This window comes from Paenibacillus sp. J31R122 (genome assembly GCF_056269185.1).
This window is the reverse complement of record NZ_JBWDNM010000016.1, coordinates 115343-169435: the sequence shown is the minus strand read 5'-3', so window position 1 is coordinate 169435 and position 54093 is coordinate 115343. Positions and strand designations below refer to the sequence as shown.

Sequence of the window (54093 nt, the reverse complement as noted above, 5' to 3'; positions counted from 1 at the left end):
AAAAGAATAAAAAGAAAGGCGATATTCCGTTCCAATGTGAACGAAATATCGCCTTTTTGATTTAAAACAAATCTTTAACAAATTAAAAACGTAAGTTTTTCAGTGGCCTCATACTTCATCGGTGTCAGCTTTTTCCATTTAATCTGAATCCGGCAAGCATCCAACAGCTTCTTCCAATTCGCAACTTTTTCTTTCTCACAACAGTCTAATCATTAAAATAGCTAAAAAGGCGGTTGGGGATGAATAAACCATATTTGCTTATGTTGTCTCTAATTATTACGTTTGGCATTGTCGGGTGCAGCAATTCAGGGGCGGATGCTAACGCAAACCAGCCTTCCAGCACGAATAAACCGAAGGAGCTGCAAGCTATACCTTATCAAGAGAAGTCAGGAAAGGCTGTTCGACAAATAACACTTTTGGATTTGGATGCCGAGCAGGGCTCATCAAAATCTTCTGCAACAGCGGAATATGAAGATGCGGATATCATCAAGCAATTTGTGGAGGCTATTGAGACTGCGGAAAAAATGCCAGGTATTTTAAACGTGGCTGCTCCCCGCTACATAATGGAACTAAATTTGGGTCCCAACAAAAACTCCTTCTCCTTATTTATTGATGAAGTAAGTGAGCAAGGAATGATCATCGATATGACAAACACACATACAGGCTACAAACTGACGAAGGAAGCAACAAATATTTTGAAAAAAATATTGTTTACTAATAAAGAAGTTTTTTATGGGCTGGAGTTTACAACAGAGCGAAATGCGGAAGGCAACCTCGTTGCTACGCCAAAAGGATTATCTAAAGACAACTATATGCTAAACGGCGGCCCCGTCGTGGAGCTGCAAGGGAAGCAATACCACAATATTCACCTCTACTATAATGACAACCAAACTGTGAATGAATTGTTAGCTTATAATCCACTTAATGATGAGGTCGTTGTGAAATGGAGTGATGTGCTAAGTAGTAGAGACAACCCTTGGCACAACGCTTTTCAAAGTAGCTATGAGATGCTGTATAAGCTGGATGAGGAGCGTCTTCTATTTCTGGAATCGGATCTAACAGGAGATGAGGGGCAATATCATTTGTCCACTTATAATGTCGTTACGGATAAAATTGAACGGCTTCGTGAAAATTTCTGGCCGCTGGCAGATGACTACGACTATATTTACAAATATGAGTGGAATGCTGAGCTGGGCAAATTGTTCATGCAAAGCTTTTTAGGAAATGTGTGGATATTTGACTTGCGTACAGGTGAGGACAATGTCCACCTGCTGAAGTTTCGTGTTATCCCGCATTCGACGACGGGTGCGCCGTCTCTATTTCTCTCGCCTACTTTTGACAGATTTGTTCATGACGACGAGAGCGGTCAAATTACATTTTATAACGCCAAGGGGGAGCCGCTACGCTCCATCATGCTGTCAGATAGTGAATATGTCCCTTCGGAGAAAATAAAATGGAATGCTGCTGGTACTATTGCGTGGCTGGATACAGCACCAGCAAATAATAGCCGGATTCAGGGCATAGATATCGACTATTTGAGAATCGCTCCACAGCAAGTTACTTTCTACAATCCCGATGGTCTTCCCCTAGGCTCAGTTCAGGCGGAGGGGGGCAGTAAAGGGGCAGTGGAGGTAGTGGGTTGGATCGACTCCGATGTGGCCGTGATGAAAGCTTACACAGTAAAACTAAAGGATACCGAAGGATCGGGCCTGCAGGAAAATAACATTTCTTATTTTAACTATAATGTAATAGAGAAAAAGAAAAGCGAGAAATCAAAGACCATGCCTCCCATCCCTATCCCGTTAGCCTCGGATCGCTATGATATTGTCGATCCTATTATTAATGTAAGCTTTAATGAGATAACTTATAAGAAGGGGAAATGAAGTCGAATTTTGACACTTTATTTGAGAGAAATTAGATTAAAAAATTGTTAAACTATTAATAAGGCTCTGGAACAAATTGAAAAAATAGATTATATTAGGACAGTCTTATTAACAAAAAAAGGGGATTGCAGTCCTATTATGAATGATACACCGATAATACCTTCACAAAGTCAGAGGCTCAGAAAGTATACATACTCTAAAATTAAAAAGAAGAGAAAAAGCTTACTCGGTCTATGTTTTGCCTTGGTTTTCTTCATCTTGTTCCAAGCTGCAATTAGCATCTATGTAAACCTAAACACCGTTTATAACTATAGGATCAACTATAATATGTTCTTAAAGGACCAACAAACGATTGAAGTTGTCATTGATGAAATGGCGAAAACGATCAAGAAGAAAAAACTATCGAATTATGTCATTCTAATAGGAAACTCAGTTGCATGGGGCACCAACGAAAGCTCGGATCATTCAATGGGCCGTTACATGAGTGACCTCGCGATATTCAAGGATAAAGATGGTGTTCAGGCTATATTCAACCTATCTGCACCTTCTATGCAAGCTGGCGATGCGTATACCTTGTTGCTAATGCTAGATAAGAAAGGCATTAAGACGGATAATGTAATGATCGGACTGACTTACACAGCCTTCAACAATCGAGAAGCGGGACCGAGGGCGGTTTTCTGGTTGGGAGATTACTTGCGCAAGGAAGATCCTAAAGCCTTCTCAGAAGTATTGCCTCACCTGCGTAAAAATGGTTACAAGTACAAGACGGGCTGGAAGAATGCCGAAGAAAGCCTATTGGAAACGTTGTTTCATGAAATCCCCATTATTAAATATAAGGATGTTATTCCTGAGTACACTAAGCAAAAAGCAAAAGGCACTGATTTACTAGGCAATCCAAAGCCATGGTATGAGAAGACACAATCGGCGAAAAAGCTGACTAGTCCTCAATATTTGAATTTCTTCAATCCTACTCCGTTTGATATGACGGAAGCGAACTGGGGCATCTACTTCATGAACAAAATATTTGAGCATCAGGAAGGAAAGCGTACGTTAGTGTTTGTGGCCGGCGCAAATGGAGAGCTTTCGAAGAATGAAATTAATAATCCAGGCTATCAGGATAATTTGAAAAAGTTAGACAGTTATCTCGCGAGCAAACCAATCGACTATATTATGCTTGAGGGTCTTATAGACCAGAAGATGTACACGGATCATGTACATTTAACAATGGAAGGCTATCAACAGCTTGCCCGCTTGGTTTGGGATTGCTGGACGGGTAAGGAGGCGTAATTATGTTATTTAATTCACCGACATTTTTACTTTATTTGGTCATTGTCGTTGCATTTTATTATTTCTTCCCTAGGGCAAGGATGCTCGTGCTGGGGATAGCCAATGCTGTATTTTACGCATACGCTGGTGTCGGGTATTTCTTGTTATTCGCGGCTGTCGTAGCGGTAGTCTATCTTATATCCAGATTTCTGAACGGGGCTAAGGGGAAGTGGGCCTTGGCGGGCGGTCTTACCGTTGTGCTTGGCAATTTGTTGTTTTTCAAATATTCCATGTTCCTGCTTGAAAATATTGAGCGGGCGTTGGATATCCAATTATCACTGCCGGGCACGAGTTTGGATGATCGGATGATCGCATTGCCAATCGGTATTTCCTTTTACTCCTTCCAGTTGATAGCTTATTTAATCGATGTTTATCGTCGGAAACTAGAGCCGAGTCGCTCGTTATTCGAATTTTGGGTGTTTATTTCTCTATTTGCGCACTCAGCCGCGGGGCCTATTTTGCGAGGCAACGACTTCTTGCCTCAGCTCCGAGGTATTCGCAATATCACGTTCCGCAACCCGCAAATTAAGCTGGGATTAGCCTTTATACTGCTTGGACTAGTTAAGAAGCTCGTTATTGTGGAGCAGATTGCGCCATACGTTAACGATTATTTTAATAAGGCACAAACCTTGAATGGAGCAGAGGCATGGATGGCCTCCTATCTGTTCGCCTTCCAAATTTATTTCGACTTCTCCGCTTACAGTGAGATGGCGGTAGGAATCGGATATTTGCTGGGGTTAAGGCTGGACTTGAACTTTAAAACGCCGTATCTCAGCTCTAATTCGTCTGAGTTTTGGAAAAGATGGCATATCACGTTGTCGCAATGGATTCGGGATTACATTTTCATTCCGCTCGGCGGCTCTCGCGTAGCGAATTGGCGAATATATGTGAATATCGTTGCGGCAATGGCGATTTCCGGACTATGGCATGGCGCGGCTTGGACATTTATTATTTGGGGCGTGTATCATGGATTGCTTTCGGCGGGACATCGCTTTTATGTGAAGCTTTTAACGCGATTTGGATTGAAAAAGGCAACAAAATCGTGGCTCTATAAGGTTGCAGCTATTGCGATCTTCTTCCATCTGACAGTCATTGGCTGGGTGTTCTTCCGGGCAAACAGCTGGGGAGATTCGGTATTTTTAATCAAGCAGATGATCACTCTGAATGGACTGCAGCTATCTTCGGAGGAGCTGTTGCTGCTGGCTGTTGCCGCGGGGCTTTACTTGCTGCATATCATAGAGTTTTTCACCGTATCAAACTTCCGCAAGCTGTCGCTGGGCTGGCAGGTTAACGTTCCGGCATTCATACGCGGTTTCATTTATGCGGTAATTGCTTTAGCGCTGTTCATGCAGTTGATGAAAGGTGAATCCAGCAGCTTTATTTACTTCCAATTCTAAAATAGTTCTAAGTAAAAAAAGGCTCGAAGGGGTAAGCTCCTTCGAGCCTTTTTTCGATTATTTGATTGTTGCAGCATGCTGCTACCTACCACCGCAACTATCACAACCACCACCACCACCACCACAACCACCACAACCACCACCACCACCACAACCACAACCACCACCACCACAACCACCACCACCACCACCACCACCACCATCACCACCATCACCACCATCACCACCACCACCACTACTATTACTGCTCGTACTCGAACGGTTTTACAGTGGTTTTGGTTTTGCATGTATTTTGTCCAACCAAAATGAGCAATTGGAGTTGATATATGAGTTTGATTGGATTTTGTACAGGCAAATAGGCTAAGGGAGGAGGGTTCGAGCGCAAAACGGGGATTTGAGTGTATAAAATACAGTCTGAGCCTGCTCAAAGGCAAGGGAGTTGGTTTAGACTGTATGAAATCCATGCAAATGGAGTGCTCCAACTGTTGTGATTTCAATTGGAGAACAGTTTAATCACAGTAGTAATTCCAGTAGTAATTTCAATAGTAGCAAATAGTAGCGTCCAAACTAGTTGCCCGTTATTTTAAAAAGAATATTTAATAGATTACTAGGTTTATCTAATAGCTATAGCGGACATACTAACGGATAGATACGTTCCGGAACGCAAGCAGACGCACCGACGGGGGCGACGAGAGGGGCTTGTGTGTATGTCCAGCAATTATTCGAAACATTCTTATTCTAATGTAGATCGGTCAGTTTCAGCTCATACGGTTAGTCCTTATAAATTTCCTTACCGCAAATCCTACGGTTTTATTGTTTTTGCTATTATTCTATTAATTATGAGCTGGGAAGCACAGCAGATGGATACAGCGGTCGCAAGCGGCCAAATTCCGCAAGAAGCGATTCGTCTACGTATATTAGCCAATTCCGACAGTCCTACAGACCAGCTTGTTAAGCGTGTCGTAAGGGACGAGATCGTTAAAGCGATGAATGGCTGGGTCAGCGGCCCTCAATCGATTGAGGAAGCGCGTCAGACGATAATCGCAAATATGCCAAAAATTGAGCGGATTACTGCAGAAGTGCTGCAAAGCCGCGGCTTTAGTTACGATTTTTCCGCTGAGCTTAGCATCGTTCCATTCCCTACCAAAATGTACGGCGATGAAGTTTATCCAGCTGGTGATTATGAAGCGTTAAGAATAACGCTGGGTGAAGGTGCTGGTCAAAATTGGTGGTGTGTCTTATTTCCTCCTTTATGTTTTATTGACGCCGCATCGGGCGAGGCATCGGCAGCAACTGACGCCGCAGCAACGGAGAAGCAAACAAAGGTTGACAGCGACACTAAGAAAGTAACTGCTGCAAAAACGGTGACAGCTGCAGATGAAACCTCTTCTGAAGGGGAAGCGCCAAAAGCAAAGTTTTTTATTTTGGAACTCATTGAATCGTTTATCGATTGGATTAAATCTATATTTTCATAAAGTGCAGGCTTATAAATTTTAGTCTATTAAAATAATTGACTTTAATGAAACGACATTCCCGTCTTTAAATATAAAGACGAGGCTGTCGTTTCTGCTCGTTTTCGGACACCTATGCTATAATATTGGTTGATTGGACAATTTAACTAAGAAGCAAGGATTGAATAATAAATATGACAATAACAAAAGTATGGCGTGTCGATCATACAGCTGAACGGCCTCGTTCCCAGCTGGAGGAAGCGGCAAAGCTGCTGCGCGAGGGCGGGTTGGTCGCTTTTCCGACAGAGACGGTATACGGTCTTGGAGCCGATGCTCGAAATACAGAGGCTGTTAAACGAATTTTTGCCGCAAAAGGGCGACCTTCTGATAATCCGTTAATTGTACATATCGCGCACCAAAGACAATTAGATGAGCTGGTGCTGCCTTATCCGGAGCTGGCTAAGACACTAATGGATAAGTTTTGGCCAGGGCCGCTCACCATTGTATTGCCTGTGCGCCCTAATGTGCTCTCGCAGTTAGTTACGGCTGGTCTTAAAACAGTTGGAATGAGGATGCCGGATCATCGAGATGCACTGGAATTGATCGCGCAGGCGGGCTGCCCTATTGCAGCGCCAAGCGCCAATCGTTCGGGAAGACCAAGCCCTACTCTGGCGGGGCATGTGCTGGAGGATTTGAATGGACAGATTGACGGTGTAGTAGACGGCGGTGCGACAGGTGTTGGGTTGGAATCGACCGTTATTGAGCTGGAGGACGATCATACGATTCGGATTTTGCGTCCTGGCGGTGTAACGCTGGAGGAACTGCGCCAGGCAGCTCCAGCAGCAATTATTGAAAGTGCTCAATTGATGGAGACCGGAATGGCGCCTCGATCACCTGGCATGAAGTATACGCATTACGCGCCTCAAGGCGAGCTTCAGCTTGTGAAGGGTAAGCCTGATGATGTCATAGCGTATATTAGCGCACAGGTTGAGGCTGCGCAGCTGCGCGGTGAATTGACTGGGGTACTTGCTTTCGAAGAACGAATCGCCGCTTATTCTGCTGATATCGTCGTCGCATGCGGCAGTGAAGCGCAGCTAGGAGAGGCCGCTCATCGTTTGTACGCGGCATTGCGTGAATTTGACGCTGCGGGGGCGCAGCGTATTTGGGCGGAGAGCTGCGGCGAGCAGGGTATTGGCGCCGCTCTGATGAATCGAATGGAGAAAGCGGCCGGTAATCGAATTATTCACGTATAAGAGTTCGTCTTTATAGGTACTCAACAGAGCTTGTATCAGCTTATAGTATGTTTGTCCTCATGTCCGCATATGTTTGGTATAGAATACCTGCGGACATGGAGGAGATAGGCTTTGATTGATGCTCATTTACAAGTCGGACAGTTATTGACGCTGCTCATCATTGCGATTGCGCTTGGATTGGATGCTTTTTCGTTGGGACTGGGAATTGGTCTAAAGGGCATTCGTCGGCTGGATATTTTAAAGCTTGGCGTCGTCATCGCCTTGTTCCATGTTATTATGCCGTTGGCTGGAATGATAGCCGGACATTATGTTAGTGGCTTGCTCGGTGATGTGGCAACGACGGTGGCGGGAGTTCTGCTTTTATTGCTTGGAGGCCATATGATTTATAGCTCATTGCGGGGAGATATGGTTCAATCCTTCGATCACCGTTCTTCACTGGGGATTCTAGTGCTTGCTCTCAGTGTGAGTATTGATTCTTTCTCTGTCGGAATTACGCTAGGTATGTTCGCGGCCAGCATTTGGCTAACGATATTGCTTTTTGGTCTTTTTGGAGGTTTAATGTCGGTAATGGGCTTAATGCTGGGACGTAGGGTGAGCGGTAATTTTGGAGAATACGGTGAGGCATGCGGAGGGGCGATCTTGTTCATATTTGGCATCTTATTTATTTTTTGATAATAGTTACAGGTTACGCTGAATGACGGTAAAAGGAGATGACAGTGTGAAACGTATATTGTTCGTTTGTACAGGTAATACATGTCGTTCGCCGATGGCGGAGGCAATGCTGCGCCGAATGGCTGCTGAGAAAGGAATTACGATTGCCATTCGCTCGGCGGGCGTTTCTACTGTAGATGGCCTGCCTGTCTCTGCCGGAGCGCTTGAAGCATTGCGTCTGCGCAATATTGATCACAAAGCATCCTCGAGAGCATTGACAAGCGAGTCGGTTACATGGGCTGATATTGTGCTGACGATGACGTCGGGTCACAAGCGCGGTCTGCTGCAACGGTTTCCGGAAGCGGTGGACAAGACGTATACCCTTATGGAGTTCACCCATCAAGATGAGCAGGTGCTCGCGGATATTGCCGAGCTGGAACAGCTTTACACGGAGCTGCATATGAAGCAAGCGCTTGGACAGCAGCTGACGGCGGCGGAGAGGAATCGTCTGCTGGAGCTGGAAAGACGAATACCTAGCTTTGATATAGCGGATCCTTTCGGAGGATCGCAATATATTTACAATAACAGTGCGGATGAAATCGAGGATGCACTTGTGCGCCTGCTGGACAAGCTGAAGACTAGGCAGACAGGGCAATAAGTGATTGCACCTCCTTTGCGAATACCGATTGATTTTTTCGTATGATTCAGCTATTATAAAAAGACAAATACGGTTTCTGATGTAACTGGCGACGGAAGTGGGTAACCACGATGGAGCATCAGAATATACGGCCGGTCGCCTGGGCAAAGAGCAGCATGCTGATAAGCATGTTCTGCTCTTTTTTCGTCTTTTTCTGAGAAAATAGGTATAATAACGTTGTGAGGTGTTCATCTTCAGTGGTGGGCATCAGTCGATACGCCTAAATGAGGAGGTCTTTTACATTGAAAATTGCTATTGGTGCTGACCACGCAGGATATCGGTTAAAGGATGAGCTAGTTCCGTTTATTCAATCTCTTGGCCATGAGCTAGTGGATGTTGGATGCAATTGCGAACAGTCGGTTGATTATCCTGACTATGCGCTTCCGGTATGCGACCTAGTAAAGACGGGACAAGCAGAACGAGGAATTCTCATTTGCGGTACGGGAATTGGTATGTCTATTGCAGCGAACAAGGTTAAGGGCATCCGTTGTGCTCTTGTTCATGATATGTTCTCCGCCAAAGCGACACGTGAGCATAACGACACGAACGTCTTGGCTATGGGAGAGCGAGTAATTGGTCCTGGCGTTGCACAAGAAATTGTTCGCATTTGGCTGGAAACACCGTTCTCAAACGGGGAGCGTCATATTGGACGTGTGAATAAAGTGATGAAAATCGAAGAATAGCTTACTATACAACCGTAGGTGAATATAATTGCAGCCAAGCGGAGGAGCTGAAACAGTTTGAGCAACAACGACGAATTGCATTTGGACAGCATCGCCTCCGAGGTAGAGACCATCGTTCGTGAGTTAGTTAAAGCTGGCGAGCTTACAATGGGTCAATTGCTTGTAATTGGTGTAAGTACTAGTGAGGTGCTTGGCCATCGGATTGGAACGGCGGGTGCTGTGGAGACGGCGTCGCAAATTTATGCCGGCGTTAAAGCCGTCCAAATTGAGATTGGATTTATTCCTGTATTTCAATGCTGTGAGCACTTGAATCGCGCGCTCGTTATGGAACGGACCGCCGCTGAACGGTATGGGCTCGAAATTGTAGGCGCAGTTCCTGTTCCAAAGGCTGGCGGGTCAATGGCTGCCTTCGCTTATCGACAAATGGAGCAGCCCTGCTTAACAGAAACGGTTCAAGCGCATGCGGGTATCGATATTGGAGATACAATTGTAGGCATGCATCTAAAACGAGTTGCCGTCCCGGTTCGACCGTCAATTCGTCAAATTGGCAAAGCCCACGTTACGATGGCTGTTACGAGGCCGAAGTTGATCGGCGGTACGCGCGCGGTGTACGAGCTGGAGTCCAGCATTACACCCGAGCAATCCATCGGCGCTTGTGAATAAGGAACTAAGTTTATACGCCGTGTATTGACAGTAACATGTATCACAACTAATTGATGTAATGAACATTCAAATAGAATCACACCCACAACGAGGAGGAATTTAATAATGGAAAACCTACGTAAACAAGATCCAGAAGTGCTAAAGGCGATGGGGCTAGAGCTTACACGCCAACGCGACAATATTGAACTAATCGCATCAGAGAACATCGTTAGCGAAGCGGTATTGGAAGCTATGGGAAGTGCTTTGACAAACAAATATGCAGAAGGCTACCCGGGAAAACGTTTCTATGGTGGCTGTGAGCATGTTGATGTCGTTGAGGATATCGCGCGTAACCGTGCAAAGGAATTGTTCGGTGCTGAGCATGCGAACGTTCAACCGCATTCAGGCGCGCAAGCGAACATGGCTGTTTACCTTGCAGCTTTGCAGCCTGGTGACACAGTTCTTGGTATGAATCTAGCTCATGGCGGTCACTTAACTCATGGTAGCCCAGTTAACGCTTCCGGCTTGCTATACAACTTTGTTGCTTATGGCGTGCAAGAGGATTCTTTTACAATTGATTATGAAGAAGTTCGGAAGCTTGCGTTCAAGCACCGTCCGCGTTTGATCGTGGCAGGCGCTAGTGCTTACCCGCGTACAATCGATTTCGAGAAGCTTGGCCAAATTGCTACTGATGTAGGCGCGTTGTTCATGGTTGATATGGCGCATATTGCTGGTCTTGTAGCTGCTGGCTTGCACCCGAACCCAGTGCCACACGCGCATTTCGTAACAACAACAACTCACAAAACGCTTCGCGGTCCTCGCGGCGGGATGATTCTTTGCCGTCAGCCATGGGCAGCAGCTATCGATAAAGCTGTATTCCCAGGCTCACAAGGTGGTCCGTTGATGCATATTATCGCAGCAAAAGCAGTTGCTTTAGGCGAAGCGCTTCAACCTGAATTCAAGCAATATGCAACTCAAGTTGTGAAAAATGCTAAGGTTCTTTCCGAAGAGCTGCTAGCTAAAGGCTTTAACATCGTGTCCGGCGGCACGGATAATCACTTGATGCTGATCGATACTCGCAGCCTGAACATTACTGGTAAAGCTGCTGAGCATGTACTTGACGAAGTGGGCATTACTGTTAATAAAAACGCAATTCCATTCGATCCTACAAGCCCGTTCGTAACATCTGGTATCCGTCTTGGTACACCGGCTGCAACGGCTCGCGGTATGAATGAGGATGCGATGAAGGTCATTGCTGAAGTGATTGCGCTTGTTCTAAATAGTCCGCAGGATCAAGAAGTGCTTGCTAAGGCGCGCGGCATGGTTCGTGATCTGACTGCTCAATACCCGCTTTACCCAACTATGACTTACTAAGAATTATCAAATTCATTTTGATAAGACCCATTTGGCCTAAGTGCCAAATGGGTCTTTTTTGCGCTTATCGTATAAATTCACAGCTTTTCATGCACTTTAATTAAAGGTAGCCAGCAGTTTTGCCGCTGCTAAGAACATGAAAAATAATATGCAATCAAACTAATAAGCAATAATTAACACAACTATATTTGAACAATATAGTAGCGATAACGTGATCTATTTTACAATATTATACATTAAATAAAAATATTAAATGATATAAAAATGATGATAACTGGTCGCTTTTTCAATTGCAAATTCGCATATTGAATATGAAAATCAAACTAAAAAATAAAATTTTAGCCAATTCAGAATTATATAAAAATTAATTCCGATAAAAATACTGTAAATAAATGCTGTGAAGCGTTACTGCAACAAATTGTTATAACGAATAAACGCTTAAAAGCACTAAAGCAATGAGGATATAACCTGTTTATACATAAATTTACAGCTTACATTATATTGATAAAAAATTAACATGGATGTATAGTAAAAAAACATTATTAAAATTATTACGGTAAGACCAGAACCAAACAAATTAGGAGGATCTAAATGAAAACAAGAAAGACAGCTTTTTCATTTATTGCTGCAATACTAATTTTCTCTCTAGTTGCAGCAGGTTGTACGCCGAAGACAGAGACAGGCAACAACGGTAACAATGGTGGTTCTAACGGTGCAGGATCTGAAGCGAAAGTATTCAGAATGAACATCCATTCAGAGCCCTCAACGCTTGACCCGGCTTTGATGGAGGACAATGTGTCCGGTACATTAGCAACTGGTATCTACGAAGGTCTTACTCGTAAAGACCAGAACGGTGAGATCATTCCTGCTACGGCTGAGAAGTTTGAAAAGTCGGAAGATGGATTAACTTACACGTTTAAAATCCGTAAGGATGCAAAATGGAGCAACGGAGACGCAGTTACTGCTAATGACTTCGAATACTCTTGGAAACGTGCTCTAGATCCTAATGTAGGTTCTACTTACGCTTATCAATTCTATTACATTGTTGGAGCAAAAGAATACAACGAGGGAACAGCTAAAAACGCTGATGCCGTAGGGATTAAAGCGCTTGACGCTCAAACGCTTGAAGTCAAGTTGAACTCCCCAACTCCATATTTCTTGAGCCTAACTTCTTTTTATACGTATAACCCAGTACATCAATCTGTGAAGGACAACGAAGCTTGGGCTGCAGATGCGGCAACAATCATCGGTAATGGTCCTTTCAAAATGGCTGAATGGAAGCACAATACATCCATTAAGCTGATTCCTAATGAGAACTACTATGCGAAGGATGAAATTAAGTTCTCAGGTGTTGAGTTCTCTATGCTTGCAGATTCTGCTACGGAATTGGCTAACTATGAGGCGGGCGATCTTGATTACACAGGTAAGCCTACAGGTGAGATTCCATCCGAACAAATTCCAGTGCTTAAGGAATCAAAGAAGGATGAATTCTTCTCAAAAGGTATTGCTAGCTCTTACTATTACGAATTTAATACAGCAGAAGTCCCTTTCAACAACGTAAAAGTTCGTAAAGCGCTTGCGATGGCATTTGATCGTCAAGCCATTGTTGAAAGTGTAACGATGGCTGGTGAGGTACCATCGTTCGGCTTTGTGCCACCAGGTATTATAGGGTTGAATGCAGACTACCGTACTGAAGTGAAGGATGATTACTTCAAGGAAGATGTTGCAGAAGCGAAGAAGCTGCTTGCTGAAGGCTTAGCTGAGCTGAAGCTAACTGAGTTCCCTAAAGTGACGCTCACATTTAATACAAGCGACGGTCACAAGAAGATTGCTGAAGCAATCGTTGAAATGTGGCGTCAAAACCTAGGTATCGAGGTTGGTATCGAGAACCAAGAATTTGCGGTTTTGCTTAAAAACCGTACTTCGAAGAACTTCCAAATCTCACGCGCAGGCTGGGGAGCTGACTATAACGATCCAATGACGTACTTGGATATGTTCGTTTCGAATGGCGGACAGAACAACACTAGCTTCTCGTCACCTGAATACGATGAGTTGATTAAGAAAGCAAATGCAAGCGGAGATCAGAAAGAGCGTATGGAGGCTATGACACAGGCAGAGAAAATTCTGATGGATTACATGCCGATCATACCAATTTATTACTACAGCAATGTATACATGCTGAAACCGGGCTTCAAGAATATATTCTTGGATTACAAAGGTGATATCGACTATACAAGAGGCTATTACGAAGCGAAATAGTTGTCCTATGAGCACCTGAAGCTAGGGATATATGCGGGGGCCGCATATATCCCTTTCTTTTTAAAACAGAGGAAATTGCTCTGAAGTTGATCTTGTTTAAAATATAGGAAGGTATAAGTTTCACATTATACTCTATCCTATATTTCACCGCGAAACGAGCTTGTGCAGCTAGAGGAAGGCGCCAGCCGTTTACGCTTGAAATATAGGAAGGTATAAGTTTCACACTATACTCTGCCCTATATTTCACCGCGAAACGAGCTTGTGCAGCTAGAGGAAGGCGCCAGCCGTTTACGCTCATATTTTACTAGGAGGTGTCCATTGCGTTGCTAAAATATGTTTCCAAGAAGCTTCTTTCCATGCTCGCTTCATTGTTTATACTTGCGTCGGCCACCTTCTTTCTTATGAAACTCATTCCTGGTGACCCCTTTATGAGGGAAAAAGCGATCCCTGAGAAGATCAGAGAAAAGCTCTTTGAAATGTATGGCCTAGATCTACCGGTGTGGAAACAATATTTGATGTATTTGAACAACCTGCTTCACGGTGATTTGGGAATGTCTATGAAGCAGCAGTATATGTCGGTCACGCGAATTATTCAAGAAAGCTTTGTTTATTCTGTGCAAATCGGTCTTTTTGCTATTATTTTGTCGCTGGCGGCAGGCCTTATTCTAGGAATAATCGCGGCGCTTAATCATCGTAAATGGTTGGATAGCGCTACCATTATTATTGCCGTGCTAGGGGTTTCCATTCCCAACTTTCTCGCGGCATCGATACTGCAGTATGTGTTTGCTAGTAAGTTGCGTTGGTTCAGTGTATCTGGTCTCAATGACCCTACTGACTTTATTTTGCCAGTGCTCGCTCTATCCTTCTTGCCAGCAGCATTCATTGCGCGTTTGACGCGTTCTACTATGTTAGAGGTGCTGTCTGCTGACTACATTAAGACGGCTCGCGCCAAAGGGCTCAGCGGCCGTGTTATTTTGATTAGACATGCTTTACGCAACTCGATTTTGCCGGTCGTTACTTATATCGGTCCAATGACAGCAAATATTATTACAGGCTCTGTTGTAGTTGAGCAAATCTTCGGTATTGGCGGAATTGGGAAATATTTTGTCCAAAGTATTACTAATCGTGACTATACGCTCATAATGGGGCTTACTTTATTTTATGGAATTCTGTTAATGTTTGCGCGGTTTTTAACCGACATTGCCTATGGCTTCGTCGATCCGAGAATCAGGCTTGCCAGAGGGAAGGGGGGTAAAGGGTGAAGGATAAGACATTAACGCCTGATCAATTTGCCAAGCTTGGCAACGATGAGAAGCAGTCTGAAGTAATCGTTCGCGAGAGTATATCCGCTTGGAAGGATGCATGGCTGAGACTTCGTTCCAACAAAATAGCGATGGCCAGCTTAATCATTCTTTTAATCGTTTCCCTCATGGCGATTTTTGGCCCAATTATTTCCGAGCAGGACTATAGAACGAATCACCTGACGGAAAAAAACCTGAGTCCAAACGCTACCTATTGGTTCGGTACGGACGATCTTGGACGAGATTTATTTACAAGAACCTGGATGGGTGCGGGCATATCTTTGCAGGTGGGCTTATATGCTGCACTTGCCGATTTGGTGCTCGGCGTAATTATAGGTGGGATTATGGGTTACTTCGGCGGTCGCGTCGATGAGATTTTGAATCGGATTTGTGAAATATTGTATTCCATTCCAAGTATGCTGATCGTTATCTTGTTAATTGTTGTTATGAATCCGAGTATGTTCACTATCGTACTTGCCCTCAGTATAACGGGGTGGATTAGTATGGCATGGATTGTACGCGGTCAAATTATGCAGCTAAAAAATCAAGAGTACGTGATGGCTGCCCAGGCGCTTGGCGCGAGTACTAGCCGTATTCTGTTCAGACATTTAATTCCCAATGCCATGGGGCCGATTATCGTTACGCTGACGCTGACAGTGCCGAGCGCGATTTTTGCGGAAGCTTTCCTGAGCTTCTTGGGTCTAGGAGTACAATCTCCTGCGGCATCCCTAGGTACAATGATAAACGACGCGATCAAAGCGTGGACATTATATCCGTGGAGAATGATTTTCCCTGCGGCAGTTATAAGTATTACAATGCTATGCTTTAATATTTTTGGCGATGGTCTGAGAGATGCGCTTGATCCGAAAATGAAGAAGTAGGAGGTGGACAATGATGGAAAAGCTAATTGAAGTGAAAGACCTTCGTGTCAATTTCAAAGTTCGCGGAGGCGTCGTTAAGGCGGTTCGCGGTGTTAATTTTCATGTCAATAAAGGCGAGACTGTTGCAATTGTCGGGGAGTCAGGCTGTGGCAAAAGTGTTACGGCTCAGTCGCTAATGCGCCTCATTCCATCGCCTCCGGCTGAGACGAGCGGATCGATTCTCTTTCAGGGCAAAGAAATTTTGAAAATGTCTAAAGGAGAAATGGAAAACATCCGCGGCAAGGAAATGGGGATGATTTTTCAGGATCCAATGACCTCACTTAATCCGACGCTCACAATCGGTAGACAAATTACAGAAGGCTTGATCAAGCATCAAGGGATGAACGGCGCGAAGGCGCGTGAACGAGCGGTTGAAATGCTTGAGCTTGTAGGCATCCCGAACGCTTCGTCGCGGTTTGATCAATACCCGCATCAGTTCTCAGGCGGAATGCGTCAGAGAGCAATGATTGCTATTGCGCTTGCATGTAACCCATCGCTGCTAATAGCAGATGAACCTACGACGGCGCTTGATGTTACGATTCAAGCTCAAATTATGAGAGTCATGAAAGACCTGCAGCAAAAGCTCGGCACTTCTATCATTCTTATTACGCATGACTTAGGCGTTGTGGCGGATATGTGTGACCGCGTCATTGTAATGTACGCAGGCAAGGTTGTTGAGACGGGAACGAAATGGGAAATATTCAAAAATCCGAAGCATCCATATACGAGAGGGTTACTGCGTTCAGTACCGCGGTTAGACCAACCGAAGGACGAGCCGCTTGTGCCGATTTACGGTATGCCGCCAGATTTGATTAAACCTCCAGTTGGCTGCAGTTTCTGCGCTCGCTGCGATGAAGCGATGCGGGTTTGTGTCGATAATGATCCTGAATTGCTGCCAGTGGATGGCAATGAGGCGCATGCTTCTGCTTGCTGGTTAGCGCATCCTTATGCAAAACAGGGGGTGTCAGTGTGAGTAAATCACTAATTGAAGTGAATAACCTAACCAAGTTTTTCGACCTGGGCGGAGGAAAAACGCTCAAGGCGGTTAATGATATAAGCTTTGCCATTCAAAAGGGTGAAACCGTTGGTGTGGTTGGTGAATCCGGCTGCGGGAAGTCTACTGCCGGCCGCACAATCATGCGGCTTTATGAGCCGACTAGCGGAGGAGTCTCCTTTGAAGGCCAGGACATCTACAAGCTTAAGGGCTCTAAGCTCAAAGCACTGCGCCGCGATATGCAAATGATATTCCAGGATCCCTACGCGTCACTTAACCCGCGTATGACGGTAATGGATATCATCGGAGAAGCACTTGATATTCATAATCTAGCGGCTAGCCGCAAGGAACGTAAGCATAAGGTTGAAAATCTGCTTGATCTGGTTGGTCTTAATCCTGATCATGCTACTCGTTATCCGCATGAGTTCTCCGGCGGTCAGCGGCAGCGGATCGGGATTGCCAGAGCACTAGCGGTCGATCCGAAATTTATTATTGCGGATGAGCCGATTTCGGCGCTCGACGTTTCTATTCAAGCGCAGGTCGTTAATTTACTGCAGGAATTGCAGCGCAAAATGGGTTTGACTTATTTGTTCATCGCGCATGATTTATCAATGGTTAAGCATATCAGCGACCGTGTAGCGGTTATGTATCTGGGCAAAATCGTAGAACTTGCTGAAAGCAGTGAGCTTTACGCAAATCCTGCTCATCCATATACGCGAGCACTGCTGTCGGCTATTCCGATTCCTGATCCGGAGATCGAGGAGTCGCGTGATCGTATCGTGCTTGCCGGCGATTTGCCGAGCCCAATCAAGCCTCCTTCTGGCTGTCAATTTCACACTCGCTGTCCGATTGCTACGAACAAGTGCAAGGTGGATGAGCCTAAGCTGCTGGAAGTGAAGAAGGGTCATTTTGCTTCTTGTCATTATGCATCAGTTTAAATTGAATTAATGGGGATGCCCCTAATTGGACAGTTCTATTTGAGTACAACCCGTGTTCTAGGAAAAAGGACATTTATCGAAAAAATGGTCCTACTTGCTGGATGCTGTGGTTACAGTTGCTCAGCACTTGCTCAGTACTTGCTCAGTACTTGCTTCTTAAGCACCGTTTTTGTGCTTACAGCTATTTTTCTTGCTAATTTCAGAGCTGTAAGCTTGATTTTCGAGCTTACAGCTTGAATATCACTAGGTTTTTGACGGGAAAGGAGACTTTAAGCATGTTTTTGACGCTTAAAGTCTCTTTTTTTAGTTAGTCTGAGCGCTGTAAGCTCGATTCTCGAGCTTACAGCTGTGTTTTCTATTGGGACAACCTTTTTTGCGAACTTGCCCTGAAAAGGGACTAACAGCAGCTTTTTATGTGCTCTATACTACTAAGCTGTTACGTTAGTCTGTTAAGTTTGTCTGTTAAGTTTGTCTGTTAAGTTTGTCTGTTAAGCTTGTCTGTTAAGCTTGTCTGTTTAGTTATTCTGTTTAGTTATTCTGCTAAGTTATCCTGTTAAGTTATGTTAAGTTAAGCTGCTAACGTTAAGAGAGTGATGTTACAATTAGCAGCTATTGTGATTCTCCTATTCTCTCATTTTGTGCCGAATTCTTAAGCAACTGTTAATATTTAGTACGATTGCTTTCTGCAATCGTGGTAATATGTGACTATGACAGTGATTTTAAGGAGGATTTTATGATCCAATATTTACCGGTATTGTTGATTGCTTTTTTTGTTGTCATAGTCGTAACTGCTGCTGTTAATTCGAGAAAATCTAACCGAAGCGCTAACCGTAAGGGCAGTCGTGGTAGGAGCTCCATTGGAAAAACGAGCGCGTTCGCTCCGTGGCCGAAAGCTGAGCCTCCCGCTGCGTTAGGTGTTCCTTACGATCATCCCGCTCGCGCAGCGGCTGAGAGGCTGGAAGCCGCGCTTGGGCTAGACTTTGAGAGTCGAGTAAAAGATCGTGTGTTGAAGGAGTATCCGCGAATCACCGATAAGGAATGGGATTGGACTTGGTTTGAGCTGAAGCGTTATTTTCTGATGTGTGGTATATTACGCGGTGTGCCGATGTATAGTTCTCAAGCGGATGCAGTGTGGCATGAGATGCTCATGTTCACCAGAGAGTATGAGCAGTTCTGCTCCAGCTTCTGCGGTGAAATGATACACCACGCGCCTCACGCGCCAGGCGTTCAACCGGAGCAAGGAGAGCGGGCGTGGTTCGATTGGGCATACGGAGAGTTGTTCACTCAGGCTCCTGCCAGCGGCAGGATATGGGGAGCGTTCTATCGGACTAAGATGCCGCAGCATAGGCTTGCGGCTCTCGCTGATTGGAACGAGGCTGAAATACGCGAGCAATGGTTTAATGCCAAAACAACCGCGCGATATGCAGACTTAAGCAATACGGCAGACTATCTGATTGATCGTGCTCAATCACAGCTGCTTGCTACTAAGGAGAGCGGGGCTTCATATGGCGGCAATATCCGGACAAAACGAAGCTTCGGCTATGAGCCTGCTGTCGGTGCTACCGGTATGCTGTCGGGCTTGCTGATTTATCATTCTCTATCTGATTCAAATGATTTTGTGAAGCAAATGGATCAAGTGCAAACAGAGGAGCAGCGCAAAGCGAATGATAGCGGAGGCTCGACCTATGGATGCAGCGGCTTTATAGGCGACGGAAGAAATGATTCAGGAGGGGATGACGGCCATTCAGGCAGTGATTCTTCAGGCGGAGGAGATAGCGGAGGCTCATCATGCGGTTCCTCATGCGGCGGAGGCGGCTGCAGCAGCTAAGAGTGTTACTATGCCTGTTGTCTCATCACTATGTCTATAAGTAATGTCTCTTGTAATTTTTTGGGTATTATGGCTTGCGCCTTCTTTAAGAGGAGGAGCGAGCCATTTTGTTGCGTAGGTAAAACTCAAGATGCAGAGGGTTGGCTACAATGTTATAATATACGGGATTGTGTTTAAGTCCAATACAACTATACACGGGAGGAATACCGCTCCATGAGCAAATTATTCATTTGCGACCATCCGTTAATCCAGCATAAGCTGACTTATATTCGGAATAAAGAAACGAATACCAAAGATTTTCGGGAATTGGTTGATGAAGTCGCTACACTAATGTCTTACGAACTTACAAGAGAAATACCGCTTGACACAATTAAAGTGCAAACGCCGGTCGCTGAGACTGACTCGAAGGTTGTTTCCGGCAGAATGCTCGGACTCGTTCCGATTTTACGAGCTGGACTTGGTATGGTAGATGGCATATTAAAGCTTATACCTTCCGCGAAGGTAGGTCATATCGGGCTTGCTCGCGACCATGTTACACTCCAGCCTGTCGAATATTATATTAATTTGCCGACAGATGCTCCCAATCGTTTGCTGATTGTCATCGACCCGATGCTGGCAACGGGAGGCTCGGCTATTGCGGCGATTTCATCGCTCAAAAAACATAACTGCGATCAGATTAAACTCATGTGTCTTATCGCTGCTCCAGAAGGCGTGAAGGCCGTACAGGAAGCGCACCCGGATGTAGATATTTATATCGCGGCATTGGACGAACGCTTGGATGAGAGAGGGTATATCGTACCTGGATTGGGCGATGCGGGCGACCGTATGTTTGGAACCAATTAGCATCTTGCTGAGTATATGTATTCTGATTTGGTTTATCTGATAATAGGAGTGGAATGTTTTGTCTAAACTAAAGGTAATGACAATTTTCGGAACGCGTCCTGAAGCGGTTAAAATGGCTCCGCTTGTGCTGGAACTGCAGAAGCGCGAGGATGAAATCGAATCAATCGTCTGCGTGACAGCGCAGCACCGGAAAATGCTGGACCAAGTTCTAGATTTTTTTGAAATCCATCCAAACTTTGATTTGAATGTGATGAAGGATCGTCAAACATTAACAGAGACGACGGTTCGGGTATTAGAAGGATTGGATCCGGTACTGGCGCAAGCAAAGCCCGATATCGTTCTTGTGCATGGCGATACTCAGACGACCTTTCTTGCCAGCTACGCGGCCTTTCTAAAGCAAATTAAGGTTGGTCATGTCGAAGCAGGGCTTCGTACATGGAATAAGCTATCTCCCTATCCGGAAGAAATGAATCGGCAGCTTGCCGGCGTACTGTCGGACGTGCATTTTGCCCCGACAGACTGGTCGGCGAACAACTTGCGCAAAGAGAATAAGTCGGATGCTACCATCTATGTGACAGGAAATACGGCTGCGGACGTATTCCAGTACACGGTTGATGAATCGTTCTCGCATCCTGAGATTGATTGGGCGAAGGGCAAGCGGATGATTTTGATGACAGCGCATCGTCGCGAGTCACTGGGCGAGCCTCATCGCAACATTTTCAAAGCAGTCAAGCGGATTGTAGATGAGCATGAGGATGTCGTGGTAGTATACGCGGTACACCCGAATCCTGCAGTTAGAGAGCCTGCGACTGAGATTCTTGGAAATCATCCGCGCATTCGTTTAATCGAACCGCTCGATGTATTTGAATTTCATAACTTCTACCCGCATGCCTACATGATCATGACGGATTCTGGCGGCTTGCAAGAGGAGGCGCCATCCTTCGGCGTACCTACGCTGGTACTGCGTGATACGACCGAGCGTCCTGAAGGAATTGATGCTGGGACGTTGGAGCTCGTTGGTACAGATGAGGAGCAAATATACAGTCGAGCGCGCGCGTTATTAAACGACTCGCAGCTATATGGCCGAATGAGTCAAGCTGCAAACCCTTATGGTGATGGAAGGGCGTCTGAGCGCATAGTGGACGCAATTTTGCATCATTTTGGCAGACTGAGCGACCGACCGGATTCGTTCACACAACGTTCATAGATTGGCCTGATTAAATCAGATGTACAGAGAATGTACAGCATACAGTAGTACTGTACGGTTTTCGAGGTTCACAAAACCTTATGCATCAAGGGTTTTGGTTGATCTGTTCAGTAAATATTTGTAGTGATATCAATTGACAAAAGTGGCGCCGCTTCGATAAAATAAATGAGGATTGACAGGGGTATGAACCTATGAGTAAAAAGAGCAGAAGGGATGATCCGTTGTTCGCCGCCGGTCTCGTCGGAGCACTCGGAGTACAAGTCGCTGTATGTATCTTTTTAGGCTATTGGATCGGATCTTTCCTTGATGGCCGCTTAGACACCGACAAGGGATGGACGATCGGTGGCATACTGGTCGGTCTGGCTGTCGGTCTACTCTCAGCCATTCTGCTTGTTAAGAAGGTTATGGAGGAAGCCGATGGATAAAATAATGAAGACAGCAGTACGATCGCTTGTTTATGCGATGGCGGTATGCCTTATAGTATGGGCCCTCCTTCCGGACTGGCGTACTGTGTCTCTCGGCTTACTTTTGGGACTGGCTGCAAGTTCCATGAATGCGTTTTTACTGAGACGTCGAGTGGAAATGGTCACCCTAGGGGCAGCAGGAGTTGGACCGCGTAAGAGGGGCTTAGGTCTTGGAAACCGTATCGCGACAGTGTTGCTGGTTGCCATGATCGCCTATCGTTTTCCGGAGGATCTTAATATGCCGGCTGCTTTAGCTGGCTGTATGGTCATGCCGTTTATTCTTTTGGTAGCAGCATATTTTCACAACAAACGACAATCTTAGCGGAAAGGGGTGAAATTTTTACATGCATGAATTTCCCATATGGCAGCTAGGGCCGCTAGATATCGACATTTCAAGTTTTATCGCTATCACGGTTTCTGTCATCATCACGTTTGTTCTCGCCAAGTTGGCAGTCCGTAACCTGTCGGTGGACAACCCGTCTAAGCTTCAGAACTTCTTGGAGTGGGTCGTTGATTTCGTTCACAACTTTATTTCAAGTACCATGCCGGTTAATAGGGTGAAACCTTTCTTGACTCTTGGGTTGACACTTATTATGTTCATTTTCATCTCCAACTTGCTCGGCTTGCCTTTTGGTATCGTGATGGAAGCACATCATCCTTACGAAAACATTGGCATTACGGAAGCAATGTTTGCTGAGAAAGAACATGTCGAGATCGCGTTTTGGAAATCTCCAACTGCAGATCTATCGGTTACTGCCGGGCTCGCGCTTATCGTATTCGTCATTGTCCATTTCCTAGGGCTAAAACTTAATACGAAGCATTACTTGAAGCATTATTTCAAACCGTATCCGATTTTCTTCCCAGTTAACGTAATTGAGACGATCTCGAAACCGCTAACACTTGCACTTCGGTTATTCGCGAATATTTTCGCAGGTGAGGTTCTTATCGCAACAATTTTAATGTTAGGTTGGATTGGTACGCCGTTTCTTATCGCTTGGCAGGGATTCAGTCTTTTCGTTGGCGGTATTCAAGCTTTCTTGTTTACCATCCTTACGATGGTATACATCTCGCAAGCAGCTATTCACGAAGAAGAACATTAAATACCGCTTTATGCCTCGGATTGCATAGTGATCCCGAGGTTGGCTATACAAACAAATAACAGATTATCGAGGAGGATTTTCAAATGGAATTATTAGCAGCAGCATTGGCAGTAGGTTTGGGAGCAGTAGGCGCAGGTGTAGGTAACGGTATGATCGTCAGCAAAACAGTTGAAGGTATCGCTCGTCAACCTGAACTTCAAGGTAAGCTTCAAACAACAATGTTTATCGGTGTAGGTATCGTCGAAGTTGTGCCTATCATCGGCGTAGTTATCGGTTTCTTGGCTTTCTTCCAAGCCTAATAACAGCTATTGGCGGGGAAGGCCTAGCCCTCTTCGCCTTCGTTATGATTACGATAATATTGTGTTAAGAAAGGAGTTGCACCTATGAGCTTTAATTGGGAATCGACAGTATACGCGATGCTTGCGTTCGGTATCTTGTATTGGCTGCTTAGCAAATATGCATTCGGTCCGTTATTCGGCGTTATGGAAAAGCGTAGACAGCTTATCCTTGAACAGATGAACACGGCTGAATCAAGTCGTAAAGTAGCTGAGCAACAAATGGAAGAGCAGAAAGCAGCGCTTCAACAAGCGCGCAAAGAAGCATACGAAATTATTGAGCAAGCAAGAACGACAAGCTCGAAGCAAGCGGACGATATTGTACAAACTGCGAAATCGGAAGCTACTCGTCTTAAAGACGATGCTCTCAAAGATATCGAAAGCGAGAAAAACAAAGCAATTGCAGCTCTACGTACTGAAGTGGGCGGCATTTCTGTGAAAATTGCATCGAAAATTATTGAGAAGCAAGTTGATGAGAAATCTCAAGTGCAGATCGTTGATCAATACCTGAAAGAAGTTGGAAGCAAATGAGCCGCGATACAGTCGTAGCGAAGCGCTACGCAAAAGCATTGTTCGAGCTTGCTGCACAGCAGCAGGTCGTTTCTACGGTAGGGGACCAGCTTAAGCTGATCGTTCAAACGCTTGATCGGGATCAAGAGATTCAACAGTTTCTTTCCTTGCCAAGTATTGCTCCGGAAAAGAAAATCGCCGTGCTTAAAGCAGCTTTCGGCGACCAAATCTCTGCACTAGTGCTTAATACGCTTGAACTGCTCATTTCCCGTAGACGTCAAGATGTAATTGCTGATGTATATGCGGCTTACACGAAGATTTCGGGCGATGCGCTCGGACAAGCCCAAGCAACGGTATACACCGCTAAGTCTCTTTCAGAGGAAGAACTAGCGCAGGTTGCGGCTCAATTCGGACAGGTAACGGGTAAGAAAATTTTGGCTGAACAAATTGTTGAGCCTGCTTTGCTCGGCGGCGTACAAGTACGCATCGGCGACCGTCTATATGACGGAAGCTTGTCAGGCAAGCTGGATCGTTTACAAAAAACGTTTAAAATCTAAAGCACTGTAGATAGGGGTGAACGAATTGAGTATCAGACCTGATGAAATCAGCACGCTGATTAAACAACAGATCGAACAATATAAATCAGAAATTCAAGTCGTAGACGTCGGCACCGTAATCAACGTCGGTGACGGTATCGCCCGCGTTCACGGCTTGGAAAATGCGATGCAAGGCGAGCTGTTGGAATTTTCTAACGGCGTAGTCGGTATGGCATTGAACCTTGAAGAAAGCAACGTCGGTGTCGTTATCCTTGGACCGTTCACTGACATCCGTGAAGGCGATCAAGTTAAACGTACGGGCCGCATCATGGAAGTTCCAGTAGGCGAAGAGCTTCTAGGACGCGTTGTTAACCCGCTAGGTCAACCGCTTGACGGAAAAGGACCAATCAACACAACTCAATTCCGTGCGATTGAATCCCCGGCACCAGGCGTTATCGACCGTAAATCGGTTCATGAACCGATGCAAACAGGTCTTAAAGCAATCGATGCAATGGTTCCGGTTGGCCGCGGTCAACGTGAGCTAGTTATCGGTGACCGTCAGACAGGTAAAACTGCAATTGCTATCGATACAATTATCAACCAAAAAGGCAACGGCGTTAAATGTATTTACGTTGCTGTAGGTCAAAAACAATCGACTGTTGCGAACGTTGTTGAAACACTTCGTCGCCACGGCGCTCTTGAATACACAATTGTCGTAACAGCGGGCGCATCTGAGCCAGCTCCATTGCTATTCTTGGCTCCTTACGCGGGCTGCACAATGGGCGAGTACTTCATGTACAAAGGCGAGCACGTACTTGTTATCTATGATGACTTGTCCAAGCAAGCTGCCGCTTACCGTGAATTGTCCTTGCTGCTTCGCCGTCCACCGGGTCGGGAAGCATATCCAGGTGACGTATTCTATCTTCACTCCCGTTTGCTTGAACGCGCTGCGAAGCTTAGCGATGCAAGAGGCGGCGGTTCTATGACTGCACTGCCTTTCATTGAGACTCAAGCTTCTGACGTATCAGCATACATTCCTACTAACGTAATTTCGATTACGGACGGTCAAATCTTCCTTGAGGCTGATTTGTTCTACTCCGGTCAACGTCCAGCTGTTAACGTTGGTATTTCGGTATCACGTGTTGGTGGATCTGCTCAAATCAAAGCAATGAAAAAGGTTGCCGGTACGCTCCGTCTTGACCTTGCGGCTTACCGCGAGCTTCAAGCGTTCTCGCAGTTCGGTTCCGATCTAGATAAATCAACGCTTGCTCGCCTTAACCGCGGTGCTCGCACGATGGAAATCTTGAAGCAAGGTGTTAACCAGCCGATGCCGGTTGAGAAGCAAGTAATCTCGATCTACTCCGCGGTTAAAGGACACTTGGATGACATTCCAGTATCCGATATTCTTCGCTTCGAGAAAGAGTTCCATGCGTACTTGGATTCGAACAGCCCTGAAATCGGCAAATCGATCCGCGATACGAAGGATCTTGTTGCTGATAACGAGAAAGCTCTCGTTGAAGCTATCAATAAATTCAAGAAAAGCTTTGCCGTATCCGCTTAATCAAGCGTAAACTGCTGTCGCCGCCTTATGGCGGCGCATCGTATGTTTCGTGATATAGAAGTGTCATACTAAGGTAAAACTTTGAAATTATAAGATTTGAACAACGGTCCTACGCCCGTTCATCCTGATCGGGCGTGTACCGCTTACTCCTACCAACACCAGGCTTTGGGCGCGGTTGTGGGCAATGCCTTCGGGGCATGAGCCTTGCAACCCGCTTCAAAGCAACAAAGGCGGGTGAAACCAAATGGCAAAAGGCATGCGCGATATTAAACGCGAAATTAAAAGCAAACAAAATACGAAGCAGATCACTAAAGCGATGGAGATGGTCGCAGCTTCCCGCTTAAGAAGAGCGCAGGAAGCGGCACAATCAGCACGACCATACGCTGAGAAGATGAAGGAAGTTGTAGCAAGCATTGCAGCCGGCACGAAGGATGTGAAGCATCCGATGCTGGAATCGCGTCCGATTAAGAAAACGGGCTATCTCGTTATCACTTCGGATCGTGGTCTTGCAGGCGGCTATAATGCGAATATTCTTCGTAAAGTAACGCAAACCATTCGTGAAAAGCATAAATCAACCGATGATTACGTGCTATTCGTTATCGGACGGAAGGGCCGGGATTATTTCCGCCGCCGTAACATGCCAATCGTCGAAGAAGTGACTGGCTTGCCAGATAACCCGTCATTTGCTGATATTAAGACGGTTGCGTATTCCGCGGTTACGATGTTCGCTGAAGGCGCTTATGATGAGCTTTACTTGTACTTCAATGAATTCGTAAATGCGATTACTCAAGTTCCGACAGAGATTCGCTTGCTTCCACTTGAAGAAGTAGGCGGCAACGCGGCTGTTACGTCGTATGAATACGAGCCATCACCAGAAGGCGTTCTAGAGGTATTGCTGCCTAAATATGCGGAAACGTTAATTTACAGCGCAGTTCTAGACGGTAAAGCTAGTGAGTTCGGCGCTCGTATGACTGCTATGGGTAGCGCAACAAAAAATGCGACGAAGCTAATCAACCAACTGACACTCACTTACAACCGAGCTCGTCAAGCGGCGATTACACAGGAAATTTCCGAGATCGTTGCAGGAGCAAACGCACAATCGTAATTTACTATATACACTGCAATTGTGTTCAGCTTTCAATAAGCTGATCAGCAAGCAGTAACCAGAAGGAACCAGGAGGGAAAACCATGAAAAAAGGACACGTTGTATCCGTCATGGGTCCGGTCGTTGACTTAGAGTTCGAAAGCGGCAACCTGCCGGAAATTTTGAACGCAGTCAAAATCGAGCAAAAGGGCGAAGCAGGCGGCGTTGACATTAACTTAACGCTTGAAGTAGCCGTTCACCTCGGCGACAATAAAGTTCGTGCTGTAGCTATGAGCACAACAGACGGTCTCGTACGCGGTATGGAAGCTGTTGATACTGGCGCAGCCATTACGATTCCGGTTGGAGCTCCAACGCTCGGCCGCGTATTTAACGTACTTGGCCAACCAATCGACGAAGCAGGCGATGTAACATCGAAGGTTAACCTTCCGATTCACCGTCAAGCACCTGCATTTGACGAATTGTCTACACAATCCGAAATTCTTGAAACAGGTATCAAAGTAATCGATCTACTCGCACCATATGCAAAAGGCGGTAAAATTGGTCTTTTCGGCGGCGCGGGTGTAGGTAAAACGGTAACGATTCAAGAATTGATCAACAACATCGCGCAAGAGCACGGCGGTATTTCCGTTTTCGCTGGTGTAGGCGAGCGTACTCGTGAGGGTAATGACTTGTATCACGAGATGAAGGATTCCGGCGTACTTAGCAAAACTGCGATGGTATTCGGACAAATGAACGAGCCTCCAGGCGCGCGTCAACGTGTTGCTTTGACGGGTCTGACAATGGCTGAATATTTCCGTGATGAAGAGGGCAAAGACGTTCTACTATTCGTAGATAACATCTTCCGCTTCACACAAGCAGGTTCTGAGGTTTCGGCCCTTCTTGGCCGTATGCCATCCGCGGTAGGTTACCAGCCAACGCTGGCAACTGAAATGGGTCAATTGCAAGAGCGTATCACATCCACGAAAAAAGGTTCGGTTACATCGATCCAAGCGATCTATGTACCTGCCGATGATTACACGGATCCAGCTCCTGCAACGACATTTGCCCACTTGGATGCAACAACTAACTTGGAGCGTAAAATTTCCGAGATGGGTATTTTCCCAGCCGTTGATCCACTAGCTTCTTCTTCACGTATCCTTAGCCCTGATGTTGTAGGCGAAGAGCATTACAATGTTGCTCAAGGCGTTAAGAAGATTCTTCAAAAATATAAAGAGCTTCAAGATATCATCGCAATTCTTGGTATCGATGAGCTTAGCGAAGAAGATAAATTGACCGTGTCTCGCGCACGTAGAATTCAACTCTTCCTATCTCAACCGTTCCACGTTGCTGAACCGTTCACAGGTACTAAAGGTAAATATGTTCCTGTTAAAGAATCCGTTCGCAGCTTCAAAGAAATTCTCGAAGGCAAGCATGACGACCTTCCGGAAGAAGCTTTCCGTTACGTTGGTGTGATTGAAGAAGCCGTCGAGAAAGCCAAAACGCTGAAATAGTAGCGAAGGGCGGGAGGAATTCACATGAGTACCTTTTTGGTAGAAATAGTGACCCCAGAGCGCAAAGTATACGCTGAAACTGCGAATATGGTTAGTGTAACAGGTGTTGAAGGTGAACTCGGCATATTGCCTAATCACATTCCGTTTGTAACTCCACTTCGTATTGCTCCAGTAATGATTAAACGCGATGGTAAAATAGATGTTATTGCCGTTAACGGAGGCTTCATCGAAGTACGCAAGGATAAGGTTGTAATTCTTGCCGAGAGCGCTGAAATTTCAACTGACATTAACATCGAACGTGCGGAAGCCGCTAAACAGCGCGCTACCCAGCGTCTAGCAGCTAAGCGGGATGAGGTTGATTACCGCCGCGCAGAGCTTGCTCTGCAACGCGCAATGAACCGTCTGAATGTAAGGCACAAATAATAGAGTATGCAAGCACCGTCAAAGCCGAATCGGATTTGACGGTGCTTTTTTATGTTTTGATCTATTTGATAAAAGAGAGGTTAGTATTAGCTTGATCGTCTTGCCTAACGGAAGAGTCGCCTCCTTAACTCCATCATAGACGTGTGTGGAAGCATTTGTTATAATTATGAGGAAAAAATGACCAAGCGGCAATGATCCGAACCAAACGAATTGACGGAGGCGATTGTGTGGAAAACTACGCCAATAACTATGTCGTCGTGGCTATTTTTATTATGCTCGGTATACTGCTGCCAGTTGTTGCATTGACTGTCGGCCGCCTCTTAAGACCTAACAAGCCGAGTGAGTCGAAGCAAACGACATATGAAAGCGGTAACGAACCGATTGGTGAAGGACAGGTCCGATTCAATATTCGTTATTACTTGTTTGCTCTAATGTTTGTCATCTTTGATGTCGAAACCGTATTCTTATATCCATGGGCCGTCGCATATAATAAGCTCGGCCTTTTTGTGTTAGTGGAAATGATTATTTTTGCGGGAATGCTGCTCATTGGACTTCTATATGCATGGAAGAAGAAGGTGCTGAAATGGAATTCAGTTTAGAATCGATTTCATTGGAAGAGCGTAAAGAGCTGGAACGTAATGTATTCATGGGTACTCTGGAGCAATTAAAGGCGTGGGCTAGAAGCAACTCGCTATGGCCGATGACCTTCGGACTCGCCTGCTGTGCAATTGAGATGATGGGAACGGGAGCATCGCATTACGATCTTGACCGGTTTGGCGTCATGTTTCGAACTTCGCCGCGGCAATCTGACGTTATGATTGTAGCGGGCACTGTGACTAAGAAAATGGGTCCGCTGCTGCGCCGTCTGTACGACCAAATGCCGGAGCCAAAATGGGTGATTGCGATGGGCTCCTGCGCGACGGCAGGCGGTCCATATGTTAAATCCTACGCCGTTATTAAGGGCGTTGATCAAATCGTGCCAGTAGATGTATACATACCTGGCTGTCCTCCGAATCCCGCCGCGCTTATATACGGAATTAATAAGCTGCAGGAGAAAATTCGTTATGAGGCGAAGACCGGGAAGCGGGTGACAGGCCGTTGAGTGAAGAGCATAAGGATCAAGGGAAAGCGCTTACGGGCTTTGAGAATGCTGAGATGAAGTCTGCCGAAGTGAAACCCGCGGAGTTGGGCGACGTGCCTCCGGTAGACGCGGAGCGCGAGGCGAAGCTGAAGGCAGCGGCAGAAGCGAGAGCTGCCCGTGCGGCAGCGAAGGAGAAAGCGGCGGCGGACGCAGCAGCAGCTGAAGTCGTGCAGGAAGAGCCGAAGCCGCCATCTCCGAAGCAAGCGGAGCTGGATGAGATCGTTGCTTTGTTGAAGAGGCATGTCGATGAGAATGCGGTTGAGGACGCTTATTTGAATGAGCTGAACAGCCATATGCCGATGCTTGTCATAAACAACGCGCATTGGCGCAGCGCAGCCGCATTGTTGAAGGAGCATGAAGAGCTGCGGTTCACTTATTTGCGTAATGTTTCCGGGATTGATTATGAGTCACATATGGAGGTTGTCTATCATATGGTGGCACTCGATTCGAAGCGAGAGGTCGCCGTTAAGATAAAGACAGAGCGGGATGCCGCGACGGTGTATTCCGCGACTCCGGTCTGGGAGACAGCGAATTGGAATGAGCGTGAAATCTACGACTTGCTGGGTATCGATTTTCCGGGACATCCTGACCTGCGCCGAATTATGATGCCGGACGACTGGGTAGGTCATCCGCTACGTAAAGACTATGAACCGTTAGACTCGGAGGTGTGAGCAGCCCTTGATTCGCACAGAAGAATTACTGTTAAACGTTGGTCCTCAGCATCCCAGCACACACGGTGTATTTCGTATTATCGTTAAGCTCGACGGAGAAGTCATTACCGAGGCAACACCTGTCATGGGTTATTTGCATCGGGGAACCGAGAAAATAGCGGAAAACTTAAATTTCACGCAAATTATTCCTTATACTGATCGGATGGACTATGTATCGGCAATGACGAACAATTATGTGCTTGTTCATGCCGTAGAAACGATGATGGGTCTTGAAGTGCCGCAACGCGCGGAGTTTTTACGATTAATCGTTATGGAGCTGCAGCGCATCGCGAGTCATTTGGTTTGGTGGGGAACTTACCTGCTTGATATCGGAGCGATGAGTCCTTTTTTATATGCCTTTCGAGATAGAGAAATAATAATCGATCTGTTTAATGAGCTGAGCGGGGCAAGGCTGACTTACAATTATATGCGTGTCGGCGGCGTGAAGTGGGATGCTCCTCCCGGCTGGATGGATAAAGTGCGAGACTTTATACCCTATATGGAGAAGAAGCTGCTCGAATACGATAAGCTAGTCAGCGGCAACGAAATTTTCCTAGCGCGAATTAAAAGCGTTGGACAATACGATGCGGAAACCGCAATTAACTACGGATTATCCGGAGCTAATCTAAGATGTACGGGTGTGGACTGGGATTTGCGCAAAGCGGAGCCTTACAGCTTATATAGCCAGTTTGAGTTCGATGTTCCACTAGGGAAAAATGGCGATTGCCACGATCGCTATCGGATCCGTTTGGAGGAGATTCGTCAGAGCCTGCGTATTTTAAAGCAAGCGCTTCAGCAGTTTCCGGAGGGCGGAGAAACGATGGGCAAGGTGCCGCGCGCTATTCGGCCGCCTGCCGGCGAGGTATACGTGCGTATTGAATCGCCACGCGGCGAGATCGGCTGTCACATCGTTTCCAAAGGTAAGGCAGAACCATACAGGCTTAAGTTTCGCAGGCCCTCCTTCGTTAATTTGCAAATATTGCCGAAGCTGCTCGTAGGTGAATCTATGACCAATCTCATTACGATTTTAGGCGGCATCGATATTGTTGTCGGGGAGGTCGATTGCTAATGGGAGCTTGGCTGAATGAGCCGCTTACATGGGGCAATGCGTTCATATTATTTCTGTGGGCCGTTGTTTTTTTGTTTATAGTGCTTGGCTTCGTGACCTACGCAATTTATTTTGAGAGAAAAGTAATTGGTTGGATGCAGCTTCGTATCGGACCTAATCGAGTTGGGCCGCTCGGTCTTTTGCAGACGGTAGCTGATATTTTTAAACTATTAATCAAGGAAGACACCATACCTCGTAAAGCTGATCGACTTCTGTTCGTACTTGCTCCAGCACTTGCATACATTCCGGCTTTTTCTGTATTGGCCGTGCTGCCATATACACAGAACCTCTACTTCGCGGACTTAAACGTCGGTTTGCTCTATTATGTGGCGTTGTCCGGAATTTCTACGCTGGCTATCGTACTAAGCGGCTGGGCTTCTAACAATAAGTATGCTTTAATTGGCGGAATGCGTTCAGCCGCGCAGATGATAAGCTATGAAGTGCCGCTCGTCATATCTGTCGTAGGCGTTATCTTGCTTAGCGGAAGCTTGAATTTGCGTGATATTGTGGCGGCGCAGGATGGCGGTTGGTTTTGGGATTGGAACTTCCTGCCCCAAATTATCGGCTTCATTATCTTTATTATTGCGGCTGTCTCGGAGCTCAACCGGACGCCATTCGACCTTCCTGAAGCAGAGTCGGAGCTTGTGGCGGGATACCATGTGGAATACAGCGGCTTTCGATTCGCGTTTTTCATGCTGTCTGAATATGTGTACGTGTACGCAATTGCTGCGCTGACAACCGTATTGTTCCTGGGCGGCTGGCACGCGCCGGCGCCTTTTCTTGATTTTGTGCCGGGCATCATCTGGTTTCTGCTCAAGTTCGCGTTTATCGTGTTCTTCTTATTTTGGATTCGGGCTACATTGCCGCGAATCCGCGTTGACCAACTGATGGGACTCGGCTGGAAGGTGCTGCTGCCGCTTTCATTGCTTAACGTATTTCTGACGGCGGGCTATATTGAGCTGTTTATCAAAAGATAGAGGGGGAGAAGGAAATGAAAGGATTGCTGCAAGGGCTGGGTGTTACGCTCAAATCGATGACGGCTCCAAAGGTGACGACCTCCTATCCCGACGTACCGTTCGTCATGCCGGATCGTTTTCGCGGTATTCAACATTTTATACCGGACTTATGTATCGTTTGCAATCAATGCGCGCGTATTTGTCCGACAGATTGCATTACATTGACAGGCAAACCTAATCCGGATCCTGATAAAAAAGTAAAGGTTATCGATACCTTCGATATTAACTTTGAAATATGTATTTTATGCGATCTGTGTACGGAGGTTTGTCCAACGGAAGCGATCGTAATGACCAATCATTTTGAGCTGGCTTCATTCAGCCGTGATGATTTGTTTAAGGATGCCGAGTGGCTGACAGACAACAACACGCTCGTTCGCGAAGATAATAACAATATCGGAGCGCCGGGCAAAGGAGGCGCCAAATAATTGTTCAATATCGATTTTACGGGCGAGTTAGTTGCGTTCTTCGTATTCTCGGCGATTATAATAGGCGGCGCGGTACTTATGATAAGCCTAGAGAAGGTTGTCCACATGGTAATTTCGATGGCAGCTGTTTTTCTTGGGCTCGCGGGGATGTTCATACTGCTTGAAGCGGAATTCGTTGCTTTCGTACAGGTGCTAATCTACGCAGGGGCTGTTTCCATTCTAATGATCTTCGGTATTATGATGACACAGCACCAGCAGGGTGAGCAAGAAAAAGCTAAGCCGCTGCACGAGACGCTTGCTGCAGTTGGTGCGGTATGTTTGTTCGGCGTTCTATTTTATGCCATCCGCACGACCAGCTTTCCCGAGCCTTTGCCCTTTCAGCCGGGCGAGGATAATACGATGGCGATCGGTGAACTGCTGTACACCGAATATGTTATTCCGTTCGAGCTGCTGTCTATACTGCTGACGGTCGCTTTTATCGGTGCGATCGTGCTTGCGAAGAAGGAGGCGGATTAAAGAGATGCTTCCATCTTATTTAACAATGGCTGCAATTTTATTTTGTATCGGACTTTATGGCGCGCTAGTAAAGCGCAACGCGATTATCGTCCTGCTGTCGATTGAGCTCATGCTGGGCGCGGTCAATTTGAATTTGATCGCTTTCTCAAAATACGGCGTTGTCTCCTCGTTGACCGGACAAATTTTTTCCTTGTTTACGATAACCGTTGCAGCAGCTGAGGCGGCAGTCGGAGTGGCCATTTTGATTGCGCTGTTCCGTTTGCGCGGAACGGTTAAAGTTGACGAATTTGATGAAATGAGGAGGTAACGCAGCAAATGGAAATTTACTCTCAAGCGGCTTGGCTTATCCCGCTGTTCCCGCTGGCAGCGTTCCTCGTATTGCTTGCGCTTGGTCGCAGCTATCGCAGAGCCGGGGTAATAATAGGCTCCCTTGGCTCATTAGCCGCTCTTGTGTATTCTTTGCTCATATTCATTGACCGACTTGGCGTTAATTCCGTCGACTATAATTACGCCTTTGACTGGATTAAAATAGGTGATTACACACTGCGTATTGGGTTTGAGATTACTCCGCTTACATCGCTAATGCTGGTGATCGTAACTTGTGTCAGCTTTCTTGTTAATGTTTATTCCGCCGGATACATGAAGAAGGACGAACGAATTACAGTCTTCTATGGATACGTGGCTCTATTCACATTTTCTATGCTGGGACTCGTGCTTTCTGATAATTTATTATCTCTCTATATTTTTTGGGAGTTAGTCGGTGTGTGCTCGTTTCTGTTAATCGGGTTTTGGTATACGCTGCCGAAGGCACGAGCTGCCGCCAAAAAAGCGTTTATCGTTACGCGAATCGGCGATGCCGGATTATTGATCGGTATTATGCTGCTGTTCTGGTATATGCCCGATCACGCGCTTGATTTTACAACGATTCAAAGTGTGTTTGATGGGCAGTCTGGAGCGATCACGACCGGTATTACAACTTTGATCGCCTTGCTTATTTTCCTTGGTGCTATCGGCAAGTCCGGACAATTTCCACTACATGTCTGGCTGCCTGATGCGATGGAGGGTCCTACACCGATCAGTGCGCTTATTCACGCGGCTACGATGGTAGCGGCAGGAGTGTTTCTCATTGCTCGGACGTATGATATTTTTCAAGACTCGGCTGCCGCTATGGAAACAGTCGCATATGTGGGCGGGTTTACAGCCATATTTGGAGCCACTATTGCATTAGCTCAAAATGATTTAAAACGTATTTTGGCGTATTCAACGATCAGCCAGCTAGGTTATATGATGATGGCGCTTGGGCTTGGTTCGTTGACGGGCGGTATTTTTCACCTGTTCACCCATGCGTTTTTTAAAGCGCTGCTCTTTCTAGGCGCAGGCAGCATCATTCATGCGGTACATACACAAAACATCAATGAAATGGGCGGATTAGGTTCGAAGATGCGCGTAACCGCCTGGACCTTTGCTATAGGCGCATTGGCGTTATCCGGTATTCCTCCGTTTTCGGGCTTCTGGTCGAAGGATGTTATTCTTACGGCTGCGCTGGAGATGAATCCGTTATTGTTCGTTGTTGGGATCGCAGCAGCATTCTGTACGGCGCTGTATATGTCGCGACTATTTATTCTTGTGTTTATGGGCAAGCCTCAGGCCGCAACGAGAACGGCGAAGGAGTCTTCCGCTGTAATGACTATTCCGCTTATCGTGCTTGCGGTATTAGCTGCTGTTGCCGGATTTATAGAGACGCCCTGGAACGGCTGGTTCGGATCATGGCTGACCGGAGAGCAACAAGCCGCGCATAGCAGCGGAGTTGTCATTATCGCCTCGATAGCGGTCGGGTTGCTCGGTATATATGTTGGTTGGCTTGTATATGGGAAGGAAATCGTTACTAGTAACAGTGAGGCTGGAAGATCGCGTTGGCTGGTTAGCCTGCTGGAGCGCGGCTATTACGTGGACGAAATATACACTGTCGTAGTCATTAGACCATTAAAGTCTCTTGGGTCGGTACTCCTTGTAATGGAAGAGTATGTTATCGGAGGTATCGTTCGTTTTACCGGTACAGCAGCGAGCTCGGCGGGGAAGCTAACCGCCCGACTACAGAATGGCCAGGTTCAAACGTATAGTGTTGCTGCAGTTATTGGTTTAGTAGTTATCGTGCTAGCGATTGCCTTGAGGAGGTTCTTGTCATGAGCATCCTGAGTGACATTCCGATTTTATCTTTTATTTTATTATCGCCATTGCTTGGGCTGATCGTTGTGCTGCTTCTTCCAAAGCATCGGAGCAACTGGATGAAAACAACGGTTATTATAACAACACTTATCCCGCTCGCTTTATCATTATGGCTGTTTGTAGACTATGACAAACATCAAAATGGATCGGTTTACGATGAGACGTTGAGCTGGGCACAGATCCCGTTGAACAAAGATTTTATGAATGATGTATCTTCCTTTATATTTTCATTGCAATACTCCCTTGGTATAGATGGTCTGTCGCTTCCACTGTTGCTGTTGACGGTGCTGGTCACCGCGATGGCTGCACTGGCCGCCGTACATGTGAAGAAACGATGGAAATCTTTTTTTACATGGTTTCTATTGCTGGAGATTGGCATGCTTGGCGTGTTTCTCGCTCGTGACTTGTTTTTATTTTTTGTTTTCTTCGAAATCACGTTGATTGCGATGTATTTCCTAATTGGTATTTGGGGTTACTTTGACCGTGAGCGAGCTGCTAATCAGTTTTTAATCTACAACGGAATCGGATCAGCCATTATGCTCATCGCTTTTGTGATGCTTGTAAATACGGCAGGCTTCCGTATTGAGCAAGCTTCGGATCAAGTGCAGTTTATTTATAGCGGCAGCTATACGGATATTGCGAGGAATATGCTTGATCCGAATGCTTGGGTGAACTTGGTTCCAGAGCAGCTTGGCATGATCAACCCTTTTCATATGACGGATACGATGCAGTGGGTTTTATTCATTATGCTGCTCGTTGCCTTTGGCATTAAGCTGCCTATCTTTCCGTTCCATACGTGGATGCTCAAGGTTCATACGGAGGCGCCGCCCTCCATTGTCATGATTCATTCAGGCGTGCTGCTCAAAATGGGCGCTTACGGCTTGCTGCGGTTTGGTGTGCTGTTATTTCCAGAGCAGGCGAAGGACTTTGCGGTTATGCTCGCCACGCTTGGGGTCATTAATATTTTGTATGGAGCATTGCTTGCCTTCAGGCAGCAGGAGTTCAAGCTTGTGCTAGCTTATTCATCCATTAGTCATATGGGAATTGTGCTGGTCGGGTTAGCTGCTTTAAATGAGATTGGGTTGCAGGGCGCGGTTTTCCAGCTGGTATCACATGGTCTAATATCTGCTTTGTTATTTTTGGTGGTTAGCAGTATATATGAGCGGACTGGGACGACGGAGCTGTCTGAGTTAGGCGGTTTGGCGCGGTCCATGCCGTTTATGAGCGGGATTTTGCTTACCGCAGGCTTGGCTTCGCTTGGTTTGCCGGGCTTGTCAGGCTTTGTAGGCGAATTTCTATCACTGCTCGGTCTTTTTGAATCGATGAGATGGCTGACAGCGTTGGCTGTTCTTGGTGTTATTTTGACGGCGGTCTACGTGCTGAGAAGTGTGCTGAAAATAACATTTGGTCCGCAGCCTGAGAAGTTTACCGCGCTTAAGGACGCGCGGCTTATTGAAGCGGTGCCGATGATTGTGCTGCTTGCGTTTATCGTACTGCTGGGCTGTTATCCATCCATACTGACGGATACGGTGCAACATAGTATCGGCGCTCTGTTCGATCAATTACTTGCAACAAGGGCGGGGGGTTAGACCATGCATGAAGGAGTATCATTTTTGCCAATGACATGGACAGATATACTGTATCTGGCCCCTGAGTTTTCACTTGCTGTAGTGTTTTTGCTGCTCGTCGTGCTTGATCTACTGCTGCCAAATCGAATGAACAGAATGTTTATTGGTTGGTCAGCTTTAGCGGGTCTGATAATCGCGCTGGGGCTGGTCATTTGGCGGATGCTGGATATGAATGAAGCGGGCGCGGCGGCTGAAGTAATTCAGCTGCTTGGAAACAGTTATCGGATCGATGATTTTGGCAGCTTGCTGAAAATTGTATTTTTGACAGGGACGGCGCTTGTCGTAATGATGGGGTTAGGTTCAGCAAGGGATGACAAGGCCATCACGGATCGAGCAGAATATTTCTATCTACTTCTGCCGGCGGTCATTGGCGCGATGATCATGTGTTCCTCAGGTAATTTGATTACGTTGTATATCGGTCTGGAGCTGCTAAGCATCACTAGCTATGTGCTCGTCGGAATGCGGCGCAAGTCATCACAGTCAGCGGAGGCTGCATTTAAATATTTGGTGACTGGGGGTATCTCATCAGCGCTTGTGCTGTTCGGAATGTCCTATATATACGGTGTAACTGGAGGAGTCGATCTTGCCGAAATTGCCCTTGCTTTACCAGGGGCGTTGATAGATTTTAAAGCACTCGTATATGTTGGCTTCTTCTTTATGCTGGCGGGCTTCGGTATCAAAATCGCAGCAGCGCCATTTCACGCATGGGCACCAGACGTTTATCAAGGCGCTCCATCGCCGGTATCGGCATTTTTGGCGGTTATCTCTAAAGGAGCTGCGCTAGCTGTATTATTTAGATTGATGTACAGCACGGTGCTGCGTGCCGTTTCGATGGAGGATACAACTGTATCAGAGGATCTGTTTTTTATGCTGCTTGTGCTGGCAGCCGCCGCGATGCTGGTTGGTACAACAGCTGCATTGGTACAAAAAAATATGAAGCGGCTGCTCGCCTTATCAGGTGTGGCGAACGCGGGTTACTTGCTGGTGCCGATTGGCATTTCGATTACGGCTGTTCACAGCAACAATTTTTCGGAATTCGTTTATTATTTGATCGCATACTTATTTATGACAATTGGGGCGTTTGCCGTCCTTACAGTCGTTAGCCGAGCTACGGGTCATGATGAGTTGAAAGGATTCGCGGGTATGTATTACCGTGCACCTTGGACAGCAGCGGCTATGGTCGTTTTCATTCTATCGTTGGCGGGCTTGCCGGTATCGGGCGGATTTTTCGGAAAGCTGTTCATCCTGCTCGGCGCAGCCAGCGCGAAGGCTTATTGGCTTGTCGCAATCATCGTGCTTAGCAGTGTCATTTCCTATTATTTTTACTTCGGCATCGTACGCCAAATGTTCATGAGGAGCGACGGCGTCGAAGGTGATATTCGTGTTACTGGTCCAACCGGCGCAGTCATTTGGATTTGCGCTGCAGCTACCATCGCCTTAGGATTATATCCAGAACCTGTAATACAATGGATCAACACTGTAATTTCATTCCAAGTGGATTTGATGCTGTTGACCTAGCGTGAACGGGGCAGAGTGATAATAGATTAACTTCTGTGAAAATATGTTTTATACGTGTGAGAGAATAGTGAATAGAAGCTCATTCGCCATTATTTTAAGGTTCATGGCGTTTGCGTTTCAATTCACTATTTTTTGTTTAAGGAATCAAATAAGCTAGACATATTGTAGGACTTTCGAACCTTTGTCTATCATTAACAAGGGAAAGAAGGGAGACGAAGAGAACTAGTAATATCAGTTAAAGTACACTAGTAATGACAGCTTGAGAGTACTGTTAGAGAATACTGTAATAACAGTTAGAGGGTATTGAGAAAGTAGACCGAGAACTATGAAAGAGCGTTTCTACCAGTATCTGTATTAATATTTATACATGTATTTATAACTACAAAAGCTAGTTATTCATGCACAGATTTTGGTATGTAATCATAGATAGAAGAGATAGATTTAGTGGGAAAGATAATTTTGAAGAGAAGAGAAGAGAAGAGAAGAGAAGAGAAGAGAAGAGAAGAGAAGAGAAGAGAAGAGAAGAGAAGAGAAGAGAATAAAATAAAAAGGATTAGTTGAATGACCAATACGATAAAAAAAGGCAGAATATGATGATAAACCAAAAGCAATTTCTTTTTGAAAGAAATTTAGGGCGAAAGCAGGAAAGTGCTGCATCACGTACATTGGATGAACGCTGCTGCATGTCTGAGCAGCAGCTGCAAAATAAGCCCAAGCCGGCAACATCGGCTTGGATCAAAAGCTTACCGCGCTTGGCTATGCCAACAAGCGCGCCAGTAACAGCGCCTACGGCGCGCAAGCTCCTTCGTCGCGCGCTGCTGGCGCTAATGATCGCGAGCGTCGCCCTCGGGGGCATAGCCCCCGCAGGGCTCGCTCGCACAGCGGCGCCGGTGGCGCTGGCGGCCTCCGCTGAAGCGGCCGCAGGCGCCTTAGGCGCCGCTGAAGAGCAGCCGCAAAGCTGGCTGCTCAAATGGCGTGATCCCGCGGATGCGCATGAGCTGCGCGAGACTGTAGTGCTCCGCCGCCAGAATGAGGCGGCGGTAGAGCTTGTGCGTCCCGCGGAAGAAGACGCGGACGTACAAGCTTGGCTGCACCGGCTGCGAAGCTTGCCGGGCGTTGAATATGTGCACCCGAATTACGGGGTGCACATATTAGCAATGCACCCCAATATGCCACCAACCATGCCACCAACCATGCCACCAACCATGCCACCAACCATGCCACCAACCATGTCACCAATGCCACCAACCATGCCACCGACCCTGTCATCGCCCGTGTCATCAACGGAGCCAGCAACCACTCCCAAAGGTGTAACGCTTGTAGAGCGAGGTGACACAGGGAGCAGTACTGCATCGCAGACTCCCTCGATGTTAGACTCGGCCGACATTGAGCAGTCAACTCCTCTGGAGCCAGCCGACGTACCAGATGCTCCGGATGTGCCCCTTAATAAGCCTGCTGCTCCTCTTACGCAGCGTACTTCCCATGAGGGACTGGATACAACTATTACAAAGTCTGGGCAGCACGATCAGCTTGCAATGACGTCCACAGCTAATGACCCACATCTGTCTAAGCAGTCTTACTTGAAACAAATCGGTGCGCTAAAAGCATGGGAAACCGTCCGTGAGCAAACGGCTTTAACCATTGCGATCATCGACACAGGCATTGATCTTGATCATCCTGATCTCAAAGCCAATCTAGTACCCGGTGCGAATTTGGTTGATCCGAATGAACCTCCAGACGATGACAATGGCCATGGTACTAGCGTTGCGGGCGTTATTGCGGCAGCAGGCAATAATGGAATAGGCATCTCCGGCATCCTTTGGAAAGCCAAAATCATGCCAGTCAAAGCACTCGATAGTCAAGGAGACGGGACAGAGCAGGAACTTGGCGAAGCGATTTTGTATGCGGTTCGCGGAGGCGCAAGCATCATTGTGCTGTCTGTCGGTTTGTATCGCTACTCCCCCTATATGCTCGATATTGTCCAGTATGCAGAAAGCAAAGGAGTGCTGCTTGTTGCAGCAGCGGGTAATGAGGGAATGCTGCAAGGGACGAAAGCAGCAGTGAAGTATCCAGCCGCATACCCAACCGTACTTGCAGTTGGCGGGGTAAAGTCTAATAATACGGTGGACCCTCGTTCCAATCCGGGTACAGAGCTCGACCTTGTCGCGCCTTGGAATGTATACACAACGGCTATCGGCGGATCGTATCATAAAGAAGAAGGAACATCTATGGCGGCACCCCAAGTTGCTGCGGCAGCAGCTTTAGTCTGGGCTCGCAATAAAAATATGAATCCGAATCAAATCCGTGAGCTTTTGCGTCAAACTGCGAAGGATATTGGTGCGTCCGGCATCGATAGCACTTCGGGATACGGTGTTATACAGCTCGATCAGGCCGTTCGAGCAGTATTAATGGCGGATGGATTTGAACCTAATAATAAAAGCGCCGAAGCCAAACGGTTTCAACTGAACACGCATATATCTGCTGTTCTGCAGGGGACATCCGATCAAGATTGGTATAAAATAGATACACCTTATGATGGTACACTCACGATTAACTATGAAGGGATAGCGGAAGATGGTAAAGCAGTACCTCCAACGAGGATGTCCCAATATACGAACGGAAAGCTTATAAGTAAAATAGATACGAAGCTTAGCAGCAGGTCCATTGATTTTAATGTCACCAAAGGACAGCACCTTATTCAACTGGATATGATCAACAAGAGTGTTGAAGCAAACTTGCCCTATAAGCTCACATCAAAATTTACAATAAAGCAAGACGATTTCGAAAATAACGATAAAACATACGAAGCTTTTACGCTGCAGCCGCGTACCCAAACGATTGTTGGAAATTTTCATCAGACAGCTGATCACGATTGGTTTACTGTGACATTCACACAAAATGGGAAGCTGAATTTAGAGCTAAGCACAGATACTGCGAGAATTGATCCGGGTCTTGCCTTTCAAAAGGCGGGACAACAACTCCAGCTCTATGACGAAGAGGGCGAAGGAGAAACAGAGCAGTCGCCAGTCATATCTGTGACATCTGGTAAATATTATATTCGTGTTCACAATTCAATATCGTCTGAAGCCAGCCCAGCAATTGGAACGTATAAGTTAAAGGTGGAGTATACACCCAAATATGATGATCCGAACGAGCCGAACGATAAGTCGTTCTCGGCGTTTATGGCAGCAGCAGGTACTGAATATATGGGTGTCATAGCGGACGATTCAGACATAGATTGGTTTCAGTATCGTAATTCGAACGCGAGCATCGTAAGTATGTCAGTAAGCGCTGTGCCCAAAGACATCAATTTCAAACTTGAGATGTATGATAAACGAATGCAATTATACGCGAAAGCTAATTCGGGAACGACAGGCAAGCTTCAGACGAATGAGAAACTTTTGGAGCCTGGCTTGTATTATATTAAGCTGACAGCAGATGCGCCTTTTGACAAACAATATTATCGATTTAAAATACACTCAGAGGAGATTGTAGCTGGTTTTCGAGATATTAAAAATCATTGGGCTGAAAGCGAAATTGTTGACTTAACCAATCGCGGAATCGTAAATGGCACAGGAGGCGGCCGGTTTCAGCCTGCTAGGGCCATAACTCGAGCAGAAGCGGTAGCCATGGTTGTAAAAGCGTATAAGCCGATTCAACTAAATATATCCCAGAACAAACCATTCAAAGATGTGCCTGTAAAGCATTGGGCATATGATGCGGTCATGAAGGCCACACAGCAAGGGTGGATTAAAGGATTCCCAGATGGTACATTTAAACCTGATCAATCGATTACACGTGAAGAAATGGCGGTCATTATCGGCTATGCCGACGGCGTGCAGCCTCGTATGCCATTGAATGATCCATTTAGTGATGTATCCAAAACGGAATGGTCCGCACCAATGCTTTACGCGTTGAAATTAAACAAAAAAATTAAAGGCGTAGAAAACAACAGCTACAAACCAAAATCGAATGCAAGCCGCGCCGATTTTACGGTACTGCTGCATAGAGTCTTTGTTCAATAATTTGTTTGAATGATGTAGCTGTTAATAACGTTTATTCGTGTAAAATAGAGGTGGATTCATGGACATAGATAACGAGTTGTACAATAATGTTCAAACAACTACAGCTGTAACCGGTTTGTTTTCAATAGTAGTTGTGATACTTAGCATTATATTAGTCTGGACGTTGCTTCAAGAAGTGAAATGGGAAACTTTTTTTCGCTTTCCGCGAAGCCCAAAAGCTCGTATGCTTCAGGTCGTTATTGCGGTCATTTTAGGCAATATGATTGCGAAGTTCATACTGGAATATTGGGGATACACGGTCATGCTAAAAAGCTTTGTCGAATAACAAAAGCGAAACATGTCAACAATGGGTAATACGTGACGGTACTAAAATGAACTTTCCATACGAATAGGTATATATCTAGACATTGATTCGTCGTGGGAAAGCTCTTCGGACCTCACAAAGAGGGATTTATTGACGAAAAAAGGAAATAAATGAATAATATTAAGATGGCAGGATAAGGATGAAATTTAACGCTTGTCGATTCATGTAAATAAATGATAAGATGAAGTTTGGGCGTATAGTCTGAATCCAGTTTATTCATGATTAGGTAAAAGAAAATGCAGTGCGCGGAGGGACCATAAGATGACCAAAATTATCGTCCGCGGAGGCCAGCGTTTGAAGGGGACGGTCCGTGTTAGCGGAGCGAAAAATGCAGTACTACCCATTTTAGCGGCCTCATTGTTAGCGACTGAAGGAGACAGCGTCATCTGTGACGTACCCCTCCTCGATGACGTTATGACGATTCAAAAAGTGTTAGCCTCTTTAGGCGCACAATTAACTTATAACAATGAGACGATGCGAATTTCCGCATCAAATATTACATCATTCGAAGCTCCGTATGAGCTAATTCGTAAGATGAGAGCATCCTTTCTAGTGATGGGACCGCTTTTGGCACGCATAGGTAAGGTTAGAATTTCTTTGCCTGGGGGATGTGCTATTGGTACTCGTCCGATTGACCAGCATTTGAAGGGCTTTGAAGCCATGGGTGCAGAAATTACACTTGGTCAAGGGTTCATTGAAGCCAGCGCGAAAGAAGGACTCAAAGGGGCTAAAATTTACCTCGATGTAGCAAGTGTTGGCGCAACGGAAAATATTATGATGGCAGCTGCTCTGGCTGATGGTACGACTACGATTGAAAATGCAGCCAAAGAACCGGAAATTGTCGATTTGGCTAATTATATCAATGCTATGGGCGGTAAGGTTCGAGGGGCAGGTACTGGCGTGATCCGTATTGAAGGTGTTGAACGGATGTTCGGCGCGGCTCATAATGTCATCCCTGACCGAGTCGAAGCGGGCACCTACATGATTGCAGCTGCAATTACAGGCGGAGATGTGTTCGTCGAGGGCGCAATTGCTGATCACCTGACACCAGTCATTTCAAAGCTGCAGGAGATGGGCGTAGAAATTATGGCGAGTGATAACGGTATCCGTGTTCGTTCCAATGGTGCTTTGAAATCAGTTGATGTCAAAACATTGCCGCATCCGGGCTTCCCAACAGATATGCAATCACAAATGATGGCCCTCTTGCTCGTGTCTGAGGGAACAAGTGTCATTACAGAAACGGTTTTTGAGAATCGATTCATGCATGTTGAAGAGTTCCAAAAAATGAATGCACATATTAAAGTAGATGGCCGTACAGCAATCGTAAGCGGTGGATATCCGTTAACAGGTGCTAAAGTATGTGCGACCGACCTGCGTGCAGGCGCAGCACTCATTTGTGCGGCACTGCGGGCTGAGGGCGAAACCGAATTAACGGGCCTTCATCACGTGGATCGTGGATACATTGATATTACAGGAAAGCTTGCCACGCTTGGCGCGAACATTTACCGTGTTGGAACAGAGTCTGTAGAAGCAGCTTCTGCTGTCTATACAACGCCAGCAAGTAAATCGGCAGTAGTGGTATCTATTCCTGCATCAGCTGGAAATGATGGGGAAGCTCCTGCAGCAGCATCATACAAACGTGAAAAAGAAGTAGTGCTTAAGGTTCAGCCCACCTGGGCTTAACCGATACGAACAGCCGCTTCAGTTTCAAGAGCAATGTATGAATTTATGAACTAAATTTAGTGAGGAAAATCTCACTCGCCATGAGGCATGACTCACGGGGAATGAGATTGATCTCACTATTTTTGTGCAAAAATAATCTCATTCACCCCCCCTATTAAACAGCGACCCTCGAGGCCTAGCTCCTTTATCCCTATATGTAAGACTGTCATTCAAAAATGTTTAGCACACTGCTTCCCTCGTCTTTGCTCCACTATCCCATCGGCTCAGGAATTGGAAATGACGGGATGAACTCAATTTTTTTGATTGTCATCTAACCGAAGTATTCTAAGATCATCTGTGGCAACGCTTTTCTACGCTTTTCAATGTTTTTCAATGTTTTTCAATGTTTTTCAATGCTTTTCAATGCATTTCTATGATTTTCTATGCTTGTCTGTGTTTATCTATGCTTTTCGATGTTTATCAAAGTTTATCAATGTTGATCTATTATGATCTATGATGATCTATGATTATCTATGATGCGGCCATTGTATTGTAGTGTGTTGTGTTAGCGTTACTCAGTTTTTTTGTTACTCTTGCAACAATGACCCCCGTCGCTGATCGTGCTATCATCATGGCCTTATGTTCGCTGTAGTATTTGATTCATCATGGCCTTATGTTCGCTGGAGTATATGCAACCTGCAATCTTCGATTGACTGTTTATCCAACCTGCACCACCAGATGGTTTAATTAAATGGAATCATTGACTAAAATTTGCGCAGTCGGATCTTTAGACCTAGTTTTTTTCTAAGAAGTGCGGATAGTAAACAAATCTATCTTTTGTTGAAACTGAATACTATCCCGCTAGTGGTAATGTGGATGGAGTGTCCGCTGATCCTTTTAATCTTGTAGTAAGAAGTGCTTGCTGAAGCAAATATTCAAAGGAGCTGTTATTTCGGTCACTTTGATAATTTAGTCGGAAACAGAACTCGTCCAAATAGTATTGTGAATATGCAGGCCCAATTCCGTGGAATGTATTATTCATCCACTTAAATGCTGCATTTGCGATTTTAGGCAATAAGGCTTCGCTATTATAAGCGTTGATATGCCTTCTGTTTATTTCTAGATGAGTAAGCTTAATAGGGTTAACATGCAAGGTTAAAAATTCCCTCTCTGCTGGTTTGGAGAGGTGTAAGCGGGGCTCTTGTTCGCTTATAACGAGCTTTATTTTGAAATAGGAAGGACCTGTCGTTTCGACTGTGCGCGCTATAATGACGGCACGCTCTCGTAACAGGAGATCATGGGTTATCAGTGGTTGTTTCATATATATTTCAAGTTTTGCTTCCACGTTTCCGGCCAGAAGAATACTGCGATCGCTATCAGATATAACTCGACGGATTTGGTTAAGCATAGTCCATGCTGTCTTATAAGAAACACAGATTAGTTCAGCTAATTTAACAGCATTGATGCTGGTCTCGCATGAGGACACGATAAACAGGGTGAGGAGCCACTTTTTCAAGGGAGTTCGGCTTTTGTGCATAATTGTTCCTGCTGTTAATGAAGTTTGATGCTTGCAATTGCGACATTCATATAGCGGAAGTCTTCGAGTGGTAATGGTATAAGGCACAGTGTGAGAGCACTCTGAACAGCGGAATCCAGAAGGCCATTTAAGTTTGTACATGATCGAGATGCATTCAATGTTATTAGAGTAAAGCTGGTTAAATCGTGAAATGCTGCTCAACATACCATTATCCCCCTAAACGAATATAAATAGAACATGTGTTCTTATTTATATTTTAACAAGTAACAGAACGTAAATCAACCTTTATTTGGTAGGATTTTGTACTTTTTTTAAATGACAACATTTTTGAGGAAATGATGACTTTGTATTCGGAAGGGAGTATGTAAAGGTTGGTTTATAGTGTTGTTTAATGGAGAAAATCATTGTTCTCGTGTTCGATATATTAAACCTGAGTAGAAGGGATAGTGGAGCAAAGTAGAAAGAATCATAGATGGGACTTATAATTAGAACCCCCCGATAGAACCCACAGATAGAGCCTACAGAAAGAACCTGCAGAAAGAACCTGCAGATGGAACTTACAGATAGAGCTTACAGATAGAACCCACAGATAGAGCCTACACATAGAACCTTTGATGGGACCTAGCAAGGACAGATTAAAAGGCAAATAAAAGGGATCGGCAAGGCTATAGTATAGGCAATGAGAGCATCGTGATTATATTAGAAGTATTTAGGACTAGGTCAGTGTATCAGGCGATAATTTGTGCAAGTAAGATGCTTATGGCAAGAAAGCAAAGCTACGCAGGTACGGGAACCGTAATGGCTAATTCTAGATCAACAGTTAGTACGGGCACGAACGGCACAATTGAAAAGCTTGGTTTTAAGGTTGGTGATACGGTAAAGTAGGGTCAAATGCGGGCTGCATTCGTATTTTCGGTTTCGGTCGGTGTTGTATTTGGTATTTTCCCAGCCAATAATGCGGCAAGGTTAAAACCGGTAGATGCTCTACGACATGACTAATAACGATATTGATATAGACTGCTAAGTTCTAGCCTACTATTATCCTTCATAGAATAAACCATTAAGGCCGGATTAAGAGAGAGGCGAGACTGACTCTTCTGATAGGTGCTTACAGCCGTCCGGCCAGGATGGGAAGGGGTAAGCATGAGGCTAAGGATAGATAGATTGGAAGGACGGCTTCGACAATATTTGCATGGGTCAAGTCGTTGGTGGTCATTATTCGGCATAGGTATATTGTTAGGCGCGACAATTGTTTTTACCAGATTGACATTGGTGGAGATAGCTTCTAACAAGGATGAAGCGCATCAAGCTGCTGCAGACTTCACTCTGGATGTAGATGGGGTGATCACCCGAAAAGAAGGCAACACTTCTCTGCAGAGTGACAAGAATTTAGAACGTACAGATACTGATAGAGAGCGAGCTTCAGCCCAGACTCAAAAGCCGAATAAACAGACGGGGACATCAACAAAAAATGGATCTACAGATGCAAGCCGAGCACTCGATGAACAGCTTATTCGCGTCTATATGACGAAGGAAAAGCGTATCGAGACGGTTCCTCTTGAGGTTTATGTGCAAGGTGTTCTAGCAGGTGAAATGCCGATAGAGTTTGAGCTTGAAGCTTTAAAGGCTCAAGCTATAGCAGCGCGTACATATATTGTTCGTAGAATCGCGTTGAAGGATGAGAGCGGTATTGCCGCAGGGCAAGGAGATGTCAAGGATACAATCGAGCATCAAGTATATATACCCATTGTTAAGCTGGAGAGAAAATGGTCAGGCGAAGCGAAGAAGGTGAACTTGGCAAAGCTGAAGCGGGCCGTAGAAGAAACAAAGGATCTCATTATTACTTATGAGGGTGAGCCGATACAAGCTACTTTTTTCTCTACGAGCAATGGTTTTACGGAAAACTCAGAAGATTACTGGGAGCTCAAGCTACCTTATTTACGAAGTGTGATAAGTCCATGGGATGCGACAATATCACCTCGATACAAAGAAACGGTTGAGCTGACGAAACAAGATTTTTATCGTAAGATGGGCCTTTCAGGAAATCGTGCAGCAGCGAAGCCTGCTATTAAAGTAGTTGATAAAACAGAGGGTAACCGTATAAAGAATGTTAAAATTAACGGGAGAACCTTTAGTGGACGTGAAGTGCGCGAACGACTTAACCTCGCATCCTCTCAATTCACATGGAAAATAAAGAAGAATGAGATCATTATTACTACTTATGGCTTCGGACATGGCGTAGGTATGAGTCAGTGGGGCGCGAACGGAATGGCGCAGGAGGGGAAAAAGGCGGAAGACATAGTACGTTACTATTATTCCGGAACAAAGGTAGAGCAAGCTTCGAAGCTTCCAGATGGAAAAGACTCTTAAAAAATACTATGCACCTCACGTATAAACCTAGCAGATCTGGTAACAATGGCTAGTGAGGTGATAGAAGATGAATGAACAAAACCAAAACAAACCGAAACAAAAGTCAGAGGAAGCTCCCAAAAATATTCTGGGAGAAACGTCTGCCGCCAAATCTAGCAGTGGATGGAAGAGCCTAATTTCAAAGAGATGGGTTTCTCCAGCGATCTTCATGGCAGCGGCAGCAATTATTGTAACCTTAATGTGGATCTATCAGGGGGCGGATCAATCGAGTCCAACAACAGCCAAGACCGATCCAACTGAAGTTTCACAAAAGGAAAATGGGAAGACGCCAGGCAAAAATAACGGCTCCAAGGAAACTGCAGCAGGAACAGAGCTTATGAAATGGCCGGTACTTGATGAAACTGCTCTGAAGGTAGAATTACCATTCTATGATGCAAAATCAAGTGAAGCTGATCGCGAAGCGGCCTTGGTACAAGTAGGGGATACTTTCTCTGCTCATATGGGACTAGACTTTGTTGATCCAAGTGGTAAGACATTTGATGTGTTGGCCGCATTGTCGGGAACTGTTACTCATGTAGAGAAACATGCAACGAATGGCAACATAATTGAAATTACGCATGATGACGGCCTAGTGACCGTGTACCAAAGCGTAACAGATGTTAAAGTTGCTAAAGGTGATGAGGTTCTGCAAGGTACCATTATCGCACAAGCCGGTCGAAATGATCTGGAACGTGATCTAGGTATCCACCTTCATTATGAAACACGTGAAAACGGCAAAGCGGTAAATCCAAGCTCATTAATTATTGCCGAGTAAGATCGAACGCAGCTTTTCCATAGAGAAAAATAGTTCTTTAGACTCTCAGGCAGGGGACATTCCCCTGCCTGTTTTATGTTTTTATGAAAAATTATTAACAATAAGGCCTGTCAAGCTTGGCCATAAAGAATATATACCCACTCCACTCATATAATGTACCAAACTATCTCGAGTAGGGAGGCGGGAACGTGCACGATTACATCAAAGAGCGAACCATTAAAATAGGCCGCTGCATCGTTGAAACGAAGCATACGGTGCGAACGATCGCCAAAGAGTTCGGTGTTTCTAAAAGCACGGTGCATAAGGACTTAACCGAGCGTCTGCCTGAAATCAATCCCGATCTAGCTGATCAAGTTAAGCACATTCTAGAGTACCACAAATCGATTCGGCACTTGAGAGGGGGGGAAGCAACCAAGATAAAATATAAGAAAACGAGTACAAAGAAGCGGGAAGTACAGGCTGCTGGGAAAATATGAAGTTTTTTCACGGATTATAGAGGAATTTTGTCTTTTTTGGCGAATAATGAACGGTATCGGTTTCTATGTCAAGGGAACCAGTGGTTCGTTGTGCAAACATTATTCGTTGGGGGACTTAAGCCTTATGCTAAGCAAGGATATTGGGATAGATCTTGGTACAGCCAATGTATCCATTCACGTGAAAGGAAGAGGCGTTGTTCTCGATGAGCCTTCTGTTGTAGCTATTGAAAGCGATACGAAGCGAGTGCTGGCCGTTGGTGAGGAAGCACATAGGATGGTCGGGCGTACGCCTGGCAACATAATAGCGATTCGTCCTCTGCGGGATGGCGTTATTGCTGATTTCGATATAACAGAAATTATGCTTAAGGCATTCATTGATCGCGTTGACGGACGGAAATGGTTTAGCCGTCCTCGTATTTTGATATGTGCTCCAACAAACATTACATCAGTTGAGCAAAAGGCTATTCGTGAAGCAGCAGAGCGCAGTGGTGCAAGGGAAGTTTTTCTTGAGGATGAGCCGAAAGCTGCCGCTATAGGGGCTGGAATGGATATCTTCCAGCCCAGCGGCAATATGGTCGTTGATATTGGCGGCGGTACGACGGATGTGGCCGTTCTTTCGATGGGCGACGTTGTAACCGCCTCTTCTATTAAGGTTGCAGGAGACAAATTCGACGATGCCATTATGAAATTCATCAAAAATAAATACAAGCTTCTGATTGGCGAGAGAACGAGCGAGGATATTAAAATTAAGATAGGCTCCGTGTATGATATGGGGAATAAGGAAGAGATGGATATTCGCGGTCGCGATATGGTATCAGGGCTTCCGCTTACGATAACGGTGCGTTCCGGAGAGATACGTGAAGCGTTGTGGGATCCGATTATGGCAATCGTAGCTGCAGCTAAGTATGTGCTTGAGCAAACACCGCCAGAGTTGTCCGCGGACATTATTGACCGCGGCGTTATTTTGACAGGTGGAGGCGCTCTATTAGGCGGACTTGATGCTCTATTGGCTAAGGAGCTAAAAGTACCGGTTTTGATTGCTGAAAATCCAATGCACTGCGTCGTAAAAGGCACAGGCATCTTGCTTGATAACTTGGACAAGCTCGGGAAGAAGTAAAGACGGCAGCGGCCAGAAGCGTTAGTTTGCACGGGTAGGGAGCCTTAGGGGGGCGAGCCGAGGTGTAAATGAGTCGAAGGTCGCAGAAACAAGCTATTCAGGCAGCCTTGCTTAAAACCGATAATATATAGAGGTAGCAAGAACGGTAGCGGCCGAGGAGGAAACAACAATGTTAAGAGGATTGTACACCGCGGCGTCGGGATTGATTTCTCAGCAGCGCAGACATGATACGGTAACGAATAATATATCTAACATTAATACGCCAGGTTATAAACAAACGAATGCGGTGACGAGGTCTTTTCCAGAAATGCTATTGTCGCTGACTGGCGTTGAACCCGAGCAAGCAGCGACAATAGGGAAGCTGACAACGGGGGTATTTGCAGAGGAGAGCCTAGCTATTCATTTGCAAGGTGATTTGCAGCAAACGAACAATGCGTCGGATTTCGCTCTGGTCTCTAATATTGAGGTGCCTGGTCTTTCATTTGATGCCTCCGGCAAAAGCATAGGTCAAGACGGTGAGATTACATTCCAGCCGCAAGCCTTTTTCACCGTTCAGAATCCAAATGGTGAGATTCGCTATACAAGAGGTGGCGCGTTTACTTTGACAGAGGAAGGCTTTCTCATGTCTAGCGACGGTTCTAATGTGTTAGGCACTAACGGTCAACCTGTTCAAATGCCGGTCGGCGTTGGACTTGAAAGTTTGATATTAACGGATGATCAGCGTTTTCTAGATTCAGAAGGAAATGAAGTAGGAACACAGCTGCTCATTACCAGGGTGGAGAATCCGAATCAACTCGTTCGCGAAGGTAATGGTAACTTTCGGTTTGTCTCAGAAGACGGAGAAGCTCGTGCTATCGATCCAGGCGAACGTATTGAAGTGAGACAAGGATACATTGAACGTTCGAACGTGGACGCTGCTCAAGCGGCAGTAGACCTGATGTCAGCACTTCGTGCATATGAGGCTAATCAGAAGGTCATACAATTTTATGATCAAAGCTTAAGTAAAGCGGTTAATGACGTAGGACGGGTATAACGCTGCCAGGATGAAGTAGAGGAGGTGCACCGAGGATGAACAGCTCGATGATCAATGCAATGGTATCCATGAATGGGCTGCAACAAAAGCTAGACTTGCTCGCAGATAATATCGCAAATGTAAATACAGTTGGTTATAAGAAGAAGGAAGCAACATTCGAGGATCTTCTGAATAATATTAAAAACCAGCCTGATGTATTTAATCAACCTGGGCGATTATCTCCAATGAACTTCAATCAGGGCTGGGGCTCTAGAATGACGATGATTCAGCCTAATCTTACACAGGGACCTCTGCAGGGCACGGATAAAGATACAGACATTGCGATTGAAGGAAATGCTTTGTTCGAGGTTGTAGTTGGCGCTGACGGCAACCGTGCCTATACGCGCAATGGGGCGTTTCAGTTGACGTTGGGGGCAAACGGTGATACGATTTTGGCAACGGAAGACGGCTATCCGGTTGTTGCTAATGTTAGAGACCCGCTGACTAATCAAATTGTGGAGGGCAACATTGTAGTGCCTCAAGGCTACAGCCTTCGTGTCAATCCTGATGGTACAGTGCTTGGCGTATCGTCCAATCAGACGATTGAGCTTGGTAGTATCAAACTGTTGCAAGCTTCACGTCCTGCTGCTTTAACGGCGGTAGCGGACAATTTGTATATTATAGCAGACGGCATTAACCAAGGTGATGTCGTACAAGTGATAGTGCCGAACTCGGAGAACGGTTTATCGTTGCGTCAAGGGGCCTTGGAGCAATCCAACGTTAACCTAACGGATGAAATGACCGAACTTATTACAGTGCAGCGCGCCTATCAATTGGCAGCCAGAGCGTTATCGTCAAGTGATACGATGATGGGTATGGCTAATAGTTTGCGCTCTTAAAGATAGGATGATGTGAATGAGTATGGCCGATGAACGAATCGAACGTGAAGCAAAGGGGTTCGGGAGTCTAGCTGAAGGAGGGAGTCCCGGCAGAGGGGATCGCGGCAAAAGCGAGAAGACTGACGGAGCTTCGGATAAGAAGCAACGGCCCAAAGGTGTTAAGGTGCTGCTGTGGATTTTACGCAAAAGCATCGTACCGCTCATAATGATTATTATGCTTATCGTTGGATTATATATTGGATATGTAGTTGTCGGAAAACAGCCGAGTGATGAGGTATTCAAGTGGTCAACTTGGAAGCATATGTACGACCTCGTTTTTGCAGAGTCATAAAATCTATTCAAAAAAGTAGATCAGGAT

Annotated in this window: 52 protein-coding genes, 1 pseudogene and 1 riboswitch; of the genes and pseudogenes, 50 read left to right on the top strand and 3 right to left on the bottom strand. The window is 45.8% G+C overall.

Annotation, left to right across the window (positions count from 1 at the left end):
* The first annotated feature begins 239 nt into the window (after positions 1 to 239).
* The 3 genes from AC0YN7_RS24055 (at position 240) to AC0YN7_RS24045 (ending at position 4606) form a co-directional block, all read left to right on the top strand.
* Complete coding sequence (locus AC0YN7_RS24055; protein ID WP_475812572.1) at positions 240 to 1883, top strand: YhfM domain-containing protein; 1644 nt, start codon at positions 240 to 242, stop codon at positions 1881 to 1883.
* 327 nt (positions 1884 to 2210) lie between these two features.
* Complete coding sequence (locus AC0YN7_RS24050; protein ID WP_475812571.1) at positions 2211 to 3170, top strand: hypothetical protein; 960 nt, start codon at positions 2211 to 2213, stop codon at positions 3168 to 3170.
* A 2-nt stretch (positions 3171 to 3172) separates the two neighbouring features.
* Positions 3173 to 4606 carry an MBOAT family O-acyltransferase gene (locus tag AC0YN7_RS24045; protein WP_475812570.1) on the top strand — a complete coding sequence of 478 codons (1434 nt, stop codon included), beginning with the start codon at positions 3173 to 3175 and terminating at the stop codon, positions 4604 to 4606.
* Here AC0YN7_RS24045 and AC0YN7_RS24040 read toward each other — a convergent pair.
* Positions 4603 to 5070 carry a hypothetical protein gene (locus AC0YN7_RS24040; protein ID WP_475812569.1) on the bottom strand — a complete coding sequence of 156 codons (468 nt, stop codon included), beginning with the start codon at positions 5068 to 5070 and terminating at the stop codon, positions 4603 to 4605. The two genes, AC0YN7_RS24045 and AC0YN7_RS24040, sit on opposite strands and share 4 nt — an antisense overlap.
* Before the next feature lie 243 nt (positions 5071 to 5313).
* Between AC0YN7_RS24040 and spoIIR the strand changes: the two genes are divergently transcribed.
* The 39 genes from spoIIR (at position 5314) to murA (ending at position 45531) form a co-directional block, all read left to right on the top strand.
* On the top strand, positions 5314 to 6081 hold the full coding sequence (gene spoIIR / locus AC0YN7_RS24035) for a stage II sporulation protein R (RefSeq protein WP_475812568.1): 768 nt from the start codon (positions 5314 to 5316) through the stop codon (positions 6079 to 6081).
* A 170-nt stretch (positions 6082 to 6251) separates the two neighbouring features.
* Entirely contained in the window at positions 6252 to 7310 is a 1059-nt protein-coding gene (locus tag AC0YN7_RS24030; protein ID WP_475812567.1) for an L-threonylcarbamoyladenylate synthase, read from the top strand.
* A 111-nt stretch (positions 7311 to 7421) separates the two neighbouring features.
* Positions 7422 to 7982 carry a manganese efflux pump MntP gene (locus AC0YN7_RS24025; protein WP_475812566.1) on the top strand — a complete coding sequence of 187 codons (561 nt, stop codon included), beginning with the start codon at positions 7422 to 7424 and terminating at the stop codon, positions 7980 to 7982.
* Positions 7983 to 8028: 46 nt separating this feature from the next.
* Complete coding sequence (locus AC0YN7_RS24020) at positions 8029 to 8619, top strand: low molecular weight protein arginine phosphatase (protein WP_475812565.1); 591 nt, start codon at positions 8029 to 8031, stop codon at positions 8617 to 8619.
* A gap of 71 nt (positions 8620 to 8690) precedes the next feature.
* Positions 8691 to 8771, top strand: a riboswitch (ZMP/ZTP riboswitch).
* Between the two features lie 129 nt (positions 8772 to 8900).
* Positions 8901 to 9341: a ribose 5-phosphate isomerase B gene (rpiB, locus tag AC0YN7_RS24015; RefSeq protein ID WP_475812564.1), complete on the top strand. Its 441-nt coding sequence runs from the start codon at positions 8901 to 8903 to the stop codon at positions 9339 to 9341.
* A 57-nt stretch (positions 9342 to 9398) separates the two neighbouring features.
* Positions 9399 to 10004, top strand: a complete 606-nt coding sequence (locus AC0YN7_RS24010; RefSeq protein ID WP_475812563.1) for a TIGR01440 family protein — start codon at positions 9399 to 9401, stop codon at positions 10002 to 10004.
* A gap of 105 nt (positions 10005 to 10109) precedes the next feature.
* Positions 10110 to 11357, top strand: coding sequence for a serine hydroxymethyltransferase (locus AC0YN7_RS24005; protein WP_475812562.1), 1248 nt, complete (start codon positions 10110 to 10112; stop codon positions 11355 to 11357).
* A gap of 591 nt (positions 11358 to 11948) precedes the next feature.
* Positions 11949 to 13616 (top strand): peptide ABC transporter substrate-binding protein, encoded by a 1668-nt coding sequence (locus tag AC0YN7_RS24000; RefSeq protein ID WP_475812561.1) that lies wholly within the window; start codon positions 11949 to 11951, stop codon positions 13614 to 13616.
* 323 nt (positions 13617 to 13939) lie between these two features.
* Entirely contained in the window at positions 13940 to 14878 is a 939-nt protein-coding gene (locus AC0YN7_RS23995; RefSeq protein ID WP_475812560.1) for an ABC transporter permease, read from the top strand.
* Entirely contained in the window at positions 14875 to 15798 is a 924-nt protein-coding gene (locus AC0YN7_RS23990; RefSeq protein WP_475812559.1) for an ABC transporter permease, read from the top strand. The genes AC0YN7_RS23995 and AC0YN7_RS23990 overlap by 4 nt, the downstream gene beginning before the upstream one ends.
* 13 nt (positions 15799 to 15811) lie before the next feature.
* Positions 15812 to 16810, top strand: a complete 999-nt coding sequence (locus tag AC0YN7_RS23985) for an ABC transporter ATP-binding protein (protein ID WP_475812576.1) — start codon at positions 15812 to 15814, stop codon at positions 16808 to 16810.
* Positions 16807 to 17769, top strand: a complete 963-nt coding sequence (locus tag AC0YN7_RS23980) for an ABC transporter ATP-binding protein (RefSeq protein WP_475812558.1) — start codon at positions 16807 to 16809, stop codon at positions 17767 to 17769. Before AC0YN7_RS23985 ends, AC0YN7_RS23980 begins: the two co-directional genes overlap by 4 nt.
* Before the next feature lie 733 nt (positions 17770 to 18502).
* A complete protein-coding gene (locus tag AC0YN7_RS23975) occupies positions 18503 to 19597 on the top strand; it encodes a glycine-rich domain-containing protein (protein ID WP_475812557.1) in 1095 nt (364 codons plus the stop codon).
* A gap of 213 nt (positions 19598 to 19810) precedes the next feature.
* Entirely contained in the window at positions 19811 to 20440 is a 630-nt protein-coding gene (gene upp, locus AC0YN7_RS23970) for a uracil phosphoribosyltransferase (protein WP_475812556.1), read from the top strand.
* Positions 20441 to 20498: 58 nt separating this feature from the next.
* Positions 20499 to 21647: a non-hydrolyzing UDP-N-acetylglucosamine 2-epimerase gene (wecB, locus tag AC0YN7_RS23965; protein WP_475812555.1), complete on the top strand. Its 1149-nt coding sequence runs from the start codon at positions 20499 to 20501 to the stop codon at positions 21645 to 21647.
* Positions 21648 to 21838: 191 nt separating this feature from the next.
* On the top strand, positions 21839 to 22072 hold the full coding sequence (locus AC0YN7_RS23960) for an AtpZ/AtpI family protein (protein ID WP_475812554.1): 234 nt from the start codon (positions 21839 to 21841) through the stop codon (positions 22070 to 22072).
* Positions 22065 to 22433, top strand: a complete 369-nt coding sequence (locus tag AC0YN7_RS23955; protein WP_475812553.1) for an ATP synthase subunit I — start codon at positions 22065 to 22067, stop codon at positions 22431 to 22433. Before AC0YN7_RS23960 ends, AC0YN7_RS23955 begins: the two co-directional genes overlap by 8 nt.
* Before the next feature lie 22 nt (positions 22434 to 22455).
* Positions 22456 to 23211: a F0F1 ATP synthase subunit A gene (gene atpB, locus AC0YN7_RS23950; protein ID WP_475812552.1), complete on the top strand. Its 756-nt coding sequence runs from the start codon at positions 22456 to 22458 to the stop codon at positions 23209 to 23211.
* A gap of 83 nt (positions 23212 to 23294) precedes the next feature.
* The gene (gene atpE / locus AC0YN7_RS23945) at positions 23295 to 23510 is read left to right on the top strand and encodes a F0F1 ATP synthase subunit C (protein WP_053373757.1); all 216 of its coding nucleotides are present in this window, start codon (positions 23295 to 23297) and stop codon (positions 23508 to 23510) included.
* An 84-nt stretch (positions 23511 to 23594) separates the two neighbouring features.
* Complete coding sequence (gene atpF / locus AC0YN7_RS23940; RefSeq protein WP_475812551.1) at positions 23595 to 24077, top strand: F0F1 ATP synthase subunit B; 483 nt, start codon at positions 23595 to 23597, stop codon at positions 24075 to 24077.
* Positions 24074 to 24613: a F0F1 ATP synthase subunit delta gene (locus AC0YN7_RS23935; protein ID WP_475812550.1), complete on the top strand. Its 540-nt coding sequence runs from the start codon at positions 24074 to 24076 to the stop codon at positions 24611 to 24613. The genes atpF and AC0YN7_RS23935 overlap by 4 nt, the downstream gene beginning before the upstream one ends.
* Positions 24614 to 24638: 25 nt before the next feature.
* Positions 24639 to 26153: a F0F1 ATP synthase subunit alpha gene (gene atpA, locus AC0YN7_RS23930; protein WP_475812549.1), complete on the top strand. Its 1515-nt coding sequence runs from the start codon at positions 24639 to 24641 to the stop codon at positions 26151 to 26153.
* Positions 26154 to 26397: 244 nt separating this feature from the next.
* A complete protein-coding gene (gene atpG / locus AC0YN7_RS23925; protein WP_475812548.1) occupies positions 26398 to 27258 on the top strand; it encodes an ATP synthase F1 subunit gamma in 861 nt (286 codons plus the stop codon).
* 83 nt (positions 27259 to 27341) lie between these two features.
* On the top strand, positions 27342 to 28748 hold the full coding sequence (gene atpD / locus AC0YN7_RS23920) for a F0F1 ATP synthase subunit beta (RefSeq protein ID WP_475812547.1): 1407 nt from the start codon (positions 27342 to 27344) through the stop codon (positions 28746 to 28748).
* Positions 28749 to 28772: 24 nt separating this feature from the next.
* The gene (locus tag AC0YN7_RS23915; protein WP_475812546.1) at positions 28773 to 29171 is read left to right on the top strand and encodes a F0F1 ATP synthase subunit epsilon; all 399 of its coding nucleotides are present in this window, start codon (positions 28773 to 28775) and stop codon (positions 29169 to 29171) included.
* Positions 29172 to 29362: 191 nt separating this feature from the next.
* A complete protein-coding gene (locus AC0YN7_RS23910; RefSeq protein WP_475812545.1) occupies positions 29363 to 29770 on the top strand; it encodes an NADH-quinone oxidoreductase subunit A in 408 nt (135 codons plus the stop codon).
* Entirely contained in the window at positions 29755 to 30273 is a 519-nt protein-coding gene (locus AC0YN7_RS23905; protein ID WP_475812544.1) for a NuoB/complex I 20 kDa subunit family protein, read from the top strand. Before AC0YN7_RS23910 ends, AC0YN7_RS23905 begins: the two co-directional genes overlap by 16 nt.
* The gene (locus tag AC0YN7_RS23900; RefSeq protein ID WP_475812543.1) at positions 30270 to 30983 is read left to right on the top strand and encodes an NADH-quinone oxidoreductase subunit C; all 714 of its coding nucleotides are present in this window, start codon (positions 30270 to 30272) and stop codon (positions 30981 to 30983) included. The genes AC0YN7_RS23905 and AC0YN7_RS23900 overlap by 4 nt, the downstream gene beginning before the upstream one ends.
* A gap of 7 nt (positions 30984 to 30990) precedes the next feature.
* Positions 30991 to 32091, top strand: a complete 1101-nt coding sequence (locus AC0YN7_RS23895) for an NADH-quinone oxidoreductase subunit D (protein ID WP_475812542.1) — start codon at positions 30991 to 30993, stop codon at positions 32089 to 32091.
* Positions 32091 to 33107: an NADH-quinone oxidoreductase subunit NuoH gene (gene nuoH / locus AC0YN7_RS23890; protein ID WP_475812541.1), complete on the top strand. Its 1017-nt coding sequence runs from the start codon at positions 32091 to 32093 to the stop codon at positions 33105 to 33107. Before AC0YN7_RS23895 ends, nuoH begins: the two co-directional genes overlap by 1 nt.
* 14 nt (positions 33108 to 33121) lie before the next feature.
* Complete coding sequence (gene nuoI, locus AC0YN7_RS23885; RefSeq protein WP_475812540.1) at positions 33122 to 33571, top strand: NADH-quinone oxidoreductase subunit NuoI; 450 nt, start codon at positions 33122 to 33124, stop codon at positions 33569 to 33571.
* Positions 33572 to 34087 carry an NADH-quinone oxidoreductase subunit J gene (locus AC0YN7_RS23880; RefSeq protein WP_475812539.1) on the top strand — a complete coding sequence of 172 codons (516 nt, stop codon included), beginning with the start codon at positions 33572 to 33574 and terminating at the stop codon, positions 34085 to 34087.
* A gap of 4 nt (positions 34088 to 34091) precedes the next feature.
* Entirely contained in the window at positions 34092 to 34394 is a 303-nt protein-coding gene (gene nuoK / locus AC0YN7_RS23875) for an NADH-quinone oxidoreductase subunit NuoK (protein WP_475812538.1), read from the top strand.
* A gap of 8 nt (positions 34395 to 34402) precedes the next feature.
* Positions 34403 to 36274, top strand: coding sequence for an NADH-quinone oxidoreductase subunit L (gene nuoL, locus AC0YN7_RS23870; protein ID WP_475812537.1), 1872 nt, complete (start codon positions 34403 to 34405; stop codon positions 36272 to 36274).
* Positions 36271 to 37902, top strand: coding sequence for a complex I subunit 4 family protein (locus AC0YN7_RS23865; RefSeq protein ID WP_475812536.1), 1632 nt, complete (start codon positions 36271 to 36273; stop codon positions 37900 to 37902). Before nuoL ends, AC0YN7_RS23865 begins: the two co-directional genes overlap by 4 nt.
* A 3-nt stretch (positions 37903 to 37905) precedes the next feature.
* Complete coding sequence (locus AC0YN7_RS23860) at positions 37906 to 39459, top strand: NADH-quinone oxidoreductase subunit N (protein WP_475812535.1); 1554 nt, start codon at positions 37906 to 37908, stop codon at positions 39457 to 39459.
* 590 nt (positions 39460 to 40049) lie between these two features.
* The gene (locus tag AC0YN7_RS23855) at positions 40050 to 43484 is read left to right on the top strand and encodes a S8 family serine peptidase (RefSeq protein ID WP_475812534.1); all 3435 of its coding nucleotides are present in this window, start codon (positions 40050 to 40052) and stop codon (positions 43482 to 43484) included.
* A 58-nt stretch (positions 43485 to 43542) separates the two neighbouring features.
* Positions 43543 to 43809 (top strand): DUF1146 domain-containing protein, encoded by a 267-nt coding sequence (locus AC0YN7_RS23850; RefSeq protein ID WP_475812533.1) that lies wholly within the window; start codon positions 43543 to 43545, stop codon positions 43807 to 43809.
* 300 nt (positions 43810 to 44109) lie between these two features.
* Positions 44110 to 45531 carry a UDP-N-acetylglucosamine 1-carboxyvinyltransferase gene (gene murA / locus AC0YN7_RS23845; protein WP_475812532.1) on the top strand — a complete coding sequence of 474 codons (1422 nt, stop codon included), beginning with the start codon at positions 44110 to 44112 and terminating at the stop codon, positions 45529 to 45531.
* Between the two features lie 832 nt (positions 45532 to 46363).
* On the opposite strand, the gene AC0YN7_RS23840 is transcribed toward murA, so the two are convergent.
* Both AC0YN7_RS23840 and AC0YN7_RS23835 read right to left on the bottom strand, forming a co-directional pair.
* Entirely contained in the window at positions 46364 to 47047 is a 684-nt protein-coding gene (locus tag AC0YN7_RS23840) for a hypothetical protein (RefSeq protein WP_475812578.1), read from the bottom strand.
* A 36-nt stretch (positions 47048 to 47083) separates the two neighbouring features.
* Positions 47084 to 47251 (bottom strand): annotated as a pseudogene (locus tag AC0YN7_RS23835) (transposase); the annotation flags it as partial.
* A 555-nt stretch (positions 47252 to 47806) separates the two neighbouring features.
* Here AC0YN7_RS23835 and AC0YN7_RS23830 point away from each other — a divergent pair.
* From AC0YN7_RS23830 to AC0YN7_RS23795, 8 genes are all read left to right on the top strand, one after another.
* Positions 47807 to 47932, top strand: a complete 126-nt coding sequence (locus AC0YN7_RS23830; protein ID WP_475812531.1) for a hypothetical protein — start codon at positions 47807 to 47809, stop codon at positions 47930 to 47932.
* 258 nt (positions 47933 to 48190) lie between these two features.
* The gene (spoIID, locus tag AC0YN7_RS23825; RefSeq protein ID WP_475812530.1) at positions 48191 to 49417 is read left to right on the top strand and encodes a stage II sporulation protein D; all 1227 of its coding nucleotides are present in this window, start codon (positions 48191 to 48193) and stop codon (positions 49415 to 49417) included.
* Between the two features lie 67 nt (positions 49418 to 49484).
* A complete protein-coding gene (locus tag AC0YN7_RS23820; protein ID WP_475812529.1) occupies positions 49485 to 50231 on the top strand; it encodes a peptidoglycan DD-metalloendopeptidase family protein in 747 nt (248 codons plus the stop codon).
* Between the two features lie 188 nt (positions 50232 to 50419).
* On the top strand, positions 50420 to 50707 hold the full coding sequence (gene spoIIID / locus AC0YN7_RS23815) for a sporulation transcriptional regulator SpoIIID (RefSeq protein WP_475812528.1): 288 nt from the start codon (positions 50420 to 50422) through the stop codon (positions 50705 to 50707).
* Between the two features lie 124 nt (positions 50708 to 50831).
* The gene (gene mreB, locus AC0YN7_RS23810) at positions 50832 to 51824 is read left to right on the top strand and encodes a rod shape-determining protein MreB (protein ID WP_475812527.1); all 993 of its coding nucleotides are present in this window, start codon (positions 50832 to 50834) and stop codon (positions 51822 to 51824) included.
* Positions 51825 to 51993: 169 nt separating this feature from the next.
* Complete coding sequence (locus AC0YN7_RS23805) at positions 51994 to 52857, top strand: flagellar hook-basal body protein (protein ID WP_475812526.1); 864 nt, start codon at positions 51994 to 51996, stop codon at positions 52855 to 52857.
* A gap of 35 nt (positions 52858 to 52892) precedes the next feature.
* On the top strand, positions 52893 to 53735 hold the full coding sequence (locus AC0YN7_RS23800; RefSeq protein ID WP_475812525.1) for a flagellar hook-basal body protein: 843 nt from the start codon (positions 52893 to 52895) through the stop codon (positions 53733 to 53735).
* A 16-nt stretch (positions 53736 to 53751) separates the two neighbouring features.
* Positions 53752 to 54066 (top strand): DNA-directed RNA polymerase subunit beta, encoded by a 315-nt coding sequence (locus AC0YN7_RS23795; protein WP_475812524.1) that lies wholly within the window; start codon positions 53752 to 53754, stop codon positions 54064 to 54066.
* Positions 54067 to 54093 lie beyond the last annotated feature (27 nt).

Excerpts from the sequence above, each read along its gene's own strand:
- AC0YN7_RS24055 (WP_475812572.1), top strand. The coding sequence starts at position 240 with ATGAATAAACCATATTTGCTTATGTTGTCTCTAATTATTACGTTTGGC.
- AC0YN7_RS24050 (WP_475812571.1), top strand. The coding sequence starts at position 2,211 with ATGTTCTTAAAGGACCAACAAACGATTGAAGTTGTCATTGATGAAATG.
- AC0YN7_RS24045 (WP_475812570.1), top strand. The coding sequence starts at position 3,173 with ATGTTATTTAATTCACCGACATTTTTACTTTATTTGGTCATTGTCGTT.
- AC0YN7_RS24040 (WP_475812569.1), bottom strand. The coding sequence starts at position 5,070 with ATGGATTTCATACAGTCTAAACCAACTCCCTTGCCTTTGAGCAGGCTC.
- spoIIR (WP_475812568.1), top strand. The coding sequence starts at position 5,314 with ATGTCCAGCAATTATTCGAAACATTCTTATTCTAATGTAGATCGGTCA.
- AC0YN7_RS24030 (WP_475812567.1), top strand. The coding sequence starts at position 6,252 with ATGACAATAACAAAAGTATGGCGTGTCGATCATACAGCTGAACGGCCT.
- AC0YN7_RS24005 (WP_475812562.1), top strand. The coding sequence starts at position 10,110 with ATGGAAAACCTACGTAAACAAGATCCAGAAGTGCTAAAGGCGATGGGG.
- AC0YN7_RS24000 (WP_475812561.1), top strand. The coding sequence starts at position 11,949 with ATGAAAACAAGAAAGACAGCTTTTTCATTTATTGCTGCAATACTAATT.
- AC0YN7_RS23985 (WP_475812576.1), top strand. The coding sequence starts at position 15,812 with ATGGAAAAGCTAATTGAAGTGAAAGACCTTCGTGTCAATTTCAAAGTT.
- AC0YN7_RS23975 (WP_475812557.1), top strand. The coding sequence starts at position 18,503 with ATGATCCAATATTTACCGGTATTGTTGATTGCTTTTTTTGTTGTCATA.
- upp (WP_475812556.1), top strand. The coding sequence starts at position 19,811 with ATGAGCAAATTATTCATTTGCGACCATCCGTTAATCCAGCATAAGCTG.
- AC0YN7_RS23960 (WP_475812554.1), top strand. The coding sequence starts at position 21,839 with ATGAGTAAAAAGAGCAGAAGGGATGATCCGTTGTTCGCCGCCGGTCTC.
- AC0YN7_RS23955 (WP_475812553.1), top strand. The coding sequence starts at position 22,065 with ATGGATAAAATAATGAAGACAGCAGTACGATCGCTTGTTTATGCGATG.
- atpB (WP_475812552.1), top strand. The coding sequence starts at position 22,456 with ATGCATGAATTTCCCATATGGCAGCTAGGGCCGCTAGATATCGACATT.
- atpE (WP_053373757.1), top strand. The coding sequence starts at position 23,295 with ATGGAATTATTAGCAGCAGCATTGGCAGTAGGTTTGGGAGCAGTAGGC.
- atpF (WP_475812551.1), top strand. The coding sequence starts at position 23,595 with ATGAGCTTTAATTGGGAATCGACAGTATACGCGATGCTTGCGTTCGGT.
- AC0YN7_RS23935 (WP_475812550.1), top strand. The coding sequence starts at position 24,074 with ATGAGCCGCGATACAGTCGTAGCGAAGCGCTACGCAAAAGCATTGTTC.
- atpG (WP_475812548.1), top strand. The coding sequence starts at position 26,398 with ATGGCAAAAGGCATGCGCGATATTAAACGCGAAATTAAAAGCAAACAA.
- atpD (WP_475812547.1), top strand. The coding sequence starts at position 27,342 with ATGAAAAAAGGACACGTTGTATCCGTCATGGGTCCGGTCGTTGACTTA.
- AC0YN7_RS23915 (WP_475812546.1), top strand. The coding sequence starts at position 28,773 with ATGAGTACCTTTTTGGTAGAAATAGTGACCCCAGAGCGCAAAGTATAC.
- AC0YN7_RS23910 (WP_475812545.1), top strand. The coding sequence starts at position 29,363 with ATGATCCGAACCAAACGAATTGACGGAGGCGATTGTGTGGAAAACTAC.
- AC0YN7_RS23905 (WP_475812544.1), top strand. The coding sequence starts at position 29,755 with ATGGAATTCAGTTTAGAATCGATTTCATTGGAAGAGCGTAAAGAGCTG.
- nuoH (WP_475812541.1), top strand. The coding sequence starts at position 32,091 with ATGGGAGCTTGGCTGAATGAGCCGCTTACATGGGGCAATGCGTTCATA.
- nuoI (WP_475812540.1), top strand. The coding sequence starts at position 33,122 with ATGAAAGGATTGCTGCAAGGGCTGGGTGTTACGCTCAAATCGATGACG.
- nuoK (WP_475812538.1), top strand. The coding sequence starts at position 34,092 with ATGCTTCCATCTTATTTAACAATGGCTGCAATTTTATTTTGTATCGGA.
- nuoL (WP_475812537.1), top strand. The coding sequence starts at position 34,403 with ATGGAAATTTACTCTCAAGCGGCTTGGCTTATCCCGCTGTTCCCGCTG.
- AC0YN7_RS23865 (WP_475812536.1), top strand. The coding sequence starts at position 36,271 with ATGAGCATCCTGAGTGACATTCCGATTTTATCTTTTATTTTATTATCG.
- AC0YN7_RS23860 (WP_475812535.1), top strand. The coding sequence starts at position 37,906 with ATGCATGAAGGAGTATCATTTTTGCCAATGACATGGACAGATATACTG.
- AC0YN7_RS23855 (WP_475812534.1), top strand. The coding sequence starts at position 40,050 with ATGATGATAAACCAAAAGCAATTTCTTTTTGAAAGAAATTTAGGGCGA.
- AC0YN7_RS23850 (WP_475812533.1), top strand. The coding sequence starts at position 43,543 with ATGGACATAGATAACGAGTTGTACAATAATGTTCAAACAACTACAGCT.
- murA (WP_475812532.1), top strand. The coding sequence starts at position 44,110 with ATGACCAAAATTATCGTCCGCGGAGGCCAGCGTTTGAAGGGGACGGTC.
- AC0YN7_RS23840 (WP_475812578.1), bottom strand. The coding sequence starts at position 47,047 with ATGCACAAAAGCCGAACTCCCTTGAAAAAGTGGCTCCTCACCCTGTTT.
- AC0YN7_RS23830 (WP_475812531.1), top strand. The coding sequence starts at position 47,807 with ATGGCAAGAAAGCAAAGCTACGCAGGTACGGGAACCGTAATGGCTAAT.
- spoIID (WP_475812530.1), top strand. The coding sequence starts at position 48,191 with ATGAGGCTAAGGATAGATAGATTGGAAGGACGGCTTCGACAATATTTG.
- AC0YN7_RS23820 (WP_475812529.1), top strand. The coding sequence starts at position 49,485 with ATGAATGAACAAAACCAAAACAAACCGAAACAAAAGTCAGAGGAAGCT.
- mreB (WP_475812527.1), top strand. The coding sequence starts at position 50,832 with ATGCTAAGCAAGGATATTGGGATAGATCTTGGTACAGCCAATGTATCC.
- AC0YN7_RS23805 (WP_475812526.1), top strand. The coding sequence starts at position 51,994 with ATGTTAAGAGGATTGTACACCGCGGCGTCGGGATTGATTTCTCAGCAG.
- AC0YN7_RS23800 (WP_475812525.1), top strand. The coding sequence starts at position 52,893 with ATGAACAGCTCGATGATCAATGCAATGGTATCCATGAATGGGCTGCAA.
- AC0YN7_RS23795 (WP_475812524.1), top strand. The coding sequence starts at position 53,752 with ATGAGTATGGCCGATGAACGAATCGAACGTGAAGCAAAGGGGTTCGGG.